General features: G+C 54.4%; 48 protein-coding genes, 1 other RNA gene and 3 pseudogenes (2 of these 52 cut by a window edge). 24 read left to right on the plus strand and 28 right to left on the minus strand.

The annotated features are described in order from the left end of the window. The 13 genes from murC to rsmI all read right to left on the minus strand — a co-directional run. Positions 1 to 326, minus strand: partial view of a UDP-N-acetylmuramate--L-alanine ligase gene (gene murC, locus ACA079_RS26875; RefSeq protein WP_497701539.1) — the 5' end (the start) only. Its footprint begins 1,135 nt before the window's first position; 326 of the gene's 1,461 nt are visible here — the first part of the coding sequence; the start codon lies at positions 324 to 326; the stop codon falls past the left edge of the window. Further along, positions 319 to 1,389 (minus strand): undecaprenyldiphospho-muramoylpentapeptide beta-N-acetylglucosaminyltransferase, encoded by a 1,071-nt coding sequence (murG, locus tag ACA079_RS26880; protein WP_497701540.1) that lies wholly within the window; start codon positions 1,387 to 1,389, stop codon positions 319 to 321. The genes murC and murG overlap by 8 nt, the downstream gene beginning before the upstream one ends. Continuing rightward, complete coding sequence (ftsW, locus tag ACA079_RS26885) at positions 1,379 to 2,596, minus strand: putative lipid II flippase FtsW (RefSeq protein ID WP_095130486.1); 1,218 nt, start codon at positions 2,594 to 2,596, stop codon at positions 1,379 to 1,381. The genes murG and ftsW overlap by 11 nt, the downstream gene beginning before the upstream one ends. Further along, positions 2,593 to 3,939, minus strand: a complete 1,347-nt coding sequence (gene murD, locus ACA079_RS26890; protein WP_497701541.1) for a UDP-N-acetylmuramoyl-L-alanine--D-glutamate ligase — start codon at positions 3,937 to 3,939, stop codon at positions 2,593 to 2,595. Before murD ends, ftsW begins: the two co-directional genes overlap by 4 nt. Positions 3,940 to 3,944: 5 nt before the next feature. Then, a complete protein-coding gene (gene mraY, locus ACA079_RS26895) occupies positions 3,945 to 5,027 on the minus strand; it encodes a phospho-N-acetylmuramoyl-pentapeptide-transferase (RefSeq protein ID WP_033061333.1) in 1,083 nt (360 codons plus the stop codon). Next, positions 5,027 to 6,394 (minus strand): UDP-N-acetylmuramoyl-tripeptide--D-alanyl-D-alanine ligase, encoded by a 1,368-nt coding sequence (locus tag ACA079_RS26900; RefSeq protein ID WP_497701542.1) that lies wholly within the window; start codon positions 6,392 to 6,394, stop codon positions 5,027 to 5,029. Before ACA079_RS26900 ends, mraY begins: the two co-directional genes overlap by 1 nt. Then, entirely contained in the window at positions 6,387 to 7,850 is a 1,464-nt protein-coding gene (locus ACA079_RS26905) for a UDP-N-acetylmuramoyl-L-alanyl-D-glutamate--2,6-diaminopimelate ligase (protein ID WP_497701543.1), read from the minus strand. The genes ACA079_RS26900 and ACA079_RS26905 overlap by 8 nt, the downstream gene beginning before the upstream one ends. Further along, positions 7,850 to 9,589: a peptidoglycan D,D-transpeptidase FtsI family protein gene (locus ACA079_RS26910; protein WP_497704384.1), complete on the minus strand. Its 1,740-nt coding sequence runs from the start codon at positions 9,587 to 9,589 to the stop codon at positions 7,850 to 7,852. The genes ACA079_RS26905 and ACA079_RS26910 overlap by 1 nt, the downstream gene beginning before the upstream one ends. Then, entirely contained in the window at positions 9,589 to 9,882 is a 294-nt protein-coding gene (gene ftsL / locus ACA079_RS26915; protein ID WP_033053422.1) for a cell division protein FtsL, read from the minus strand. Before ftsL ends, ACA079_RS26910 begins: the two co-directional genes overlap by 1 nt. Continuing rightward, complete coding sequence (gene rsmH / locus ACA079_RS26920) at positions 9,879 to 10,826, minus strand: 16S rRNA (cytosine(1402)-N(4))-methyltransferase RsmH (RefSeq protein ID WP_046048256.1); 948 nt, start codon at positions 10,824 to 10,826, stop codon at positions 9,879 to 9,881. Before rsmH ends, ftsL begins: the two co-directional genes overlap by 4 nt. Continuing rightward, on the minus strand, positions 10,823 to 11,278 hold the full coding sequence (mraZ, locus tag ACA079_RS26925; protein WP_095130472.1) for a division/cell wall cluster transcriptional repressor MraZ: 456 nt from the start codon (positions 11,276 to 11,278) through the stop codon (positions 10,823 to 10,825). Before mraZ ends, rsmH begins: the two co-directional genes overlap by 4 nt. 356 nt (positions 11,279 to 11,634) lie before the next feature. Beyond that, an RNA gene (gene rnpB / locus ACA079_RS26930) (RNase P RNA component class A) lies at positions 11,635 to 11,989 on the minus strand. Positions 11,990 to 12,064: 75 nt separating this feature from the next. Further along, positions 12,065 to 12,970, minus strand: coding sequence for a 16S rRNA (cytidine(1402)-2'-O)-methyltransferase (gene rsmI, locus ACA079_RS26935; RefSeq protein ID WP_165353260.1), 906 nt, complete (start codon positions 12,968 to 12,970; stop codon positions 12,065 to 12,067). A gap of 176 nt (positions 12,971 to 13,146) precedes the next feature. On the opposite strand from rsmI, the gene ACA079_RS26940 reads away from it, so the two are divergent. The 4 genes from ACA079_RS26940 (at position 13,147) to ACA079_RS26955 (ending at position 16,593) form a co-directional block, all read left to right on the plus strand. Further along, positions 13,147 to 14,958: a penicillin-binding protein activator gene (locus ACA079_RS26940; RefSeq protein ID WP_497701544.1), complete on the plus strand. Its 1,812-nt coding sequence runs from the start codon at positions 13,147 to 13,149 to the stop codon at positions 14,956 to 14,958. After that, the gene (locus ACA079_RS26945) at positions 14,958 to 15,320 is read left to right on the plus strand and encodes a YraN family protein (protein ID WP_497701545.1); all 363 of its coding nucleotides are present in this window, start codon (positions 14,958 to 14,960) and stop codon (positions 15,318 to 15,320) included. Before ACA079_RS26940 ends, ACA079_RS26945 begins: the two co-directional genes overlap by 1 nt. Before the next feature lie 104 nt (positions 15,321 to 15,424). Beyond that, complete coding sequence (locus ACA079_RS26950; protein WP_008025961.1) at positions 15,425 to 16,018, plus strand: phosphoheptose isomerase; 594 nt, start codon at positions 15,425 to 15,427, stop codon at positions 16,016 to 16,018. Continuing rightward, positions 16,015 to 16,593 (plus strand): BON domain-containing protein, encoded by a 579-nt coding sequence (locus ACA079_RS26955; RefSeq protein WP_008147477.1) that lies wholly within the window; start codon positions 16,015 to 16,017, stop codon positions 16,591 to 16,593. Before ACA079_RS26950 ends, ACA079_RS26955 begins: the two co-directional genes overlap by 4 nt. 190 nt (positions 16,594 to 16,783) lie before the next feature. Here ACA079_RS26955 and ACA079_RS26960 read toward each other — a convergent pair whose 3' ends face one another. The 7 genes from ACA079_RS26960 to rplM all read right to left on the minus strand — a co-directional run bounded on the left by ACA079_RS26960 (position 16,784) and on the right by rplM (position 21,669). Next, positions 16,784 to 17,197, minus strand: coding sequence for a ClpXP protease specificity-enhancing factor (locus ACA079_RS26960; RefSeq protein WP_008155980.1), 414 nt, complete (start codon positions 17,195 to 17,197; stop codon positions 16,784 to 16,786). Positions 17,198 to 17,213: 16 nt separating this feature from the next. Beyond that, complete coding sequence (locus ACA079_RS26965; protein ID WP_008155978.1) at positions 17,214 to 17,831, minus strand: glutathione S-transferase N-terminal domain-containing protein; 618 nt, start codon at positions 17,829 to 17,831, stop codon at positions 17,214 to 17,216. A gap of 148 nt (positions 17,832 to 17,979) precedes the next feature. Beyond that, positions 17,980 to 18,762: a cytochrome c1 gene (locus ACA079_RS26970; RefSeq protein ID WP_129441363.1), complete on the minus strand. Its 783-nt coding sequence runs from the start codon at positions 18,760 to 18,762 to the stop codon at positions 17,980 to 17,982. Continuing rightward, entirely contained in the window at positions 18,762 to 19,973 is a 1,212-nt protein-coding gene (locus ACA079_RS26975; RefSeq protein WP_223429666.1) for a cytochrome b, read from the minus strand. The genes ACA079_RS26970 and ACA079_RS26975 overlap by 1 nt, the downstream gene beginning before the upstream one ends. Then, entirely contained in the window at positions 19,973 to 20,566 is a 594-nt protein-coding gene (petA, locus tag ACA079_RS26980; RefSeq protein ID WP_033061319.1) for a ubiquinol-cytochrome c reductase iron-sulfur subunit, read from the minus strand. Before petA ends, ACA079_RS26975 begins: the two co-directional genes overlap by 1 nt. Before the next feature lie 267 nt (positions 20,567 to 20,833). Then, positions 20,834 to 21,226: a 30S ribosomal protein S9 gene (gene rpsI, locus ACA079_RS26985; protein WP_003216038.1), complete on the minus strand. Its 393-nt coding sequence runs from the start codon at positions 21,224 to 21,226 to the stop codon at positions 20,834 to 20,836. Positions 21,227 to 21,240: 14 nt separating this feature from the next. Next, entirely contained in the window at positions 21,241 to 21,669 is a 429-nt protein-coding gene (gene rplM / locus ACA079_RS26990) for a 50S ribosomal protein L13 (protein WP_007905295.1), read from the minus strand. A 245-nt stretch (positions 21,670 to 21,914) separates the two neighbouring features. On the opposite strand from rplM, the gene ACA079_RS26995 reads away from it, so the two are divergent. Further along, positions 21,915 to 22,955 (plus strand): NADP(H)-dependent aldo-keto reductase, encoded by a 1,041-nt coding sequence (locus ACA079_RS26995; protein ID WP_497701546.1) that lies wholly within the window; start codon positions 21,915 to 21,917, stop codon positions 22,953 to 22,955. Positions 22,956 to 23,064: 109 nt separating this feature from the next. Here ACA079_RS26995 and ACA079_RS27000 read toward each other — a convergent pair whose 3' ends face one another. Further along, complete coding sequence (locus ACA079_RS27000; protein ID WP_497701547.1) at positions 23,065 to 24,201, minus strand: acyl-CoA dehydrogenase family protein; 1,137 nt, start codon at positions 24,199 to 24,201, stop codon at positions 23,065 to 23,067. Between the two features lie 244 nt (positions 24,202 to 24,445). Between ACA079_RS27000 and ACA079_RS27005 the strand changes: the two genes are divergently transcribed. The 5 genes from ACA079_RS27005 to ACA079_RS27025 all read left to right on the plus strand — a co-directional run bounded on the left by ACA079_RS27005 (position 24,446) and on the right by ACA079_RS27025 (position 30,844). Next, complete coding sequence (locus ACA079_RS27005; RefSeq protein ID WP_497704385.1) at positions 24,446 to 25,342, plus strand: GlxA family transcriptional regulator; 897 nt, start codon at positions 24,446 to 24,448, stop codon at positions 25,340 to 25,342. Between the two features lie 220 nt (positions 25,343 to 25,562). Further along, entirely contained in the window at positions 25,563 to 27,509 is a 1,947-nt protein-coding gene (locus ACA079_RS27010) for a flavin monoamine oxidase family protein (protein WP_497701548.1), read from the plus strand. Positions 27,510 to 27,672: 163 nt separating this feature from the next. Further along, positions 27,673 to 28,560 carry a nitrilase family protein gene (locus ACA079_RS27015; protein ID WP_497701549.1) on the plus strand — a complete coding sequence of 296 codons (888 nt, stop codon included), beginning with the start codon at positions 27,673 to 27,675 and terminating at the stop codon, positions 28,558 to 28,560. 16 nt (positions 28,561 to 28,576) lie between these two features. After that, positions 28,577 to 29,785 (plus strand): hypothetical protein, encoded by a 1,209-nt coding sequence (locus ACA079_RS27020; protein ID WP_497701550.1) that lies wholly within the window; start codon positions 28,577 to 28,579, stop codon positions 29,783 to 29,785. 78 nt (positions 29,786 to 29,863) lie between these two features. After that, positions 29,864 to 30,844, plus strand: a complete 981-nt coding sequence (locus tag ACA079_RS27025; RefSeq protein ID WP_497701551.1) for an asparaginase — start codon at positions 29,864 to 29,866, stop codon at positions 30,842 to 30,844. A 56-nt stretch (positions 30,845 to 30,900) separates the two neighbouring features. On the opposite strand, the gene zapE is transcribed toward ACA079_RS27025, so the two are convergent. From zapE to ACA079_RS27040, 3 genes are all read right to left on the minus strand, one after another. Continuing rightward, entirely contained in the window at positions 30,901 to 31,995 is a 1,095-nt protein-coding gene (zapE, locus tag ACA079_RS27030; protein WP_046053405.1) for a cell division protein ZapE, read from the minus strand. A gap of 90 nt (positions 31,996 to 32,085) precedes the next feature. Continuing rightward, positions 32,086 to 33,441, minus strand: coding sequence for a tryptophan--tRNA ligase (locus ACA079_RS27035; RefSeq protein ID WP_497701552.1), 1,356 nt, complete (start codon positions 33,439 to 33,441; stop codon positions 32,086 to 32,088). A gap of 24 nt (positions 33,442 to 33,465) precedes the next feature. Beyond that, the gene (locus ACA079_RS27040; protein ID WP_497701553.1) at positions 33,466 to 34,095 is read right to left on the minus strand and encodes an alpha/beta hydrolase; all 630 of its coding nucleotides are present in this window, start codon (positions 34,093 to 34,095) and stop codon (positions 33,466 to 33,468) included. A 144-nt stretch (positions 34,096 to 34,239) separates the two neighbouring features. On the opposite strand from ACA079_RS27040, the gene ACA079_RS27045 reads away from it, so the two are divergent. Continuing rightward, on the plus strand, positions 34,240 to 34,674 hold the full coding sequence (locus ACA079_RS27045; RefSeq protein ID WP_497621053.1) for a Z-ring associated ZapG family protein: 435 nt from the start codon (positions 34,240 to 34,242) through the stop codon (positions 34,672 to 34,674). A gap of 265 nt (positions 34,675 to 34,939) precedes the next feature. Here the strand turns inward: ACA079_RS27045 and ACA079_RS27050 are convergent, their stop codons facing one another. Both ACA079_RS27050 and ACA079_RS27055 read right to left on the minus strand, forming a co-directional pair. Continuing rightward, positions 34,940 to 35,668, minus strand: a complete 729-nt coding sequence (locus ACA079_RS27050; RefSeq protein ID WP_497701554.1) for a YiaD family glycine zipper/OmpA-like lipoprotein — start codon at positions 35,666 to 35,668, stop codon at positions 34,940 to 34,942. A 117-nt stretch (positions 35,669 to 35,785) separates the two neighbouring features. Next, positions 35,786 to 35,989, minus strand: a pseudogene (locus ACA079_RS27055) (MBL fold metallo-hydrolase); the annotation flags it as partial. A gap of 81 nt (positions 35,990 to 36,070) precedes the next feature. On the opposite strand from ACA079_RS27055, the gene ACA079_RS27060 reads away from it, so the two are divergent. From ACA079_RS27060 to ACA079_RS27075, 4 genes are read left to right on the plus strand one after another with little or no spacing between them, the layout of a single operon-like run. Continuing rightward, positions 36,071 to 37,969: a hypothetical protein gene (locus ACA079_RS27060; RefSeq protein WP_497701555.1), complete on the plus strand. Its 1,899-nt coding sequence runs from the start codon at positions 36,071 to 36,073 to the stop codon at positions 37,967 to 37,969. Then, the gene (locus ACA079_RS27065; protein ID WP_497701556.1) at positions 37,962 to 40,214 is read left to right on the plus strand and encodes a hypothetical protein; all 2,253 of its coding nucleotides are present in this window, start codon (positions 37,962 to 37,964) and stop codon (positions 40,212 to 40,214) included. Before ACA079_RS27060 ends, ACA079_RS27065 begins: the two co-directional genes overlap by 8 nt. Further along, entirely contained in the window at positions 40,211 to 40,687 is a 477-nt protein-coding gene (locus tag ACA079_RS27070; RefSeq protein ID WP_497701557.1) for a hypothetical protein, read from the plus strand. Before ACA079_RS27065 ends, ACA079_RS27070 begins: the two co-directional genes overlap by 4 nt. Before the next feature lie 17 nt (positions 40,688 to 40,704). Further along, entirely contained in the window at positions 40,705 to 41,976 is a 1,272-nt protein-coding gene (locus ACA079_RS27075; RefSeq protein ID WP_497701558.1) for a hypothetical protein, read from the plus strand. A 108-nt stretch (positions 41,977 to 42,084) separates the two neighbouring features. Here ACA079_RS27075 and ACA079_RS27080 read toward each other — a convergent pair. After that, a pseudogene (locus ACA079_RS27080) lies at positions 42,085 to 42,345 on the minus strand (IS3 family transposase); the annotation flags it as partial. Positions 42,346 to 42,580: 235 nt separating this feature from the next. Beyond that, the gene (locus ACA079_RS27085; RefSeq protein WP_497704386.1) at positions 42,581 to 43,405 is read right to left on the minus strand and encodes an inositol monophosphatase family protein; all 825 of its coding nucleotides are present in this window, start codon (positions 43,403 to 43,405) and stop codon (positions 42,581 to 42,583) included. A gap of 1,015 nt (positions 43,406 to 44,420) precedes the next feature. Here ACA079_RS27085 and ACA079_RS27090 point away from each other — a divergent pair. The 9 genes and pseudogenes from ACA079_RS27090 to ACA079_RS27130 all read left to right on the plus strand — a co-directional run. After that, positions 44,421 to 44,690 carry a helix-turn-helix domain-containing protein gene (locus ACA079_RS27090; protein WP_497701559.1) on the plus strand — a complete coding sequence of 90 codons (270 nt, stop codon included), beginning with the start codon at positions 44,421 to 44,423 and terminating at the stop codon, positions 44,688 to 44,690. Positions 44,691 to 45,057: 367 nt separating this feature from the next. Then, positions 45,058 to 45,270 (plus strand): annotated as a pseudogene (locus tag ACA079_RS27095) (helix-turn-helix domain-containing protein); the annotation flags it as partial. A gap of 214 nt (positions 45,271 to 45,484) precedes the next feature. Next, the gene (locus ACA079_RS27100; RefSeq protein WP_497701560.1) at positions 45,485 to 46,093 is read left to right on the plus strand and encodes a DUF1819 family protein; all 609 of its coding nucleotides are present in this window, start codon (positions 45,485 to 45,487) and stop codon (positions 46,091 to 46,093) included. Between the two features lie 28 nt (positions 46,094 to 46,121). Beyond that, positions 46,122 to 46,697 carry a DUF1788 domain-containing protein gene (locus tag ACA079_RS27105; RefSeq protein WP_497701561.1) on the plus strand — a complete coding sequence of 192 codons (576 nt, stop codon included), beginning with the start codon at positions 46,122 to 46,124 and terminating at the stop codon, positions 46,695 to 46,697. Between the two features lie 18 nt (positions 46,698 to 46,715). Beyond that, positions 46,716 to 50,387: a BREX system P-loop protein BrxC gene (brxC, locus tag ACA079_RS27110; protein WP_497701562.1), complete on the plus strand. Its 3,672-nt coding sequence runs from the start codon at positions 46,716 to 46,718 to the stop codon at positions 50,385 to 50,387. A 134-nt stretch (positions 50,388 to 50,521) separates the two neighbouring features. Next, entirely contained in the window at positions 50,522 to 51,709 is a 1,188-nt protein-coding gene (locus ACA079_RS27115; RefSeq protein WP_497701563.1) for an AAA family ATPase, read from the plus strand. After that, a complete protein-coding gene (locus tag ACA079_RS27120; protein ID WP_497701564.1) occupies positions 51,687 to 52,439 on the plus strand; it encodes a hypothetical protein in 753 nt (250 codons plus the stop codon). Before ACA079_RS27115 ends, ACA079_RS27120 begins: the two co-directional genes overlap by 23 nt. A gap of 52 nt (positions 52,440 to 52,491) precedes the next feature. Continuing rightward, the gene (pglX, locus tag ACA079_RS27125) at positions 52,492 to 56,175 is read left to right on the plus strand and encodes a BREX-1 system adenine-specific DNA-methyltransferase PglX (protein WP_497701565.1); all 3,684 of its coding nucleotides are present in this window, start codon (positions 52,492 to 52,494) and stop codon (positions 56,173 to 56,175) included. Positions 56,176 to 56,186: 11 nt separating this feature from the next. Next, positions 56,187 to 57,671, plus strand: partial view of a DUF262 domain-containing protein gene (locus ACA079_RS27130; RefSeq protein WP_497701566.1) — the 5' portion only. 438 nt of this gene lie beyond the right edge of the window; 1,485 of the gene's 1,923 nt are visible here — the first part of the coding sequence; it begins with the start codon at positions 56,187 to 56,189; its stop codon lies off the right edge, out of view.

Raw genomic sequence — 57,671 nt, forward strand, 5'->3', positions numbered from 1 at the left:
AGCATTTCAGCGCGAGGCACCACCGGAATGCGGCGTTCCAGGGCAGTGGCGACTTCCGGGTTGGACGTATTCACGGCACTGGAGGTGACCAGTACGTCGGCGTTCGCGGCGTTCTCGGCGCGGTGGCCGATAAAGATCTGGGCACCGAAGGACTCGAGGCGCTCGGTCACCGGCGAAGCTTTCAGGTCGGAACCGGACACTTCATAGCCCAGGTTCAACAACACTTCGGCAATACCGCACATGCCCACGCCGCCGATGCCGACGAAGTGGATGCGACGGATGCGGCGCATTTCCGGTTGCGGCATGGCTTTCTGATTCTCAACCATGGGCCACCTCCAGGCAGGTATCGACCACGTTACGGGTTGCATCGGGTTTGGCCAGGCGGCGTGCCGCGGTGGCCATGTCGGTCAGTCGTTGTGGTTGCATCAGGACCTCTGTCAGGCGTGCGGCAAGATCCGCTGCGCCAGTCGTTCTTTGCGGCATCAGGAAGGCAGCGCCTTCACGGGCCAAATAATCGGCGTTGCGGGTCTGGTGATCGTCGATCGCGTGGGGCAAAGGCACCAGCATCGAGGGCAGACCGGCGGCGGCCAGTTCACTGATGGTCAGCGCGCCTGCGCGGCACACCACCAGGTCGGCCCAGCCATAGGCTTGGGCCATGTCTTTGATGAAAGGCTGCACTTGCGCCTCGACGCCAGCCGCGCGATAGCGCTCTGCAGTCACTTCATCGTGGTTTTTGCCGGCCTGATGAAACACTTCCGGGCGCAGGTCGGGGGCGACTTGCGACAGGGCTTCAGGCAGCAACTTGTTCAACGGTTCTGCGCCCAGGCTTCCGCCCAGGATCAGCAAACGCGCCTTGCGACCGGCCAGAGCCTGTCGCGGTGTTTCGAGGAACAGCTCGGTGCGCACCGGGTTACCGGTGGTCCGACGGCTGCCCGACAGGGTAAAGGTGTCGGGGAACGCTTCACAGACTCGGGCGGCCAACGGCACCAGCAACCGATTGGCGGTACCGGCCACGGCGTTCTGCTCGTGAACGATCACCGGCACGCCAGCCAGTTTGGCTGCAACGCCACCAGGACCGGTCACATAACCGCCAAAGCCGACGACACACACCGGCCGCAGCTGACGAATGATCGCCCGCGCCTGCCAGATCGACTTGAGCAACATGAACGGTGCCTTGAGCAGGGACAACTTGCCCTTGCCACGCAGACCGCTGGCATTGATTCGATGCAATTCGATGCCGGCCACCGGAATCAGATCGTTCTCGATGCCGCGAGGAGTCCCGAGCCAATGCACGGTGTAACCACGGGCCTGGAATTCGCGAGCACACGCCAGCGCCGGGAACACATGGCCACCGGTGCCGCCCGCCATGATCAATACGTTAGCGCCCATGGGTCGGCTCCTCGGCGAAGTCGCTCTCATGGAACTCCATCTCTTCGCTGCCCAAGTGGGTTCGACTTTCCCATTCGATGCGCAGCAACAAGCCGAGACAGGCACAGCAGATCACCAACGAGCTACCGCCATAACTGAGGAACGGCAGGGTAAGACCTTTGGTTGGCAACAAACCGACGTTCACCCCGATGTTGATCAGGAACTGACCAATCCACAGGAACGACAGGCCGTACGCGATGTAGGCGGCGAAAAACTGCTTGGCCTTCTCGGCCCAATAACCGATGTACATGCCACGAATACAGACAAAGACGAACAGCGCCACCGTGCACAAAGAACCCACGGCACCAAGCTCTTCGGCCAGGACCGAGAACACGAAGTCGGTGTGGGCTTCCGGCAGGTAGAACTGTTTCTGCACGCTGTTGCCCAGGCCAACGCCAAGCCATTCGCCGCGACCAAAAGCAATCAACGCTTGAGACAACTGATAACCGGCACCGAACTGGTCGGCCCACGGATCCGCGAAGTTGGTCAGACGCGCCATTCGATACGGCTGTACTTGAATCAGCAACACCACCGCCGCGACTGCCAGGACAACCATCAGGGAAAAACGGAACAGCCCGACCCCGCCGAGGAACAGCATCGCAGCAGCAGCCCCCATCATCACGACGGTGGCCCCGAAGTCCGGCTCCATCAGCAACAGACCCGCCATTGGCAGCAGAACGATGAACGGCTTGAAGAAGCCCATCCAGCTTTCACGCACTTCTTTCTGGCGACGCACCAGGTAACCGGCAAGGTAAATAACAACAAATACCTTGGCGATTTCCGACGGCTGAACGTTGAAGAAACTGAAGCCGATCCAGCGCATCGAACCGTTCACTTCACGGCCGATCCCCGGGATGATCACCATCACCAGCAAACCGAACGCACCAATCAGCATCAGCCAGCCCAGGCGTTGCCAGGTGGCGATCGGAATCATCATGGTGACGATGCAGGCACCCAGGCCGAGCACGATGTAGATAAGGTGGCGAATCATGTAATACAGGGCACTGCCCGACTGCACAGCCGCCACTTCGGTCGAGGCCGATGCAATCATGACCAGCCCGAGGCCGATCAATGCGAGGCAGCCGGCAAGCATCGGGAAGTCGAGATCGATGCCGCGCCCGGTGATGATCGGCGACGGATAGGGCTTGATGATGTTCATCAGACTCATGCCAGATCCTCCACAGCGCGGACGAACTGGTGACCACGGTCTTCGTAATTCTTGAACATGTCGAAACTGGCGCAAGCCGGCGACAACAACACGGCGTCGCCCTTTTCTGCGATGGCGCGGCATTGCTCGACCGCTTCGATCAGCGAGTTGACGCGAACCAGTGGCACGGCATCGCCGATGGCCTGAGCGATCAGCTCGGAGTCGCGGCCCATCAGCACCACGGCGCGGCAGTTGGCCGCCACCGGATCACGCAGATCCTTGAACTCGGCACCCTTGCCGTCGCCACCGGCGATCAGCACGAGCTTGCCGTCGATGTCCGCACCCAGGCCTTCGATGGCAGCCAGTGCGGCGCCGACGTTGGTGGCTTTGGAATCGTTGTAATAGCTCACGCCATTCAGGTCACGGACCCATTGGCAGCGATGCTCAAGCCCGGCAAAAGTACGCAGGCTTGACAGCATGGCGTCGAACGGCAGGCCGACGGCGTGGCCCAAGGCCAATGCCGCCAAAGCATTGGACTGGTTGTGGGCGCCGCGAACTTTCAACTCGCGCACCGGCATCAGGTTCTGGAATTCGAAGGCCAGGTATTTCTCGCCGTCTTCTTCGCGGATACCGAATGCCTTGAAATCAGGTTTGCTCAAACCGAAGGTCCAGCATGGCTGACCTTCGCCAATCAGCGGACGGCTCAGGGCATCCTGACGGTTGACCACAAACTGCTTGGCACCCCGGAAGATCCGGTGCTTGGCCAGGTGATAGGCCGGCAGACCGCTGTAGCGGTCCATGTGGTCTTCGCTGACGTTGAGCACGGTCGCCACTTCGGCGTTGAGTTGATCGGTAGTTTCGAGCTGAAAGCTCGACAGTTCCATCACGTACAGCTCGACGTCGTCGCTGAGCAGATCCAGTGCCGGCGTACCAAGGTTGCCACCGACGGCGACACGCTTGCCGGCCGCAGCAGCCATCTCGCCGACCAGTGTGGTGACGGTGCTTTTCGCGTTGGAACCGCTGATAGCGACGATCGGCGCCTTCGCGTTACGCGCGAACAGCTCGATGTCACCGGACAATTTCACGCCACGGGCGGCGGCAGCCTGCAGGGCCGGGGTCGCCAGCGCCAGGCCGGGGCTCACGTAGAGCTCGTCGGCGCGGCACAGGAATTCGACGTCCAGCTCGCCACAACGCACTTCCACGTGCGGATAGTCACGCTTGAGCGTGGCCAGTTCCGGTGGATTTTCCCGCGTATCGGCGACAGCAAACGACGTGCCCCGGTTCGCCAGGAAGCGAACCAGGGACATGCCGCTCTTGCCGAGGCCGACAACGATGCGGAAGTGGTCAGAAGCGATCAGAGACACTCGTTCTACCTCAGCTTCAGGGTGGCAAGGCCAACCAGCACGAGAATCACGGTGATGATCCAGAAACGGACGATCACGCGTGGCTCGGGCCAGCCCTTGAGTTCAAAGTGGTGGTGAATCGGTGCCATGCGGAACACACGGCGACCGGTGAGCTTAAAGGAAGCAACCTGAATGACGACTGACAGGGTCTCCATCACGAACACGCCGCCCATGATGAACAGGACGATTTCCTGACGGACGATCACCGCGATGGTGCCCAGTGCCGCGCCCAGCGCCAGTGCGCCGACATCGCCCATGAACACCTGAGCCGGATACGTGTTGAACCAGAGGAACCCGAGGCCCGCGCCGATCAAGGCGCCGCAGAACACGATCAACTCGCCTGCGCCCGGTACATACGGGATCAGCAGGTATTCAGCGAATTTCACGTTACCCGACAGGTAGCAGAAAATGCCCAACCCGCCGCCGACCATTACGGTGGGCATGATCGCCAGACCGTCGAGTCCGTCGGTCAGGTTGACCGCGTTGCTCGAGCCGACGATCACGAAGTAGGTCAGGACGACGAAGCCTATGCCCAGCGGAATGCTGTGATCCTTGAGCATCGGCAGGATCAGGGTGGTTTCCACCGGCGTCGCTGCAGTCATATAAAGGAAGATCGCCGCGCCCAGGCCGAACACCGATTGCCAGAAGTACTTCCAGCGGCTCGGCAAGCCACGGGAGTTCTTCTCGATCACTTTGCGGTAATCGTCGACCCAGCCGATCGCGCCGAACAACAAGGTCACCAGCAACACAGTCCAGACATAACGATTGGTCAGGTCAGCCCACAGCAAAGTGCTGACGCCGATGGACGACAGAATCAACGCGCCGCCCATGGTCGGGGTGCCCGACTTGGACAGGTGCGATTGTGGACCGTCGTTGCGAACGGATTGACCGATCTGACGGTTCTGTAAAGTGCGGATCATCCACGGGCCATAGCACAGCGACAAAACCAGCGCGGTCAGCACACCGAGGATCCCGCGCAGGGTCAGGTACTGAAAGACCGCGAAGCCTTTGTAGAACTGTTGCAGGTACTCCGCTAACAGCAGCAGCATTAATGTTTCTCCAGGCTGGACCCGCACAAAGCGGCGACGATGTTTTCCATCGCAGCGCTGCGCGAGCCCTTGATCAAAATGGTGGTGTTTGTGTCTTGCTCGGCGCCGAGGGCCTTGATCAGTTCAGCCTGAGTGGTGAAGTGACAGGCCTGCTCGCCGAAAGCGTTCACGGCGTGAGCCATCATTGGCCCGACAGCGTAAAGCGCGGAAACTTTGCCGCGGGCGTACTCGCCCACATCGCGGTGCCCCTGCTCCGCCCAATCGCCCAACTCGCCGATATCCCCGAGCACCAGAACGGTGCGGCCGGAAAAGCCGGCGAGTATATCAACGGCGGCGCACATGGAGGTGGGGTTCGCGTTGTACGTGTCATCAATCACGCGCATGCCATTGGTGGCCAGTTGCGCGACGGTGCGACCTTTGACCGGTTGCACCGCACCGAGGCCGGTGGCGATGCCGAACAGCGACACGCCCAACGCATGGGCGGCGGCGGCGGCGGCCATGGCATTGGCGACGTTATGGGTGCCGAGCAGGTTCAGTTGAACGCGCTCCATACCTTCAGGAGTGTGCAGGTTGAACGCCGGGCAACCGCGAGCGTCACGGTCCAGATCGCTGGCGTAAAAATCGGCGCTGACATTGCTCAGGGCGAAGGTCAGCACGTTGCGACCGGCAGCGCGGGTCTTCCAGATGTCGAACGCCTTGTCGTCAAGATTGAGAACGGCGACGCCATCGGCATCCAGCCCTTCAATAATCTCGCCCTTGGCTTCGACGATTTTTTCCGGCCCGCCGAACTCGCCAACATGGGCGGTCCCGGCGTTGTTGAGCACGGCCACATGAGGCTTGGTCATGCCGACGGTGTAGGCAATTTCGCCGAGACGCGAAGCACCCAGTTCGATCACCGCAGCGGTATGTTCCGGTGCGAGTTCGAGCAGGGTCAGCGGAACGCCGAGGTCATTGTTCAGGTTGCCACGGGTCGCCAACACCGGACCGCGCGTGCGCAGGATGCTGGCGAGCATTTCCTTGACCGTGGTCTTGCCGCTGGAACCGGTGATCGCTGCGACAGGGTTGCTATAAGCAGCACGGTTCAACGCGCCGAGTTGCCCCAGCGCCTGACGAGTATCTTTCACCAGCAATTGCGGCAGCGTGCTGTCGGCGACTTCGCGCTCGACCAGCGCCGCTACGGCGCCTTTTGCGGCGACGTCATTGAGATAGTCATGACCATCGAAGCGCGGGCCGGTCAGGGCGATAAAGAGTTGGCCTGGTTTGATCGCGCGGCTGTCAATGCTGACGCCGTCGAAGCTGGCATCGAGAGTGACCAAGCGGGCATTCAGCGCGCCGGTCAGTTCGCTCAGTTTCAAGGCTTTAAGCATGGGCCACCTCCCACGCGGTCAAGGCGTGATCGGCCTCGACCAGATCGGAGAACGCGTGACGCTGGCCGTTGATTTCCTGATAGTCCTCGTGACCTTTACCGGCCAGGACAATCACGTCATCCGCCGAAGCGCTGGCGATCAATTGGGCAATCGCCTGGCCACGGCCAGCGACGAAGGTGACTTTATCCACAGCGGTAAAACCGGCGCGGATGTCGTCGAAGATCACTGCCGGGTCTTCGGTGCGCGGGTTGTCATCGGTCACCAGCACGCCGTCAGCCAGACGCTCGACCACTTCAGCCATGAGCGGACGTTTGCCGCGATCGCGATCACCACCGCAACCGAACAGGCACAGCAAACGGCCTTTGGCGTGAGGACGCAGGGCCATCAAGACTTTTTCCAGCGCATCCGGTGTGTGAGCGTAATCGACCACCACCAGCGGCTGAGTACCGCCGCCGAGGCGTTGCATGCGTCCGGCCGGGCCTTCGAGTTTTGGCAGGACCTTGAGAATTTCGTCCAGCGCGTAGTCCAGCCCCAGCAAGGCGCCGACCGCAGCCAGCACGTTGCTCAGGTTGAAACGACCGAGCAAGGTGCTGCGCAGATGATGCTCACCCTGCGGCGTGACCAGCGTGGCGCGCACGCCTTCGTCATCGAACTGCGCTTCACGGCAATACAGGTAGGCGCTGGCATCTTCCAGGCTGTAGGTGATCAGGCGCGATTCACGTTTGTCCGCAGCCAGTTGCCGGCCGAAATCGTCGTCGAGGTTGATCACCCGGCACTTCAAATCGTTCCAGGCAAACAGCTTGGCCTTGGCTTCGCCGTAAGCTTGCATGGTGCCGTGGTAATCCAGGTGATCGCGGGACAGGTTGGTCATCACCGCCACATCGAACGCCAGAGCGGTAACGCGGCCCTGATCCAGACCATGGGAAGAAACTTCCATGGCGACGGCTTTGGCACCGGCCTTTTTCAAGTCGGCGAGTGTCGCCTGCACGGCGATCGGGTTCGGCGTGGTGTGCAAGCCGCTTTCGAGCGCGCCGTAAAAACCGGTGCCCAATGTGCCGACGATGCCGCAGTGCTGGCCGAGCAAATCCAAGGCTTGCGCAACCAACTGCGTCACGCTGGTTTTGCCGTTGGTGCCGGTCACGCCGATCAGGTTCAGGTGACGACTAGGGTCACCGTAAAAACGCCCGGCGATGTCCGACAGTTGCGCCGCCAGGCCTTTGACTGGAATCAGCGGAACATCGGTAATCGGCAATACGGTCGCACCTTCGACTTCATACGCCACAGCGGCAGCGCCGCGTTGCAGGGCGTCGGCGATGTGCGCGCGGCCGTCGAACTTGCCGCCAGGGACGGCGAGAAACAGATCGCCAGCCCGCACGTTGCGGCTGTCCAGGGTCAGTTCGCGGATCAACAGATCGCGGCCGGCGTGGGCAAAAATCTTGTTCAGACTCAGAGACATCAGCCTCGCCCTCCATTGGCTTTCAGCGGAACGACCGGTGCTGTGTTCGCTTGTTGAGTAGGTGGCAGGTTGTCCGGGGTGATGTTCATCAGGCGCAAGGTCCCGGACATCACTTTGCTGAACACCGGCGCCGATACCAGACCACCGTAGTAACCGGCCTTGGTCGGCTCATCGATCACCACCACGATTGCATAACGCGGATCGTTCATCGGGCCGAAGCCGGCGAACAGCGAGCGGTAGGAATTCTCGGCGTAGCCTTTGGTGCCGACCGACGTTTTACGCGCGGTACCCGACTTGCCGCCCACGTGATAGGCCGGCACTTGCGCACGGAATACACCGCGCGGGGCTTCGATCACTTGTTGCAGCATGGTTTGCATGGTTTTCGCGACAGCTTCCGGCAATACCTGCGTGGTTTGCGCTGGCTTGTCGGATTTGATCAGGGTCAACGGCGCGAGGCGACCGTTATTGGCCAGGGCCGAAAAGGCGTGAACCAACTGGATCGCGGTCACGGAAATACCGTAGCCATAAGACAGCGTGGCGGTTTCAGCCTTGCGCCATTCGCGGTAGTTCGGCAGGTTGCCGACACGCTCGCCCGGGAAGCCAAGGCCGGTGTCCTGGCCGAGGCCGACTTTTTGCGCCAGGCGGAAAATCGTTTCGCCGCCGATATCGAAGGCAACCTTACTCATGCCGACGTTACTGGAGTTGATCAGGATGCCAGTCAGGTCGAGCACCGGACCTTCGCTCTTGGATACGTCCTTGATGGTGTATTTACCAATTTGCAAGGTGCCCGGGTATACCTCGACGGTATCGGTCGGCTTCCAGCGCCCGGTTTCAATCGCGGCGCTCATGGAGATGGCTTTCATGGTCGAACCCGGTTCGAACACGTCGATCATCGCGCGGTTACGCATCATCGCCGGTTGCAGGTTGCGACGGTTGTTCGGGTTGTAGGTCGGCTGGTTGACCATGGCGAGGATCTCGCCGCTCTTCACGTCCATGATCACCAGGCTGCCGGCCTTGGCGCCGTTCTCGATGATCGCGTTCCGCAGTTCACGGTTGGCCAGATATTGCAGACGCAGGTCAATGGACAACGCCAAGGGCTTTCCGGCCTTGGCGTTTTTGGTGACCTGAACATCCTTGATAAGTCGGCCACGCCGATCCTTGATCACCTGTCGCTTGCCGGGGACCCCAGCCAGCCATTCGTCGTAGGCCAGCTCGACACCTTCACGACCGTGGTCATCGATGTCGGTAAAACCGACCATATGGGCAGTGACTTCACCGGCCGGGTAGAAACGACGAAATTCTTCGATGCCATAAACGCCAGGCACTTTCAGATCGAGCACGGACTGGCCCTGTTCGGGGGTCAGCCCGCGCACCAGATAAATGAATTCTTTATTGGCTTGAGCCTCGAGACGTTCGGCCAGGGCTTTCGGGTCCTGCCCCAAGGCAGCCGCCAGTGCAGGCCACTTCTCTTTGGCCGTTTGCATTTCCTTGGCATTGGCCCAAAGGGTGGTGACTGGGGTACTCACGGCCAAAGGCTCGCCGTTGCGGTCGGTGATCAGACCACGGTGAGCCGGAATCGGGATATGACGAACGCTGCGCGCATCGCCCTGACCTTTAAGAAAGGCACGGTCGACTACTTGCAGATCGATAATGCGCCAGGCAATCGCCGCGACCATGACGCCGAGCAAACCCAGCACCAGGCGGAACCGCCATGGAAAGAGTGCGCCCTCGAGTTTCATCATGGCGCCACCATCTGCACTTCAGCTGCGCCAGGAATGCGCATCTTCAGTTGCTCGGTCGCCAGGACTTCGATACGGCTGTGGGCAGTCCAAGTGCTCTGTTCGAGAATCAAACGGCCCCACTCCGCTTGCGCCTTGTCGCGCACGCTCAACTCGTTGTACAGGGAGTTCAGCAGTTGACGGTTCCAGTGGGCGCTATAGGAAACGCCGATGGCCGACACGAGCACGCCAATAAACAGCAGAAACATGAAAAAGCTTCCGCCGGGAAGTGGCTTGGCGAAAAGCTTGCTCACCGCAGCTTCTCCGCGACGCGCATGACGGCGCTCCGGGAACGTGGGTTGGCTTTGAGTTCGGCCTCGGAGGCGGACTGCGCTTTGCCATGGATTTTGATTATTGGTTCGAAGGCGACGTGACGTACCGGCAGGTTGCGCGGCAGGTTGTCGGCTTCGCCTTTCACCAGTTTGCGCATGAACAGTTTGACGATGCGGTCTTCCAGCGAGTGGAAGCTGATGACGACCAGGCGGCCGCCGACTTCCAGGCATTCCAGCGCGGCTTCGAGGCCGGCTTCCAGGTCACCCAGTTCGTTGTTGACGTGAATGCGCAAGCCCTGGAACGCACGGGTCGCCGGGTTTTTGCCCTTTTCCCATGCAGGGTTGGCGACTTTCAGGACTTCAGCCAGATCGGCAGTGCGCTCGAACGGCTTGATGTCGCGACGCTCGGCCACGGCACGGGCCATGCGGCCGGAGAAACGTTCTTCGCCGTATTGCTTGAACACCCGGGCGATTTCTTCCACCGGGGCGGTGTTGACGAATTCGGCAGCGCTGATTCCGCGAGACGGATCCATGCGCATGTCCAGCGGGCCATCATTGAGAAAACTGAAGCCGCGCTCAGGGTCGTCAAGCTGCGGCGAGGACACGCCGAGGTCGAGCAAAACGCCGCTGACCTTGCCGTCCAGACCACGTTCGGCGACTTCCGAACCGAGCTCGGCAAAGCTGCGCTGTACAACGACAAAGCGGCCGTCTTCGGCCGCTAGCGTTTGCCCGGTGGCAATCGCTTGAGGATCTTTGTCGAATCCGAGGACCCGACCATCGGGACCGAGCTGGCTGAGGATCAACCTGCTGTGTCCGCCGCGCCCGAACGTACCGTCCAGATAGCAGCCATCAGGACGTACGGCGAGAGCCTCCACGGCTTCGTCAAGCAGTACGGTGATGTGGTTAAAGCCGCTATCAATAGTCACAGGATCAAATCACGCAGTTCATCAGGCATGGCGCCCGGTTGTTGAATGGCAGCCAGGTCTGCGGCAGAAACCGCATCCCAGGCATCCTCGTCCCACAATTGGAACTTGTTCAGTTGGCCTACCAACATCGCGCGCTTATCCAACTTGGCATATTCACGAAGACGCGGCGGAACCAGAAAACGACCACTGCCATCGAGCTCGAGGTCGACGGCATTACCAATCAGTAAACGTTGCAGGCGGCGGCTCTCTTCGCTAAACGAAGGGAGTGTGCGCAGTTTGGTTTCAATAATTTCCCACTCATCGAGGGGGTAAACACACAAACACGGATCAACGGCATCAATTGTGACGATTAACTGACCGGAACTACGCGAAACGAGCTCGTCACGGTACCGGCTCGGCATAGCGAGACGGCCCTTTGCGTCGAGACTGATAGCGTTAGCTCCGCGAAACACGACAGCGTTTCTCCAAATATTAGCGTTTTGAGCTCAAAAAACCCACTTCATGCCACTTTCCGCCACTTGTGCACACTATAGGAATGCGGCCACCGCACCGTCAAGGCGCGGATTAAAGGAAAAGCCTTACAGAACTGAGATTTAGGAGTGTATTAGGAGGGGTAAGGAGAATCAGACGTGTAATCCTGCTCAATAACTTGAACCAGCACTGATGGCTGCGCTCGGAAGTTAAAGTAATTTATTAAGAGTAAGATTTTTTCGGTATTACGAAAGTGCTTCTGCCGACGATTGTGTAAGGAGGGAAATTGCCATCACCAGCGCCCTGCTCAATGATTTAAGCAGAGGAGAGAAAAAAGGTGGAGAGTCGATCTGTAAGCCGGGTTCTGTCTTGAACAGTCATTCGTCTACGATGGCCATCACTGGACATCTTTAGCAACCTACCCGGTCCCAGCGCGGGCCACGCCTTGGGACCCTATTTGGTCTTGCTCCAAGTGGGGTTTACCTAAGCCACGAACTGTTGCCAGTCGTGCGGTGCGCTCTTACCGCACCTTTTCACCCTTACCGGCGCCGAAGCGCTTAGGCGGTTATTTTCTGTGGCACTTTCCGTAGGCTCACGCCTCCCAGGCATTACCTGGCACTTCGCCCTATGGAGCCCGGACTTTCCTCCCCCCCCTAATTTTCATAGAGGGCAGCGACTGTCCGATCGACTCTCCGCCGCGAAGATTAACGGCAGAGCGGCCGAAGGACAAGCGCTAAACGCCTTGGGCCGCGCCTGCACGTCGGTTTTTACTCGCCCTTCTGTTTATCCAGCGCGACCTGATAGAGCACATTCTTGCGCTCGCCAGTAATTTGCGCCGCCAAGGCTGCGGCACGCTTGAGCGGCATTTCTTCAAGCAACAGATTCAGAATACGCATCGCTTCACTGCTGACGGCATCCTCGGTCTCGGGGGCAGACCAACCCGCCACCAACACTACGCACTCGCCGCGTTGCTGATTGCTGTCTGACTCGACGAACTCGCGCAACTCGGCCAGCGGCAAGCCCTTAAGGGTTTCAAAGGTTTTAGTGATTTCACGGGCCAGCAAAGCCGGGCGCTCCCCACCGAACACCAGTTCCATGTCTTGCAGACATTCAAGGATGCGGTGTGGCGCCTCATAAAAAATCAGCGTGCGCGGTTCTTCCTTTACCAACTCAAGACGGGCGCGCCGACCGACAGCCTTGGCCGGCAGGAAGCCTTCGAAGATGAAACGGTCCGACGGCAACCCCGCCGCCGACAACGCTGCGATCAACGCGCAGGCGCCCGGAACCGGCACAACATTAATTCCCGCAGCACGAGCCTGACGCACGAGGTGATAACCCGGATCGGAAATCAACGGCGTGCCGGCATCTGAAATCAGCGCCACATCGTCGCCGGCGAGCAAGCGGGTGATAAAGCGACTACCTTCATCCCGCTCATTGTGTTCATGACAGGCTGCCAGCGGTGTAGGAATGCCGAAATGCTGCATCAATCGCTGAGAGTGACGGGTATCTTCGGCCGCGATCAGGGCGACCTCGCGCAGGATCTTCAGCGCACGCGCACTGATGTCGTCCAGGTTGCCGATGGGCGTCGCCACCACATAAAGCGAGCCCGCAGCGGAATTCAAAGCACCTGGAGCAGTCAAAGCGCACACCTCATGATCGGTAAAAGCCGCCATTGTAGCGCGTCGCGACGTTCGCGATACGCGCAAGCAACCCTCGGTTTTGCAGCCTTTTGTGCAGTGCCGCAACATTTGCACGAGCTAAATTGATCGATTCACACCAGTAACATCGCGCCCCGGCCAGTGCTTGGGTACAATTCCACGCTAATTTGATCGAGTATCAGGAACACTACATGATCGCTTGCCTGCGGCTGTTCACTGCCCTCTGCCTCGCTGCCTTGTTGGCGGCTTGCGCCAGCTCGCCCTCCTCCAGCCTTGGCGAACTTCCACGGACCCCGGATGCCAGTATCGAGCAATTGCTCGCACAGGCCGCTCAAAGCAAAGACCCGGAAAAAGCCTCCCTGTTGCGCCTGAGCGCTGCAGACCTGGCTTATCGCCAGGGGAATGCCGGCCAGTCCGCGCAAATCCTGCAACAAGTCCCCGTCGAAACACTCAAGCCTGGCCAACAGGTTTTCGCCAGTACCCTGGCGGCTGAACTGGCCATGGTGCGCAATCAGCCCAAAGCAGCGCTGACTGCCTTGAGTCATCCGAGCCTGCAACGCCTGAGTGAACTGCCGGTTGAGCAACAGGTTCGCACCGGCACTGTTCATGCCCGCGCCCTTGAAGCCGATGGCCAGACCTTGGCTGCCGCACGGGAGCGCATCTTCATCGCGCCAATGCTTGAAGGTGAAGCAGCAAGCAAAAACCACGAAGCGATCTGGACCCTGATCGCCTCGCTGCCGACCGATCAATTGCAGCCGAGCGCCACCGACGACCTCGGCGGCTGGATGGGCCTGGCGCTGGCAGTGAAAACTGCCGGCACCCTGGAACAGCAGCAAGCCGCGATCGACAACTGGCGCGCACAGAATCCAAAGCACCCGGCCGCCATTCAATTGCCGCTGCCACTGACCAAACTCAAGGAACTGGCCAGCCAGCCCCTGAGCAAAATCGCCCTGCTGCTGCCACAAGACGGCCCGCTGGCGTCGGTCGGCAAAGCACTGCGCGAAGGTTTCATGGCTGCTCACTACCAGGCCCAACAAGCCGGGCAGAAGCCGCCAGCCATCGAGTTCTATGACAGCTCGCGCCTGACATCCCTCGACGAGTTCTATCGCAAGGCCCAGGCCGACGGCGTGCAACTGGTCGTAGGTCCGCTGGAGAAACCGCTGGTCAAACAGCTCAGTGCTCGCCCGCAACTGCCGATCACCACCCTGGCGCTGAATTACAGCGAAGGCGCACAAGGTCCGGCCCAACTGTTCCAGTTCGGTCTTGCAGCTGAAGACGAAGCCCGCGAAGTGTCCCGCCGCGCTCGCGCCGATGGCCTGCATCGCGCAGCCATCATGGTGCCGAAAGGCGAATGGGGCGATCGCGTCTTGAAAGCGTTCAGCCAGGATTGGCAGGCTAACGGTGGCAGCATTGTCGCTACCGAACGTGTCGACCAACCAGTTCAACTGGCGCAGCAGATTGCCGACATGTTCCAGCTGCGTCAGAGCGAAGGTCGTGCCAAGAGCCTGCAAAGCACCGTTGGTGGGCAGGTAGCCGCCCAGCCTTCGCGTCGCCAGGACATCGAGTTCATCTTCCTGGCTGCAACGCCTCAGCAAGCCCAGCAAATCAAGCCGACTCTGAACTTCCAGTACGCTGGCGACGTGCCGGTTTATGCCACCTCCCACGTGTTCAGCGCCAGCGGCGATGTGAACCAGTACAACGACATGAACGGCATTCGCTTCTGCGAAACCCCATGGTTGCTGGAGGCTAACGATCCATTGCGCAAACAGGTTACCGCTCAATGGCCACAGGCTGGTGGCAGCCTGGGCCGTCTGTACGCGATGGGTGTTGATGCCTACCGCCTGGCACCACGCCTGGGGCAACTCAAAGCTCTGCCGGACAGCCGCATCGAAGGTCAATCGGGCAGCCTGGGCATGACTCAGAACCAACGTGTGGTCCGCCAGTTGCCGTGGGCACAGTTCGTGAGCGGTCAGGTTCAACGCCTGCCGGACACCCCGCGCTGATGCCCGACAGGTCACGCCAGCAAAGCGGTAAAGATGCCGAGCGCCATGCGCTCGAGCATCTTCAACAACAGGGTCTGCGCCTGCTGGCGCAGAACTGGTTGTGTAAACGCGGTGAGCTTAATCTGGTCATGCTTGATGGCGATACAGTAGTATTCGTTGAAGTCCGATACAGAAAAAACACTCAATGGGGTGGCGCGCTCGGTAGCATTGATGAGCGCAAACAGCAGAAGCTGATATTTGCCGCGCAGTATTTTCTTCAGCGCGAGTCGCGCTGGGCCAATTCCCCTTGCCGTTTCGACGTGGTTGCCATCGACAGCAACCTCGATCAGTTGAACTGGTTGCAGAATGCCTTCGACAGCTGATCGCGTACGTTCCGAACCGGACACTTTCACCCAACACTTTTGCTCTTTGCTTTGCGGGCTGCACATTCATGTGCCGAGTAGCCGCGCTAATTAAGGTCACACAGATGGACATGCAATCCCGAATTCGCCAGCTTTTTCAGGCCAGTATCGATACCAAGCAAATGGCGATGGACGTACTTGCACCGCACATCGAGCAAGCCAGCCAGGTGATGGTCAACGCCCTGCTCAACGAAGGCAAAATGCTGTCCTGCGGCAACGGCGGCTCTGCCGGTGATGCCCAGCACTTCTCGTCCGAGTTGCTCAACCGCTTCGAACGCGAACGTCCGAGCCTGCCAGCGATTGCGCTGACCACCGACAGCTCGACGATCACCTCGATCGCCAACGACTACAGCTACAACGAAATCTTCTCCAAACAGATCCGCGCCCTCGGCCAGCCGGGTGACGTATTGCTGGCGATTTCCACCAGCGGCAACTCGGCAAACATTATTCAAGCGATCCAGGCCGCACATGATCGCGAAATGATTGTCGTAGCATTGACCGGTCGCGATGGCGGCGGCATGGCGTCGCTGCTATTGCCCGAGGACGTCGAGATTCGCGTACCGGCCAACGTCACCGCACGTATTCAGGAAGTCCACCTGCTGGCGATCCATTGCCTTTGCGATTTGATCGACAGCCAACTGTTCGGGAGTGAAGAATGACCCCTAATCGCCTAGGCCTTCTGGCCTTGACCCTGTGCCTCGGCATCAGCGGCTGCACCTCGGTGGTTAACGCCAGCCGTGAAGCACCGATTGAAGATGACCGCGGCACCCGCACCTTCGGCAGCAAGATCGACGACTCTCTGATCGACACCAAGGTCGGCGTGAACATCGCCAAGGCCGATCCAGCCCTGGACAACGACTCGCACATCGTCGTCACCAGCTTCAATGGCGTCGTGCTACTCGCCGGGCAAACCCCGCGCGCCGACCTCAAGGCCAAGGCCGAACAGGCCGCTGCGGCTGTTCAGCGTGTGAAGACGGTCCACAACGAACTGCAAGTCCTGCCACCTTCCGGCTTCCTTGCCCGCCAGAACGACACCTGGCTGACCTCCAAGATCAAGACCCAGATGCTCACCGACCCGAACATCCCGGGCTCGCGCATCAAGGTTGTCACCGAGAACGGCATCGTCTACCTGCTGGGTCTGCTGACCAAACAGGAAGCTGCCCAAGCCACCAATCTGGTGCAAGGCGTTTCCGGCGTACAGAAGATCGTGAAGTTGTTTGAGTACATTGACTGATATTGGCTTGCAGGTGATGGCATCCTTGGATCGCCATCGACCTGTAGGAGCTGTCGAGTGAAACGAGGCTGCGATCTTTTGATCTTGCTTTTAATAGATCAAAAGATCGCAGCCTCGTTTCACTCGACAGCTCCTACGTTTGAAAGTGGTGAAATAAAAAAAAGGGCGATCCTTGCGGATCACCCTTTTTTTATTTCACCACTTTCAAACTGGGTCGACCGCTGGGACGCGGCGGCTCGCTGTCGGGTGGCGGAATATCGTCATCCGGCTCGATCTCTTCCTCGTCTTCCATAGGCGATTCCAGATCGAACACCATGCCCTGACCGTTCTCCCGGGCGTAAATGCCCAGGATCGATGCGATAGGCACGTACAGGGTGTGCGGCACGCCACCGAAACGCCCTTCGAAGCTGACCGCTTCGTTGTCCATGTGCAGATGACGCACGGCTGCCGGCGATACGTTCAGGACAATCTGTCCGTCACTGGCAAAACCCTGAGGCACCTGCACCGACGGATACTCGGAATTGACCAGCATGTGCGGGGTGCAATCGTTGTCCACAATCCACTCGTAGAGCGCGCGGACCAGATAAGGTCGACTGGAGTTCATAGCGGCTCCTTAAGCCTTAGCGCATATCGCGTTCGACACCAGACAGACTCGCCTGGAAAGCCTCACGCGCAAACGAGCGCTCCATGTAATCAAGCAGCGGCTTGGCAGGCCGCGGCAGTTCTATACCCAGAATCGGCAATCGCCAGAGTATTGGTAGTAGGCAGCAATCCACCAGACTTTGTTCCTCACTGAGGAAAAACGGCTTGTCGGCGAACAACGGCGACACGCCAGTCAGGCTTTCGCGCAGCTCTTTACGAGCCACGACACGGGCTGCTTCCTTGGACCGGGAATCCAGGATCAGATCCACCAGGCCACACCAGTCACGCTGAATACGATGAATCAGCAGACGGCTGTTGGCACGCGCCACTGGATAAACCGGCAGCAAAGGCGGGTGCGGGTAACGCTCATCCAGATATTCCATCACCACGGTCGACTCCCACAACGCCAGGTCACGATCGACCAGGGTGGGCAAGCTGCCGTAAGGGTTCACTTCAATCAGTTTAGGCGGCTGGCGACCAGCTTCCACGTAAATGATCTCGGCGCTGACACCCTTCTCTGCAAGTACGATACGCACTCGGTGGGAATAGTGGTCGGCGGGGTCGGAGTAACAGGCCAACCGATTGGTCACGCCCATGGCGGTCCTCCTCGCTTGTTGAAATTATCGGAAACGGAAAAACGCACGCGCCCAGAGGGCGCCTCCCGTAACGCCTGGATCACCAGGCTCGTTACACCTTCAGAGACGCCCTTGGGCGCGCGCGATTGACAGCAATTTTACAGCAATATCAATGGACGTCTTTCCAGTATTCACGCTTGAGCAAGTATGCGAATACGAAGAAGAACGCCAGGTACAGCAACACATAGGTACCGATGCGCTGATGCTGCAGCTTCACCGGGTTGGCCGAGTAGGCCAGGAAGGTCACCAGATTCTTGACCTTCTCGTCGAATTGCTCTTCGTTCAGCGTGCCGGTTTTCGGCAGTATGGTCAGCTGGTCGCAGGCTTCATGCGTCAAAGCCGTGCCGGTCAGCGGATCGTATTGCTTCTTGCCGTCTTCGACGATTTGAACTTGTTTACAGCCTACCACCTGACGACCCTGCAGGCCGACCAGAACGTTAGGCATCCCGACGTTCGGGAACACCTTGTTGTTCACGCCCCAAGGACGCGATGGGTCTTCGTAGAAAGATTTCAGGTAACCGTAGAGCCAGTCAGTGCCACGAACGCGGGCGACCAGGGTCAGGTCGGGCGGCGCCGCACCGAACCAGGTCTTGGCGTCAGCCGGCTGCATGCCGATGCTCATGTGGTCGCCGATCTTGGCGCCGGTGAACACCACCTTCGAGAGCATCAGGTCGTGCGGAATGCCCAGGTCATCGGCGACACGCTCGTAACGCTGGAACTTGGCGCTGTGACAGCCCATGCAGTAGTTGGCGAATGTACGCGCGCCATCTTGCATTGCAGCTTTGTCGGAAACGTCGATATCGACCTTTTCCAGCTCAGGACCACCGTGTTCAGCCGCGAAGGACAGCACAGGCAAAGCAGCAAGAATCAGTACAGCAAATAGCTTTTTCATCAGCCAGTCACCCTTTCCGGAACCGGTTTGGTCTTCTCGAGCCTGGTGTAGAACGGCATCAGAATGAAGTAGGCGAAGTACAGGAAGGTACATACCTGCGACAGCAACGTCCGCTCAGGGGTTGGGGCCAGTACGCCCAGCACACCCAGGATCACGAACGAGATGCAGAACACCCAGAGCCAGATCTTGCTCATCCAGCCTTTGTAGCGCATCGACTTGACCGGGCTACGATCGAGCCATGGCAGGACGAACAGCACAGCGATGGCCGCGCCCATGGCGATAACGCCCAGGAGCTTGTCCGGAATCGCCCGCAGAATCGCGTAGAACGGGGTGAAGTACCAGACCGGAGCAATGTGTTCTGGCGTCTTGAAGGCGTTCGCTACTTCAAAGTTCGGCTTCTCGAGGAAATAACCACCCATTTCCGGGAAGAAGAACACGATCGAGCAGAAGATGAACAGGAACACCACCACGCCGACGATATCTTTCACGGTGTAGTACGGGTGGAAGGCAATGCCGTCCAGCGGTACACCGTTTTCGTCTTTGAATTTCTTGATGTCCACGCCGTCCGGGTTGTTCGACCCGACTTCGTGCAGCGCCAGAACGTGCAGCACCACCAGACCGAGGATCACGATCGGCAAGGCAACAACGTGCAGGGCGAAGAAGCGGTTCAGGGTGATACCGGAAATCAGGTAGTCACCACGGATCCACTGAGTCAGATCGTTGCCGATGACCGGGATCGCACCGAACAGCGAGATGATCACCTGGGCACCCCAGTAGGACATCTGACCCCACGGCAGCAGATAACCCATGAAGGCTTCAGCCATCAGCGCCAGATAGATCAGCATACCGAAGACCCACACCAGCTCACGCGGCTTCTGGTACGAACCGTAGAGCAAGCCACGGAACATGTGCAGATAGACCACGATGAAGAACGCCGAAGCGCCGGTGGAGTGCAGCAGACGCAGGATCGAGCCGTACTCGACGTCGCGCATGATGTATTCGACGGAAGCAAACGCCTCTTCCGCCGACGGGGTGTAGCTCATGGTCAGCCAGACACCGGTAACGATCTGGTTGACCAGAACGAGCAGCGCGAGGGAACCAAAGAAATAGAAGAAGTTGAAGTTCTTCGGGGCGTAGTACTTGCTGAGATGGTCTTCCCACATTTTGGTCGCGGGAAAGCGCGCATCAACCCAATCCATGAACTTGCTCATCACGCTTTCTCCGTATCGACGCCAATGACAATGATGTCATCGGTCTCATAGGAATGCGGGGGAACTGGCAGGTTCAAAGGCGCAGGTTGCGACTTGTAGACGCGGCCAGCCAGATCGTAGTGGGAACCGTGGCAAGGGCAGAAATAACCACCTACCCAGTCCTTGCCCAGATCCGCAGGTGCCACTTCTGGACGGAAGGTCGGCGAGCAACCCAGGTGCGTGCAGATACCGATCAGCAGCAGGACCTCTGGCTTGATCGAACGCGTTTCCGGGTCGACATAGGTCGGTTGTGTCGAGTTCTTGGAGGTCGGGTCAGACAGCTGGCCCTCGATCTTTTTCAGATTCCCCAGGATTTCCGCGGTTCGGCGGACAATGAACACCGGCTGACCGCGCCACTCAGCAATCATCTGCTGGCCTGGCTCGATTTTGCTGACATTCACCTTCACCGGTGCACCTGCGGCTTTCGCCTTGGCACTGGGAAACCATGACCCCACGAACGGGACCGCAGCCCCCACCGCTCCTGCAGCACCCACCACGGATGTGGCTGCTACCAAGAAGCGACGCCGGCCTGCATTCACGCCGTCATTGCTCATTCAGTCCTCTCCCATCAGCTTTGTGGCCTGTTAAATCAGGCGTCTACTAAGTAAAAATCTGAACTTATAAAAATTTTGCCGAATGGTAATGAAAAGCCCCAATTCTGACAAGGTAATTACCGAGGGGCTCCACTGCCAAGCCTTGCAGTATAGGGCTTCTACGGCTGTGGCAAGTTGTCACAGAGCAATTCTTTGATAAATCGCGCCCATAAAAAAACGCCCAGCTTCGCGAGGAAACTGGGCGTTCTTTTTGAACGTAAAAGCGAATTAACGCTTCGAGTACTGCGGACGCTTACGCGCTTTACGCAGACCAACTTTCTTACGTTCAACTTCACGAGCATCGCGAGTAACGAAGCCAGCTTTGCGCAGAGCGCCACGCAGGGTTTCGTCGTACTGCATCAGTGCGCGAGTGATACCGTGGCGGATTGCGCCAGCTTGACCACTTACACCACCACCGATCACGGTGACGTAGATGTCGAATTTCTCGACAGTCTCAGTCAGTTCCAGCGGCTGACGAACTACCATGCGGGCAGTTTCGCGGCCGAAGAAATTTTCCAGGGTGCGGTTGTTGATGGAGATGTTACCAGTACCCGGACGCAGGAAAACGCGTGCGGTTGCGGTCTTGCGACGGCCAGTGCCGTAATTTTGAGTCGCCGACATAATGAACTATTCCGTTAAAACTTCAGTTCTTGGGGCTGCTGAGCAGTATGAGGGTGTACAGCGCCCGCATAGACTTTCAGCTTACGATACATGTCGCGACCCAGCGGGTTCTTAGGCAGCATGCCTTTGACCGCGGTCTCGATCACGCGCTCAGGGGCTTTAGCGATCAGCTTTTCGAAGTTGATCGACTTGATGCCGCCCGGGAAACCGGAGTGGGAGTAGTAGATCTTGTCGGTGGTTTTAGCACCAGTTACACGAATCTGCTCGGCATTGATAACGACGATGTAATCGCCGGTGTCAACGTGAGGAGTGTACTCAGCTTTATGCTTGCCACGCAGACGGCTCGCGATTTCGGTGGCCAGACGACCCAGGGTCTGACCTGCAGCGTCGACGACAAACCAGTCGCGCTGTACTGTTTCCGGTTTAGCAGTAAAAGTTTTCATTCTTTATAGCCTCAGGGGCCGCCCTGTAAATTAGACGGCGGATCTTACTGAATAGTGCGTACTTTGACAAGTCAAAGGCAGCCGGATACAGACGCTTTCGGGGGCTCGGGTCGGCGCGTCCGTTCAACGGCAAGATTCTTCGGCGGCGGCGCATCACTTCCACTGCAGAAAGAGGTGCGCAATTATGCAGATTGCGAAAAATAATTCAACCTGCTTTTATGATTGTTTTGCCCAAGGAGTACCTGATGGACTATCGCCAGCTAGGCAGAACCAATCTGAACGTGAGCGCCATCTGCCTCGGAACCATGACCTGGGGCGAGCAAAACAGTGAGGCTGAAGCCTTCGCCCAGATTGAACGAGCCAAAAGCGCCGGGATCAATTTCATCGACACTGCCGAAATGTACCCGGTGCCACCCAAGGCCGAAACCTACGCCACCACCGAGCGCTACATCGGCAATTACTTCAAAAGCCGTGGTGATCGCGCCGACTGGATCCTGGCGAGCAAGATCGCCGGCCCCGGCAACACCATCGACTACATCCGCGACAAAAACCTGCGGCACAACCGCCAGCACATCACCGAAGCCGTGGACGCCAGCCTCAAGCGCTTGCAGACCGACTACATCGACCTCTACCAGCTGCATTGGCCGGAGCGCAGCACCAACTTCTTCGGTCAGCTCGGTTACAAACACCAGACCGAAGCCAACCTCACGCCGCTGGAGGACACCCTCGAAGCGCTGGACGAACAGGTCAAGGCCGGCAAGATCCGCCACATCGGCCTGTCCAATGAAACGCCATGGGGCACCATGCGCTTCCTCGCCCTGGCCGAAGCCCGTGGCTGGCCGCGCGCCGTGTCGATCCAGAACCCGTACAACCTGCTCAACCGCAGCTTCGAAGTCGGTCTGGCGGAAATCGCCATCCGCGAACAGTGCGGTTTGCTCGCCTATTCGCCGCTGGCGTTCGGTTTCCTGTCGGGCAAGTACGAAGGTGGCGCGCGTCCACCTAAAGGCCGCCTGAGCCTCTACAGCCGCTTCAGCCGCTATTTCAACCCGCAGTCGGAAGCAGCGTGCAGTCGTTATGTGGCACTGGCGCATGAACACGGCCTGGACCCGGCGCAAATGGCGTTGGCGTTTGTCACTCAGCAACCATTTGTGACCAGCAACATCATTGGCGCGACGACGATGGAGCAGCTTGAAAGCAATTTAGCGAGCTTCGAGTTGAAACTGTCGGATGAAGTACTGGAGGGGATTGAGGCGATTCACAAGGATCACCCGAACCCTGCACCGTAATTTGCGGTGATCCCGAAAAGATCGCAGCCTTCGGCAGCTCCTACAGGGTGTACGCCAAACCCATGTAGGAGCTGCCGCAGGCTGCGATCTTTTCAGCCATCACAGAGATTCAAAGCGACCGCGCAATAATCTCCTTCATGATTTCATTGGTCCCCGCATAAATCCGCTGCACCCGCGCATCCGCCCACGCCCGGGCGATCGGGTATTCCCACATGAAACCGTAGCCGCCATGCAACTGCACGCATTCGTCGAGCACCTTGCATTGCAGGTCTGTGCCCCAATACTTGGCCATCGCCGCTGTCGGCACGTCGAGCTTGCCTTGCAGGTGCAGTTCCAGACAGCGATCGACGAAGACCCGGCCGATCTGAATCTCGGTCGCCATCTCCGCCAGTTTGAAGCGGGTGTTCTGGAAGTCGGCGATCGCCTTGCCGAATGCCTTGCGCTCGCGGGTGTAATCCAGCGTCCATTGCAACGCAGCCTCAGCCGAAGCCAGCCCGCCGATGGCAACGGTAAGACGCTCTTGCGGCAATTCCTGCATCAGGTACGCGAAGCCCATCCCGGCCTGCCCCAACAGGTTTTCCTTGGGCACCCGAACGTCCTGGAAGAACAATTCCGAGGTGTCCTGAGCCTTCATGCCGACTTTTTCCAGGCGCTTGCCCTTGGCGAAGCCTGGGGTGTCGGCTTCCACCAGAAACAGGCTGGTGCCCTTCGCGCCGGCCTTCGGATCGGTCTTGGCCACGACAATCACCAGGTCCGCCAGATAGCCGTTGGTGATAAACGTCTTCGAACCGTTGATCACATACTCGTCGCCATCGAGCACAGCGGTGGTTTTCACCCCTTGCAGGTCGGAACCGGCACCCGGCTCGGTCATGGCAATCGCCGTGACCATCTCGCCAGACACCAGTTTCGGCAGGTATTTGTGTTTCAGCGCTTCACTGCCGTAATGCAGGATGTACGGCGCGACGATGTCCGAATGCAGGGAAAAACCGATACCGGTCAGGCCGAGACGACCGACCTCTTCGATCACCACCGCGCTGTAGAGAAAGTCCGCCCCCAGGCCGCCGTACTCTTCTGGCAGATGCGAGCACAACATCCCCGCCTCCCCTGCCTTGTTCCAGAGTTTGCGGTCGATATAGCCTTGTTTTTCCCATTGTCCATGGAACGGCACGGCCTCTTTTTCGAGGAACGTTCGCACGCTGTCGCGAAAAAGTTCGTGCTCGGAACTGAACAAGGTTCTGGGGATCATGCGGCACCTGTCGTTATTGTTAGCCGGAATTGACCTTCAGAGACTATGCCTCGCATCCGATACAGGACACTGGACACATCAGACAAAAAATAAGACGATCCAGCCGTCTGGTGACCACTTTCCCCTATAAGAATAAAGTTGAATTATGTCTAACCAAGTCTCCACGCCCTTGCGGCGCGTCAGCATCCTGGCTATCGACCGGGTTTTCGCTTCCACCCTCATGCAAGCCAAGGATTTCTTCCACCTGGCCAGCCTGCGTTACGGCAAACAACTGGGCCAAGGCCTGACTCCGGCGTTCGAAACCCGCCTGGTCAGCCCCGACGGCAAACCGGTGAACAGCTTCAGCGATGTAATCATCCCGGTGGACGGCGGCCTGGAAAACGCCGACATCATTGTCCTTCCAGCGTTCTGGGACGATTTCGACACCCTTTGCCAACGTTATCCACAGGTCCTGCCCTGGCTGCGTCAGCAACATGCTCGCGGCGCAGTGCTCTGCGGCGAAGCCACCGGGGTGTTCTGGCTGGCCGAGTCCGGGCTGCTCGATGGCAAGGAAGCGACCACTTACTGGCGTTTCTTTAATGCGTTTGCCGAACGCTTCCCACGGGTTCAGCTCAATCAGGACAAGCACCTGACCGATGCCGACAACCTGTATTGCGCTGGCGGCACCACGTCGGCCTGCGACCTTTACATTTACCTGATCGAACGCTTCTGCGGCGCCAACGTGTCCCAGGCCGTGGCACGGGACATTCTTTATGAAGTGCAGCGCAGCTACTCGCCAGGACGGATCGGTTTCGGCGGTCAGAAGCTGCACCAGGATGTGATCATCCTGCAGATCCAGCACTGGCTCGAAGAACACTTCGCCGACAAATTCCGCTTCGAAGACGTCGCTCGCGAACACGGCATGAGCATCCGCAATTTCATGCGGCGCTTCCAGACCGCCACCGGCGACAAGCCACTGCATTACCTGCAACGACTGCGCATCGAAACCGCCAAGGGCCTGCTGTCCGGCAGCCGCAAGAGCATCAAGACCATCAGTTACGAAGTCGGTTACGACGATGCGAGTTTCTTCGCGCGGTTGTTCCGTCAGCACACGGAGTTGTCGCCGAACCAGTACCGGCAGCAGTTTCAGCAAGCTGCATAAACCTCAGTACCAACACAAACCCAATGTGGGAGCGAACCTGCTCGCTCCCACATTGAATCTTGCGCGTACAAAAAGGCCGGCCACGCAGTTTCTTTCGCTATGCACTTTCCTACGCATAAAGCGGAACACAGAGTGCCAGAGCACTCGATTCTGCTCACATACACCGCCCCTTAAAAACTTCAACATCGTTCCCTGAAAATAACATCAGGGAAGATCAACAGTGACCATCGGATCAAGCTACAACTACCCGTCATTCGTAGCCAGGGAAGCCGTTCGAACCAAGCGCTCGGCTAAAAGCAAATGGGCGACTCGCTTTCCAAATCCACCAGACTTGTGCTTCGACTATCGGGCACTGGTTGAACAGGAAAACGGCATCGCCAAGGCAACTGACCCGCAACATAAAATCTGCATTATTGGCGCCGGTGTCACCGGACTGACTGCCGCCAGAGAACTTTATCGTTGCGGGTTCACCCATATCACCCTCATAGAACAATCCAGACGCATAGGCGGCAGACACCTGACTGTCCCTGGAAGCCCGAACTCGGCGATGAGTCATACACCGTTTGAAATGGGGGCCATGCGCATGCCCTTCTTCAACCAGGCGGACGAGTCACCGACAGAGGGCCGGTCTCTGATGGCTTACTACGCGAAGGCGTTCGAACTGGCGTTTTCAGATTTTGCCAATCCCGGAAGCCAATGGGTCACTTCGACCGGAATCTATTTGCGAGAGGGCAGCATGGGCGGCGGACCGACTCCGCAGATGCTGATCTGGAAAAATGAAGATGGCCAGACACCACCTCCCGGTGAAGAACTGCAAAAGGTTTATGCAAAGTGGAAGGCCTTTGCCGATCGGATGACCCGGCACGTCGCAGAGGTTTACGCCAGTCAGGAATGGGAAGCCATGTGGACCGCTATCGTCGAAAAATACGAGAGCGTTTCGTTTCGCGATCTGGTCAGCATGTCCGCCCTGCAGGCTTGGGATGAACGCTCACCGGGGGACTTTGGCGGAATGGGAATGTCCGCGGAGGAGTCCGCGATCTTCTATGCCATTGGCATCGGTGACGGTAGCTGGGGTGCCTTTTACGATGTGTGCTCTCTTTATCCGCTGCGTACGGCCATTTTTGGGTTCAACAGCCAGCTGCAACTGATCCAGGGGCGGGTAGACTCAACGGGCGATCCGCTAGATTCACCCTATCTGCACAGCGAAGCCGTTTTTGACTCGACGGGGCGGAGTTTCGACAGGCCCCGCTACATCGGTCTTGCAGCGTTGGACGAATGCCTGCTGTTCATGAAAACCGACGAAACCGGAAAGTCCTTCTACGAACACTGCCAGGAAAGAAACAACGGTTTGCTCACGGACTCATCCGTTACAAAACTTAAAAAACTGACCAACCAGAAAACACGCGTCTACTACCACTCGAAACATAGCCAACCCGAGCAAATCCAGGAGCACTACGATGACTTTGACTCGGTCATCATGACCCTTCCCTCCTGGCTGATCGAAACTCGAATCAAGCTTGAAAACTTCACGCCACAGATGCTGCCGTTCGAGACGATCAATGCCTATAAAACCGCGCACTGGGAATCCAGTTGCAAAGTCTTCGCACCGTTAAAAAAATCCTTTCTTTCGAAAAACAGAAAAATTCCGCAAGCCATCGTCACCGACAGTTTTATCCATGACGTTTATACCTACCGCTACAACGATACCTACAGCTATGACTGCATCCTTTTGAGTTACACATGGGAGGATGACGCCACCAAGCTGGCCACATTTACCGACAAGGAACTGGTGAGCAAATGCGCCAAAGAACTGGACCGGATCCTTATGAACGCCGCCAACATCCAGGAAAAAATCTCTCCCTACATCGGGCTTGATCAAGCCGTGGTCCAACGCTGGATGACCGATAAAAATGCTTTGGGCTGTGCAAAGCTGTACCGGCCCGGCGCCTACTATGACGCCGTAGGACTGATGAAATACAACAGAGACTTCGCGCATGCTTCAGGCATGTATTTGTCTGGCGAATCATTTTCAGTTGATGCCGGCTGGACGGAGCCTTGCTTTCGCGGTGCTGTCGATGCGGTCATTCATATCTGCAACAAAACCGCTGCGACCTTCAATGGCGGTTTTTCGATGAAAGACTATCCGCACTACTACGTCAAAACCTGATCATCTCCACACACCCAGGGACCTCGCACGACCTGCGTTGGCTCTATTTGGGATTCGGACTACAACCTAAACGGAAGTGGCTGACTTACGCCGATCTGCTGATTCACCTCTTATAAACGCGCAATTCGACAGCGTGAAAAACAATAAAAAGAGGTCATCAACAATGAATGAGCCAACAAGCCCTGTTCGTGTAGCAGTCGTGCAATTCGACCCACAGGTCGGCGTGGAAAATCGTGAAGGGAATCTGCATCGCAGCCTGCAATTGGCGCTGGAAGCTGTAAACGGCGGAGCGAATCTCATCGTCCTGCCTGAGCTCTCGAACACCGGATATTTCTTCAGCAATCGGCAGGATGCGTTTGATCACTCGGAAATCATCCCTGACGGCACAAGCGTGCAAAGCTGGATGGAATTCGCCCGTCAGCACAAGATCTACTTGGTGGCTGGTTTGACCGAACGCGACGGCATGCGACTGTTCAACACCGGTGTTCTGGTCGGACCTGAAGGTTTTATCGGCAAGTATCGAAAAGCTCATTTGTGGAATCTTGAAAAGCTGTGGTTCACGCCAGGCGATCTGGGTTTTCCGGTTTTCGATACACCGATCGGTCGAATCGGTTTGCTGATCTGCTGGGACATCTGGTTCCCCGAAGTGCCGCGAATTCTGAGCCAGCAAGGCGCGGACATCATTTGCAGCCTGAATAACTGGGTCTGGACCCCGCCGCCTTTGTTCGATGACGCCGGCAAGTGCATGGCGTCGTACCTGACGATGACGGCGGCTCACGTCAACAATGTGTTTATTGCGGCGGCGAGCCGGATCGGCGAAGAGCGAGGTGCACGTTACCTGGGTTGTTCGCTGATTGCGGGCACCAACGGTTGGCCGATTGGCCAGGTGGCTTCAGCGGACAAGCAGGAGATCCTGTTTGCCGACATCGACCTGACCAGCTCGCGCAGCGCGCCGATCTGGAACAACTTGAACGATTTGCATCGCGATCGTCGAGCCGATCTCTACGATCAGATGCTCGGTTACACCCAGCACCCTTGTCTGCCGCGCTGATAAGGGGGCATGACTGATGGAAACCACAAACGAAAAACCGCAAAAACGGCTTGCCGCCAGGTCGCCGCTGGATACGGCGATCATCTGGCTGATGCTCGGCACGGTATTGTTGATCATCTGGCTTTCATTCACCTACCGGACATCCTGGTCAGCCCATTGGCCAGACTACAGTCACATGGTATCGAGCCTCCCGGAACCGAGTGCCTGGCTGCGTTGGGTCCTGGGAGACATCAGCGAGGTGGCGTTCTACAAACATGAGTTCGCTTCGATCGGGCTGCTTGCAGGCGCCTATCTGGCCTACTGGGCGAATCGAACGGGAAAAGCCTGGCAAGGTTTTACCATTTGCTACGGCAGCGGATTATGGCCGTGGCTCGTCACCAGCTCGTTGCTTGGGCTGTTGCTGAGTAACCTGCTGTGGGGCTGGACGGTCACGGCCACCAGTTGGCAACCTACGTTTGCCGCCTTTGTTTCATTGCCGGCGGCGATGGTGCTGATGTTTGGCGGCGGCTGGAAGGTCACGATCAATGGCGCAATCATGGGCGCCCTGTTCGTCACCCCGATGTGCTTGCTGATCGTCAATTACGTCTGCAATCCCCTCGGATTACCAGCCGTGATTGGCAATGTCTCGGGTATGGCGGTCGCCAGCGTCGGCGCTTTTCTGCTCTGCCGTTACCTGCCGAGCCTGGTGAAGTCCGACCCACTCAAGAAGCCGTCCGCCCCTGTGACCGCACCCGTCATCACCAAAACGCCGGACTATGGCGTCGTGTGGAGCCTGCGCCGGGTGTTGGCCGACTTTTCGGAAGCGCCGTTCTTTGGCAATGAATGGGCCAGTCTCGGCTTGATCGCAGGCGCCTTGCTGGCTTACACCTTGAACCCGACGAGTCCGGTGTATGGCACAGGCTTGCTCCCCCAACTGATCGCGGCGCAGGCGCTGACCTCGGCGTTAGGGGTAGTGATCTGGCGTCGACAATGGATATTGCGCGGCTGGTACCCCACCTATGTTCCATTGGTGTCAGTCGTGCCCGCGGCTGTTCTGACGTACGGTGGCAGCTGGCAGGTTATCGCCTCAAGCGCACTGCTCGGGGCACTGATTGCGCCACCGCTGGCGTGCGCGATTGCCAAGCGGTTGCCGGCCGACATGCACGGTTTCATCGGTAATGTACTGGCCATGGCCATCAGTACGTTGCTGATCATTCCGTTTGTCGGACTGCTGATAGCCAGCTGACGAACGTCGCGACTGGGCTGTATCACGGACTCAAATCCGGATACAGCCACCTCTCATCACCAGCTAATGAGGTATCACATGGACCTGCCCAAACTGGCCATTGCGGCGCTCGGCGGCACCGTGAGCATGCAAGCCAGGAGCACCGGAGAAGGGGTAATCCCGACCATCAGCGGCGAAACCCTGCTGGCCTCGGTGCCAGAGTTGGCGACCTTGGCACGGGTCACCGTAGAAACGCTCGGACTGTTGCCCAGTGCCTCACTGGATTTCGACTTTTTGTTGAGCGTCCTTTCCTGGGCAAATGTTCAAATCAGGCAAGGTGCGGTGGGTGTTGTCATCACTCAAGGCACGGACACCCTAGAGGAAACCGCCACATTTTTTGACTACTTGTGGGACAACGACGAGCCGTTGGTCCTGACCGGCGCCATGCGTTCGGCAGCCCAGGCAGGGGCCGATGGTCCGGCCAATCTGCTGGATGCTTGCCGGGTCGCACTGGCTGAAAGCAGCCGTCAACGAGGCGTTCACGTGGTGATGAACGGACAGATCCATTCAGCGAACGCCGTCCGCAAAACCGACTCATTGGCATTGCAGGCGTTTTCCTCCCCCATCGTTGGTCCTGCCGGCATGCTGATGGAAAACACCGTCAACTATCTGCGCCAGCCAGTCCGGCGCAGGGTCTTACCGTTGCCACAACTGACCACACAGAAGATTGCCCTGCTGGAAGCGTCGCTTTGCGCCGATACCCTGTTAATCGAGAACATCCTCGAACTGGGTTACGACGGGCTGGTGATTGCGGGTTTCGGTGCAGGACACGTCGGCGCGAGCTGGGCGGATGTAATCGAAACCATCGCCAGAAAGATCCCTGTCATCGTTGCCACCCGGACAGGTTCCGGCTCCACGGCTCAATCGACCTACGGATTTATTGGCAGCGAGATGGACCTGATCAGTAAAGGTGCATCGATGGCTGGATTTCTCTGTCCACGCAAAGCCCGAATCCTGCTGTGGCTGCTCGTCGGCTGTCAGCGGCAAGATGAACTGGCGCGCTTTCTCGTTCAAAACTGACACACAGCGCACAAAAAAGGCCTGCAATGCAGGCCTTTTTTATTATCCGAAATTTCCTACGGCTTATGCGCCCGGGACAGGAATTCGTGAGACTGCATTTCCAGCAGGCGACTCAGGGTGCGCTGGAATTCGAAGTTCAGGCGACCACCGGTATAGAGGTCTTTGAGCTCGACTTCAGCGGATATGATCAGCTTCACGTTGCGGTCGTAGAACTCGTCGACCATGTTGATAAAGCGTCGGGCGATGTCGTCGGTGGTGACGCTCATCTGCTCGACACCGCTGAGCAACACGGCGTGGAAGATCTTGCCCAGTTCGATGTAATCGTTCTGGCTGCGCGGGCCGTCGCAGAGTTCGCGGAAGTCGAACCAGGCCACGTCATCGCAGGTGCGCAAGGCACGGATTTCGCGGTTCTCGATCATCAGCACGTCGTTTTCGATGGCCGCCGTGCATTCCGGAGTCAGGGCGCGGAAGCTCTTGCGCAGGCTTTCGTGGGACGCTTCATCCAGCGGGAAGTGGAACAGCTCCGCTTGCTCAAGGTGACGCAGACGATAATCGACGCCGCTGTCGACGTTGACGATCTCGGTGTTCTGCTTGATCAGCGCAATCGCCGGCAGGAAGCGCGCACGCTGCAGGCCGTCCTTGTACAGACCGTCCGGCACGATGTTCGAGGTCGCGACCAGGGTCACGCCGTTCTTGAACAGCTCTTCCATCAGCGTGCCGAGGATCATCGCGTCGGTGATGTCGGACACGAAGAATTCATCGAAACAAATCACCCGGGCTTCGTCGGAGAAGCGCTTGGCAATGATGGTCAGCGGGTTTTTCTCGCCGCCGAGGGTCTTCATCTCTTCGTGCACGCGCTTCATGAAGCGGTGGAAGTGAGTGCGGACCTTTTCCTTGAACGGCAGCGCTTCGAAGAAGGTGTCGACCAGATAGGTCTTGCCACGGCCGACGCCGCCCCAGAAATACAGACCCTTGACCGGTGCCGCGTCTTTCTTGCCAAACAGTTTGCCGAACAGACCCGGTTTGCTGTGCGAGGCCGCGACCAGATCGTCGTACAGGCGCTGCAAATGGCGCACCGCAGTTTCTTGCGCGGCGTCATGGAAGAATTCCGGGCGTTTCAGATCAGCTTGATATCGTTCTAGGGGCGTCATAATTCGTTAGCAAGGCAACAAAAACGGGCCGTCACTGTAGCGACGGCCCGGGGGAATGGCAATCAGCCCTTGGTCGGACCGAGCCGTTGATTATTCCTGAACCGGCGTCAGGGCAACCCGCAGGGCGTCGATGGCGACGTCGCGAGCGGCGTTGTCAGCAAATGTCGGGCTGTCGCCCACGCACTCGCCTTCCAGCCAGACGCTGAAACTGCGGTCTTCACTGCGCACATCCAACGGCTGACCCGATTGCAACTGCTTGGTCACTTGACCTGCGGTTTTGCCGTCGGCGAAGTTGCGCGACAACAGCAGCTGCTCGCCATCGGCCGCCAGCAGACGGAAACGGAAGCTGCTGTCTTCTTCGCGGAAACTGACAAAACGCGCGGCTTTCGCGGCTTTCTTCTTGGTGGTGGTCGCGACCTGGGCCTGAGCGACGAAAGAACGCAGACCAACCGCTTCACGCAGTTCGTGAAGGAACGGTGTCGCCACCGAACGAGCCTTTTTGGCGCCGATCTGCAGGATGTCTTCCAGGTCTGCCGGGCGTTCGATCAACAGGTTATAACGCTCGCGGGACTCGCCCAATTCGTTGTCCAGCAACTGGAACAGACGATTCTTCGCCTCCCCCCAACCCAGGCCCTGCAACAGTTCGCTGCGGAACTCGTCGGACTGCGCCGGGGTAGCGAAAGCCTGGAACAAGGTGAACAGGTGCGAGTTATCCGGATCTTTCGCCTCGCCCGGAGCACGGGAGTCGGTAACGATCCGCGAAATCGCGTCCTTCATTTCCTTGGCGCTGCTGAACAATGGAATGGTGTTGTCGTAGCTCTTCGACATCTTGCGACCGTCGAGACCCGGCAGCGTGGCGACGCTTTCTTCGATCAGCGCCTCAGGCATGGTGAAAAATTCTTTGCCCTGACCGAACAGATGGTTGAAGCGCTGGCCGATGTCACGGGCCATTTCCACATGCTGAATCTGGTCACGGCCGACCGGCACCTTGTGGGCGTTGAACATCAGAATGTCCGCGGCCATCAGCACCGGGTAGCTGTACAAGCCCATGGTGATGCCGGCGTCCGGGTCTTCGCCGGTTTCGACATTCTTGTCCACCGAAGCCTTGTAGGCATGGGCGCGGTTGAGCAGGCCCTTGGCGGCAACGCAGGTCAGCAGCCAGGTCAGCTCGGGGATTTCCGGGATGTCGGACTGGCGATAGAAGGTTACGCGGTCTACATCCAAGCCACCGGCCAGCCAGGTCGCGGCGATTTCCAGACGCGAGCGCTGGATGCGCAGCGGGTCATCGCATTTGATCAAGGCGTGGTAGTCGGCCAGGAAGTAGAACGAATCGGCATTGCTGTCACGGCTGGCAAGGATCGCCGGGCGGATGGCGCCGGCGTAGTTGCCCAGGTGCGGCGTGCCAGTGGTGGTGATGCCGGTGAGGATACGGGTACGAGTCGTCATGGGTAATCGCTTGTCAGACTGCAATCAATTCGAAAGACGCGGCAGGATCAGATCCTTGAGATCGGTCAGCTTGCCATGAAAAAAGTGTCCGCATTCTGCCACTTTCAGCAGCTCATGGGGGCGTTCGAGCTTGTCGGACCATTCGTAAACGAGCTGCGGATCAATGACTTCGTCGGTTTCTGGCTGAATCAGGGTCAGCTCGCCGTGTTGCGGCAGTTGATCCTGATCGCCGAGACGCATCACCGCAGGCGCGACCATGAACAAATGTTTCAGCTGTTCCCCCTTCGCGTCCAGGCGTCCGCCGAGACTTGCTGCAACAAAACCGCCGAAGGAGAATCCGAACAGCGTCAGCGGCAACTCGGGGTGTTTGGCTCGTAGCCATTCGGCGACCGCTTGAGCATCGTCGACTTCGCCCGTGCCCATGTCGTGCGCGCCTTCACTGGCACCGACGCCACGGTAGTTGAAACGCAAAGTAATCAAACCGGCGTCACGCGCAGTGCGCTGCAAGGTCGAGACGACTTTGTTGAGCATGGTGCCGCCCTGCACCGGGTTTGGGTGGCAGATCAGCGCCAGGCCGCGGGGCTGCTCGCTATCAAGGTAAAGGGCTTCCAGTTGGCCGACCGGGCCATCAATCACTACAGGGGTTTCGCGCATAAGCAAGGAAGGAACTCCGTGACCTCGAATCGGGTCGACTCGTCTAGCAAATTGTCTGTGCCAATCTATTGCGAGTGAATCGCGGTATACAGCGCAGGTTCGAGCCGTTAACGTAAAGCAAAGCCGTTTATAGAGGAAGGACTCGTGGAACACTCGCTCTTAGTTTGGTTGTTGCCGACTCTTGCCCTGGTTGTGGGTGTCGCCATTGGTTTCCTGATCGCTCGCCTGGTGCCAAATGCTGCGCCTAGCAGCACGCAACGTCAGCTGGATGACGTTCAGGAACGTTTCGACAGTTATCAGAACGAGGTGGTCACCCACTTCAACAGCACTGCCACCCTGGTCAAGAAACTGACTGCGAGCTATCAGGAAGTGCAGGATCATCTCGCCGAGGGTGCCAACCGCCTGGCCCTGGACGAGCAGACCCGTCAACGCTTGCTGGCCGCCCTGCACGCCGATGCGGCGCAGGCTCCACGGGAACGCCTGACGCCACCGCGCAATCAGGAGCCGCCTCGCGACTACGCCCCCAAAGCCCCGAACGCGCCGGGCATGCTCGATGAGCATTACGGCCTGAAGAAGTAATCAGGTTTCGCGCGATACAAAAAGCCTCCGGATGAGTGATTGTCCGGGGGCTTTTTTGTTGCTGATTGTTTGGTTGTCTGCTCTGGCCCCATCGCGAGCAAGCTCGCTCCCACAGGGATTTGTGTATTGCCACTTTCTTGTGATCGACACAGAACACTGTGGGAGCGAGCTTGCTCGCGATGGGGCCAGAACTGGCGACACAAAAAAACCGCCCGATCTGCAGAGGATCGAGCGGTTTTTTTATGCCTGGGGTTCAATCAGGCGATCAAGGATACTGCTGAACCGTACCCTGCTGCTGACCACCATACTGCTGACCCGGAATCGCTTTCAGGTTGACCTCGACCCGGCGGTTCTGCGCCCGGCCATTGACGTCACCATTGCTGGCAATCGGGTTATCCGGCCCGGCACCACGAGCCGACAGGTTGGCACCGCTCACGCCCTGAGACGTCAGGTAAGTCGCCACGCTCTGGGCGCGACGCTGGGACAGGTCCATGTTGTGCTGGCGGCTGCCGGTGCTGTCGGTGTAGCCGACGATCTCGATCTGGTTCTGGCTGAACTCCTTGAGCGAGCCCGCCAGATTGTTCAACGGCTGATAGAAACCCGACGCGATGTTCGCCGAATCGGTGGCGAAGGTGATGTTACCCGGCATGATCAGTTTGATCTGATCACCCTGGCGCTGCACTTCCACCCCGGTGTTGGCCATGCTGGCGCGCAGCTTTTTCTCTTGCTGGTCGGCGTAATAACCGTAACCGGCAGCGGAAGCACCCACCACCGCAGCGCCAATCAGCGCGCCCTTGCCACGGTTATCGTGACCGATGGCGGCACCGGCCAAAGCACCGGCCAGAGCGCCGAGGCCGCCGTATTTAGCGGTTTTGCTCATGCCCGTGGAACCACCGTCGGCCTGGCCCTGGTTGTCGTAAGGGTTAGGCGTGGCGCAGCCAGACAGCAAGGCCACAGCCGTAGCGACAATAATCAAACGCTGCTTGGTGAACATGAAGAGCTCCTACTTTTTGCATTCTGTGGTGCAACGGACTAAGGCATTAAACCTTTGCGGGCGTTGGATCATGCGGGATGAAAAAAATTCCGCGGTACGTCTTCCCAACTGCAGAAATCAGGCCCGCACAAAAGGGTTCTCGCGCATTTCATCGCCCAGACGCGTGTCCGGACCATGCCCGGTTACCACCGTCGCTTCTTCATCGAGGGTGTACAGCCGCTGCTTGATCGACCGCACGATGGTCGCCTGATCGCCACCCCACAAATCCGTGCGCCCTACCCCGCGACGAAACAAAGTGTCACCGGCAATCAGCAGCTTGGCCTCACATGGCAATATAGGATGACAGATTGAGCAGGGTAGGAAGCCACCCGCCTACTTTGCGTTTGCCACGAGGGGTACACATTGCTCAAGCAAAGCGACAACCTGACCATTAATTTTCGAACGGTGGCCCGATATCTTGGTCGCGAAAAAGTTCGTATTTTTTCATTGAAAGCTGGAGATAGTAAGGTCTCCCCTAACTCGTGGGTTGCTGAAGCATTAATTAACCTCGCAGAGTATTCGTACAAAACAGATATAAGAAATGACACTTTATATAGAATCGACAAAGCACTAAAGCTGCTCTCAGAAAGCAAAGATGCAATTCACCACTGCAGCTTAAATCGCCTACAAATTGGGGAACACAATATACGCTTCATTTTTGAATGCTTAGACAGCTTACTAAGCACTCCTTCTCAACACGGAATAGCTTCACGCAATAAAACCGGGAGTGTATTTAGGTCTTTTGTTTTCGAATATCTAGCAACGAATGAAAACAATCGAATTACAAAACAGTCTGTCCGTCATAAATCATCACTCCCAAGAAAAAATGTTACGAGGAGAGTGCTGAATGGAGAAAGTAACGAAGGCCTTCAGTCAAATGACACGCACCCTCTTGGAGCAACACCATTTGGGAACTACGACGAACTAATATCATCTTCCCTCTCAAAACTACAAAACGACCTTAAAAAAATTACAGACGCATGCGCAACTGATTTAAATATCTATAAAAATATTCGTGAGACGCTAAACACAATAAAAGCAACCCCATACGATAGTCGCCACCAATTACTTATAGCAAAACATTCGAAGCAGCGATTCACAACAAAATCAGACATCAAGAATTTTGATAAAATCCCAGCCATAGAACTACTATCATGCTATTTAAACTTTATTGAAAATCATAAATTGCACCATGCAGGGGCATTACCCCACATAAAATATAGAGCAAAGGAGTTACTAATATCAGCTGGAATAACTATACCAGACCACCTTGTTAAAAAGCACATATATGGCTTGCCGGAGCGACTATCACTTATTGAACTCCAAGCGATTATGCTCACTTTACTTTGTCATACAGGCTGGAATGTAAACTCCTTACTTAATTTAACAACTGAAGGCATAACTGCCCAAAGCGATGGTTTTGAGCTACAGGGATTCAAAGATAAAACTGACGAAGAAACTCCATTTAGTTTCGTTGACAAAAAAGAAACCAAATTAATAGAATCAATAAACTTGTTATTATGGAATAGAAAACAGCTAATTAAACTTGGATTTATCAAGGAGAGTGATAAGCGCTTATGGTTTTCTTGGACAAACAATAGCCAACCTTACGTGCATCAAACAACTGCATTACACCACATATCAATAAAATTTATAGCCCGACACAATCTATTTCACTTCTCGGCGGAGCAAATCAGAACTCAAGTAATGAATATTCGGCAATATCAAACAAGAGACATAGAAGATACTAGACGAGCTGCAGGTCACAAAAGTATAAATACAACGGCAGGTTACTTAGACCAGGTTTTCTCATACAACATTAATTCTTCAATAAATTTAGACTTCCAACAAAAACTAGAAAACAAAATTATTTTCAACATGGGGAAAGAAAAAAAACTAGACGAAAACTCTCACTTTAAACTAACACCAATAGGAGATGGTGCGTCCTGCATCAATCCTCAACAGCCCCCAGACATTCAAAATCCTGAGGATAATTTCATATGTTCAGCCCAGAAATGCCATCAAGGTGACGGCTGTAAAAACAGGCTAATCATTATCACCCAAGATCGCCTTATTGAGATAGCCAGGCAACATCACTACTACTCAAGCAACTGGAAACGATTACACGCTCAAAACCCTGACAACTTCAAACTCATAATAGCCCCTGCAATGTTATTCAACACGTTACTGCATGACTTCATTATCACAACTGCATATGGACACATTCTAAAAAAAATAGTGCGAGCGCTCAAAGATGAGTAACCAAAAAGATACATCGCTACCAATCGAAGTTATCAATCACTTCATTGAGCGACCGCCTCACCCCGATATTCGACTTGCGAATTCAGGAATTCTCGGAGTGAGAGATCATGCTGCAAGATCTGATGAGTCTCAATTTAAAGAAATCACTCTACACCAGTTTTGGTTACCTGAAAACACTGTCTATCCCGAGGGAATGAAACTCATTGATGTGCCACATTTGATAATTACTGCAATTGAAGCAATTAATTTTGCAGTACGTGCATCAACAGACTCAAAATCAAAAGTAAATAGAATATTCATGTTATTTAGATCGATCGTGAAATACATAGAATATGCTTGGTTAAACGACATGTACGACCTCGGCCAGATACCAAAGAGATTCAGCGATGAGTTGCCACACCTATTGGCCGACGGAGGCTGGCACCTGGCACTCCAAATTGAAGATCGACTAATAAACCACTTAGACTCTGCAAACGACCAAAGCCATCCCATATTTCGTTCAACCAACGATGTGACAAGTGTAAACAGTCGTGCCTTTCAAGAAGCGATACACACAAATATAAATGGCAGAGAGGTAACAATCTATTTCAACATGCTGAAAAACTTTCAATTAGAAAAAGGTTGGATCAACTCAAACCAATATATAAAAAAAGACAACCCAACAAATTTAGGCATGAAATACAGCATGCTTAAATCAACTCTTGAAGCCATAAACTATCTTACTTATGCCAACGAACTTTCTGGCTCTGGCATACCTCCCTTTCCAGATTATGTACGCCTTAGCAAAAAAATAACTGCGGCACCGGGTCATACTAGAAACATAGATGGTGCTAGCGCTGGAATGATTCTGGAGTCATCTCTATTTTTCTTATATGAGAACGCATCCATAGCAATCGATATTTTGAGGTACGCAGCTGGAGAATTAGAAAACTATAAAAATCCTACAAACGCTGATAGGCGCCAATTTTATAAAAAAATCTCCTCAATAGCGAATGCATGTGGTTTTGACGAAAAAACTGGAAACATCTATAAGCTTCATAAAATCAGTCAACTATCTACCTTAAACGATATTTCAAGAGATGTTTACACCTGCTGCTTTATTTTAATTGCAGTTTTTAATGCAAGAAGAAAAGATGAAATAATACACAAGAAATTCGGACTTCATTTTGGATCCTGCACTACTTACAATGAACGCCTGAAAGTTTTCGAACTTATGATTTACATTGAAAAAACAATCAAAGGTTATGCACCGTTCTATGTAGGAGATGTGACAAAACACGCCGTGTCGACACTGGAGAGTCTTCAAGAACTTTTTTTCAATTTATCTATAATTGAAAAAGACAAGAACAAAGCAAACAGAGAGTTGACGCTGTTTAGATATAAAAACTTCACATGGGAAGGGCTTTCCGAAAACCCATCTTATTACAACTTCGAAGCGACACCTAAGGGCCAGTCATATCGATTCTTATCAGAATTCGTTGGGCTAGATATGCCGATTAGGGTTTCCCCTCACATGTTCAGAAAGCTTTACTGCACCATTTTCATAAATCAACATGAATACCCGAACCTCCCCGCGCTATCGCAGCAACTTCGACACGGAGAACTGAGTACAACACAGATCTACATTACAAATCCAATAATGCAAAAACAGGCTGGCTCATTAAGCAAAGTATACGACTGGAATATAAATGAATACGACACACTACATACCGCGCATAATGAAGCAATTCTAAAAGATCTCCAAACCGCCCGCCATGAAAAACTTTCCGAAATAATATATAGCATCCTTACCGGCCAAAAGACCTCCGGAGGCTACAAAAAACTCGTCAACCACATATTTAAAAAATTCAATAAAAGCATAGAATTTGCGAATCTAGACGACAACCACAAAATCAAATTTATAACTGAAAAACTCAAGTCCCGCGGACACTCTCCATCACCATTCAGTCACTCACAATGTTTAGCGGGCAGTACCAAAATTCGCTCACGGTCAAAGTGCTGGGATAAATCTGATGACCTTCTCCATAAAGAAAATGCTTCACCCTCACTATGTGCAAAATGCCCATTTTCTAGCACATCAGAGGCACACTTATCCAACATGAAAGCGGACGCATTATATCTTGATGCAGATCTTAGAGAGCTTGAACCTAACAGTCTTAACTGGATTAACAAAAACAACGAACTGATGAATTTAAGATCTATCATTGAGTTCCATAACATCAATCTAACGGAGAGACATCTATGACACGGGGTCAGATCAACAAAAAAGAAGCACTGCTCAACATCCAGAAAAAAACTGACATACTAAGAGACTGGTCTAAAGATATTTATCCGCATCCCCTCGTGTCATATGACTACTTTCCAACTACGATACGACAATTCAACCATTGGGACATGAGCCAAAATACTCAAGATCTTAAACTCTTGTACCCAACAATTAAAACCAACGCCAACGATACCCTACGGAGCTACCCCCAGCTTCGTAATGAGATTGAACAAATCATAAGCTTATTGATCCTAAAATCTAAGCAACCAAGTAACAAAATAGAAAAAGCTTCTAGACTCAAAGAAAAAATCGACCAACAGAATAAATACATACTAACACTCGAAAGGCATACCGCCCTACAGCAGTTAGAATTAACACGCCTAACAAGCGAACAAGAACTACAAGAGATAAAATACAAAAACATCATTAATGAGCTGAAAAAAAAACGTTGACCAACAGGAAAAATGCAATGACTCTAAAACTAAGATGGTTTGACGATTCTAGTGGCATCTACCCAATACCTTATGATGAAACTCAAGGCGTTATCGTTAGCGAGTTTTTGTGCTACGCGATTTACTTGCAACGAGAAAAAAGCTTGAGCGGTACATATGTAAAAAATGAAATTCATCACCTCGCGTTATTTTATAATTGCTGCGTCAAGCCTGGCACTTCGATTTCAGAAGCGACGAACGAATGTCTGCGCGGCTTCAAAAAAATAGATCTAGAAAGACTACAATTAAAAAGCGCATCCTCTATCAGGAGCCTTAAAAAAGTTGTAAATCAGAGACTAGTAAGAATATATCATTTTTACGCTTGGCTGCAGCACCACTACAAACTTACAGGAATTATAGGAAAAATAAACTGCCAAATACATTCAACATTAACACTGTATCGCCGCCATAAAAACAACAAAGATGAATACAATGATTACCCTTTGTTATATTCATTAACCGGCTCCTCTAGCAAACATGCAACACAGTATCAAGCTACAGATAAGGACATAACTCTTCTTACGGAATATTTTTTGAGCAAATATGAAAAATATGTGGCTCAGCGCAACATACTGATTATGGAAATTGGTCAACAACTCAGTCTAAGGCGCAGTTCTATCAATTCGTTAAAGTGCGTGCAATTTTCAGACGAAATTATCGAGTCCATAGAAGATGATTTCCTCCCCGTATGTCCGCATATACAAAAATTCGACTATTCAATAATATTTGAATGCCCCTTGCCACTTGCATTAAGAATCAATGCGTTTATTCGCGGCTTTCGTAAAGACTTTCTAAATGCGCATGGCTTCTCGGAATTAGCGACTGGAGGACACTTATTTTTGTCTCAACGGACTGGAAAACCATTAAACTCCCAGACAATATCTGAGATATTTGGTGAAGCTTTCAGAGCTATTGGTGTCAAAGCGGCTCGGGTCGCAATTCATGCCACACGTAGAAAATATGCAAACGATCAAATAAAAAAAGAAATTATTGGACGAAAACGAAATGGACTCGATACTTCTGATTTATCAGTCGCAAGTTCTGTTTCGTTGTCTATGGGACAAACAGATCCAGAATCGTTACGGCCTTACGTTTCCAGAGTCCAACTGGGAATCATCCACAAAGAAGAGATTGAACGCAACGTGCAAGTCCAGAAGCTTATTTCGGAAAATGAGCGTTTGCAAAGCGAACTGAAGCGGCTTCGACAGAAGATCTCTGAAAATCTCGATAGAACTTCATTCGAAGAATAATAAAAGTGTCGAGCAAAATTGCTTTGTAGCCGCATTGTATGGCTGACGGCGACGTTGTTGTAGGACATAGATTGGGAACTGAAAGTCAACCAACTGAACTGGCGCCTAGCCCAAAGCCTTGATGGTGGAGGCGATGCAGCGCCCGTGGTCAAGAAAGTACCCAACAGCCTTTCCCCTTTGGGCCAGTGAGTACTTCGGCTTCGAGAGCACTTAGCTACGCGGCAGGTCGAGGCATCGCTCGTACTCTTCATGCCAGCTCTTCAGAGAGTTCTTCGTCGGGTAGCCCAACTGACGAATAGTTGCCCCGGTGTGCTTCCCCAGTTTGATGTAGAGCTTGACCGCTCGGATGCGGTCTTCGTATGAATACATGAACTACCTCCAGGTAGTCCAAGATTTCTACCGCCCCCCCACCGGTCAGTTTTGAGTCAGCAGCAACACGAATGTAACAAGTGGTCAAGTCACTGCAATTACCCATAATCTCTGGCTCGGAGATCAGTACCACCATCCGGCACTGACTTAACAGCATTTCGAGATGCAGTAAGAAGCTGTCTACTGCGAAGCGAATTGCAGAGCGACAGTTTCGAGCCACAAGGCATAGAAGGGGTTAGCTGGACGCGTCCGTGAAAATGCGATTCCACTTTCGGGCCACCAAGGTCCGGCAAGCTAACGCAGAACCACCGAAACAGCGTCGTGATACGATTTGCATATTAGCTTCAGTAACATAGGTGATGGTTTGCCCCCGCTCATCAAGTAAAACGCCCCCCGCCCCCCTCAGCAATGCATGGCCCGCTACGACGTCATGTGCAGAAACCGGATAGAGAGATACCCCACAGACGCCATCCCCTGCGGCGACTTTAGCAAGCCTGTAGGCAATGGAAGGCATTGCGACGAAGCCAGCTGGTTTACACAGATCGGCATTAATGTCTGGTTTATTGATCGCGGCGGCGCTGACCATCACCAACTCATTGCTCGACAAGGTTTTGGCGGATAGTTTTGAAGGCACCGGTTGTCCATTGCGTATCACCTTTTCTAGTCCTTCAGCCCACGCTATGCAATCCGGCAAACCTTCGACAGTGATCGGCGCGAACACTACACCCAACACTGGCACCTGCTCGTGCAGAAGGCCGACGGAAAGAGCTGAGCCTTTAAGCCCATTTAGGAAGTCACTGGTGCCATCGTTCGGGTCCACGACCCAACACCACGAGTGTCCAGTCAAACTATGACCTGTTTCCTCGCCCCAGAAATCGCAATTAAACAGTTCTAGCAGTTTCTGGCGCAGAAACTCCTCGATTTCCAAATCTACGCTGGCTTTGTCACCCTCTCCTCGCGGTCCGTCTATCCTCGCCCACTCGGCAATCAGCAACTGGCCTGCGCCGATTACGATCTCAATGGTCTGAGTGAGAAGCGCTGAAAGGTTTGGATTTCGCACGGAATGTTCTACGACATCGAGTTTGGTCAGAGTATTACGATGTTCCTCGGCATTAGGGTTACGCGAGCCGCCAGCCAACCGACCAGCCGGCTCAAAATCTCTGCCAAAGACTAAAGCCGCATCAAGGAATTTATGGGCATCTTTATTTGACCTCTTCGCCAGGATTCGACTGGCTTCGAGCTCAAACTGAGCCTGCAATGACCATCTATGGCTTATGACCTTACGTCTTCCTTTCATCATGACCTCTGACAGGAGCTCCAAGCACGCCGCTCCCGCTCTCAATACAACATCCAACAGAAAGGTGGTAGCTCATCAACAACACAGATTGTCGACAACCAGAGGGAATGCGGCCCTAAAAATATTGCTATAGCATATAGTATCTCCCCCTTTAGCCAATGGGCCCTTTCGGGGCACGACATCGGAGCGCTTAGTGATATTCCTTTTCGACCCCAAGCAAAAAGAGGTAAGAACGTGGACTCATTGCGAAATAGAAGGGCTTTGTTTCATTGCTACGATCACATCGATTAGAACCGGTCAACAGAATCGCGCTGCGATGGTTGAGTGTGCGTATGAGCTACGGCACTACCTTTTAACAGCCAAAGACGTTGTGGTCAGGCACGTTCACATGATGTGTCCCCCTTCCATAAGCGGACGCAGCGCCTGGGCTTTAGAGGAGCTTGAAAGCATTGTGGCTTTCACTGGAGTGGACAACGACCAGAGCGCAGTTCTGTATCGGACATCGATTGCCAGCTACAAGCTTGGCGATCTGGATCTTCGAAGGAAAAAGCATTCTCGAGTTCTGTTCTCCACTCGCCACCTCAAGCAGCACTCTCTGGAAGCTTCCGACACTCCGCGTGACGAAAGGTACCCCCAGATGTTTGCTCCCTTATAGGTACGTTGAACATCGATGCTCACGAAAAAAAACTATTTGATTGAAGAAAAATTCAAATATCGCTATAGCGTATAGCTCTTTATCCCGCAGCAAGGCTTTATCGTGCCTTTTGCGGGTCAGCAAATGGATCTCAAAGAATCCTTCGGGGTTACCGTCAAATCTATTCGTCGCGCCAAAGGGCTGCCACAGATTGCTATTGGCATGAACCAGGGATATATCAGCGAACTCGAAAATGGGCAGAAGACTCCGACGCTGCCCAAAATGGCTGCTATCGCAAAAAATCTAGGGATTCATCCTCTAACCCTTCTTGCTGCGGTATATAGCAATATGGGACCGGAGGACTCGAAGCAGCTTTTAGCCAAGGTAAATAGCGAGCTCGAGAGCCTGAAGTAGGGGGCCCAATATAGAAACCGCCATGTGTATATCCACGAAGGTGAGTCAGCGTCAACTCTTACACTGATCGACCTCAAAGCTTCCCCAATGGGAAGCTCTGGTCGTAGCGTGTGTTGCCGATATCAAAGATATTTAAGGATTTTCGTGAGCGCATCCAGCGTCCCCGGTTTGAAAACGATCTTCCCTTGCTCATCGACAACAGCCCCCTTGCCACCAGGCTCGAGATGCCATGCTATAAAGTAATCTTCAGACTGTTGCCGCTGACCCAAAACTGACCCAGTGGAGGCTGTTCTGCCGACTGAAAACTGACCCAGGTGTTCAACTGCTTCTGCTCACTTTCCGAGCAGGAGAACACAGGGTGATCAACATGGAAATGTTGGGAAAAACCCGGCGGATGTACTTCCGCGACAAGCTCTCGCTGCACCAGATAGCCAAGCGTACCGGGCTGTCGAGAAACACCATCCGAAAATGGATCAGAGCGCCCGAAGCCACTCAGCCGGCGTACCAGCGGTGCGCGACTTTCAACAATCTCAGCCCATTCCAAGACACGCTGGAACAGGCGCTGAAAGCCGATTCGTTCTGGGCAACTGTAACGGCAAGTCACTCACAGACGCCTGTTCTGACAAAGCGAGCGTTGAACTGGGTTTCACCGCAATCGACTGCAAGGTCGATGATAAATTCGCTGCTGATGAACATAGGTGATTTTCTGAAGGATAACGACACCCTGATCGCCTAAACCTACCTATTGGATCTCAACAAGCTAGAATCGTCTCTTTTTGCTTTGATGAGAGCTGATGATGCGAAGTTTCAGCTATGGCTCGGACCTCATCGGTGGTTCTTTACAGGTGCGTGAATCCCGCATCGTGGCAGATTTACTGCTGCAGAACGCGACCCCCGAGCAATGGCATGAGGTCATACAGCAACAAAATCGCCTGCAGAAACGAGCATCCGCTACTGCCAAGCGCGTGGCTCAGGCCATCCGCCAGCGCCTGGAACGTTTGGATGCCCCTTTCTGGCGGGCGATTCGTGATGGAGATGATGAACTCGCCACCCAGGTGGTTTTTTGCTCAGCCTTGGAGCGTAACCTGCTGCTTGTCGAATTCATGGAAACTGTCCTAAAAGATGCTTACGTGACCCGCGCTGGCGTGCTTGAACCATACCACTGGAATGAGTTTCTTGATGAACGCAGCCTGCGCGATTCGGCAATCAGTACCTGGACGGAATCCAGTCGTAAGAAGATGGCTCAGGTCGTCTATCGCATGCTGGCGGAGGTCGGCCTGCTAAAAAGCACTCGCGACATGAAGCTGCAAAACTTGATTATTCGGTCTGAAGTCCGTCTATTGCTGGATGACAGTTACCGTTGTCGCCTGAAAGCTTGTTTGGAAGTATCCAACGCCGCTTGATAGTAGGCGTGGATTAAGGAATTTTTACATGAACCAGCAACTGCAGGATCGGTTAAACCAGATCCCAGGAAAAATCCTTACCGAGGAGTTCTTGAAGAGCCAAGGTTTGGGCAATGAGCTCGGTTTCTGGATCTTCGACTATGCCCCTGAGCATGAGTTGCAGGTGCGCGAATACCTCAATTTTCTGCAGGGCTTCCTTGCCAAGAAGCACAGCGAGCTCAAAGTGGCTCATATCAATCTTCTGCAGTCTATGCGCGAGTATCTGGACCAACGCAGCTTCACCGAGAAAGCCATTCAGATGCAGCAAACCAAAGGTGATCTCGCGTTGATCAAGGCGCTGTCCGGACCGCTGCATATGGACAAATTCGCACCCTTCCTAATGGAGCACAGCGACGCCAATCAACAAGACGTGGTGCTAATCAGTGGTGTGGGCTCAGTTTGGCCAGTTCTTCGCGCCCACAGCCTTCTCAACAAGCTACACGCGCTGCTCGGCCACAAACCGCTGGTTCTTTTCTACCCCGGTCATTACTCAGGGCAGTCACTCACCTTATTCGACCGCATTCCCAGCAACAACTACTACCGCGCCTTCAAGCTGGTTCCCTGATCAATAAGGACGATTGCCGTGAGCATTAAAGATATTTTCTTCAAGGAACTCGATCGCCCGATCAACGGCGTGGTTAAAGCGGATCAGTCCGACGACGCAACCGTGTACCAAGAGCTGGATGAGTACGTTGTCACCAACGAGCTGGAAAAACACTTCCGCAGCTTCTTCGAGTCCTACAGCACCGACTTGAGCGATCCCTCCATCGCCAACCGTGTGGGTGTATGGATCAGCGGCTTCTTCGGCTCGGGGAAGTCGCACTTCCTCAAGACCTTGTCCTACCTGCTGGCCAACACTGAAGCGCGCGACGACAAGGGCAACGCTCGCAAAGCTATTTCCTTCTTTGATGCCAGCAAACTGCGTGATGCCACCATCCGAGCCGATATCGACAAGGCCGCTGCCAACAGTGCCGATGTCATTCTGTTCAACATCGACAGCAAAGCCAGCTCCAACGACGCTGGCAACCCGATCCTCAATGTCTTCCTACGCGTGTTTAATGAGCATCAAGGCTTTAGTGGCGACCACCCCCACATCGCCCACATGGAGCGTCACCTAGCCCAGCGCGGCGTCTATGAGCGATTTAAGCAAGCCTTCAGAGACTCTACCGGGATGAAGTGGGCTGAAGAGCGTGATGGCTATCAGTTCTATCAGGATGACATTGAACGGGCAGTAGCAGCGGCTCTCGACTTATCGGCAGAAGCAGCGCACAAATGGTTCGAAGACTCTGAACAGACATTTAGCGTCTCGGTCGAAAACTTCTGCAACTGGGTGCGCGAATACCTCGACACCCAGCCAGCCAAACATCGCGTGCTGTTCTTGGTGGATGAAGTCGGCCAGTTCATCGGCAGTGACACCAAATTGATGCTGACTCTGCAGACCATCACCGAAAACCTTGGCACCATCTGTAAAGGCCGCGCTTGGATAATCGTCACGTCTCAGGCCGATATGGATGCCGTACTGGGTGAACTGTCCGCCTCCAAGGCCAACGATTTCTCGAAAATTGCCGGGCGCTTCAAAACCCGCCTTTCTCTGTCCAGCTCCAACACTGACGAGGTCATCCAAAAGCGCCTGCTGCGTAAAACACCGGAAGCTGAAGTCGAGCTGCGAGCCCTCTGGGAACAGAAAGGCGACATCCTGCGCAACCAGATCACCTTCGACCGCTCCGGCCCGACCCTGAAGAACTTCGATGGCCCGGAAAGCTTCATCAGCAACTATCCCTTTGCGCCGTACCACTTCCAGCTGGTGCAAAAGGTCTTCGAGGAAATCCGCAAAGTCGGTGCCACCGGGGCACATCTGGCCTACGGCGAGCGTTCCATGCTCGATGCCTTCCAGATGGCGGCCATGGCCATTGCGGACAAACCGCTCGGCGCTCTGATTCCCATGTACAGCTTCTACCGCGCCGTCGAAGGTTTCCTCGATACAGCTGTCAAGCGCACTATCGACCAGGCGGGCGAGAGCAGCGTCCTCGACGCCTTCGACGTACAGATCCTGCGCACCTTATTCATGATCCGATATGTCGATCTGATCAAGGGTACCCTCGACAACCTCGTCACCCTCTCCATCGAACAGGTCGACGAAGACAAACTGGCTCTACGTCGCAACATCGAAGAAACCCTCCTACGCCTTGAAAAGGAAAGCCTGATCACCCGCAACGGTGACGAGTTTGTCTTCCTCACCAACGAGGAACGCGACATCACCCGCAAAATCAAGGCCACAGAGATCGCCAGTTCAGAAGAGAACAAGGCACTCTCGGACCTGATCTACAAAGACCTGCTCAAGGACAAGAACAAGTTCCGCTACAGCGTCAGCAAGACCGACTACAGCATCGGTCGCTACCTAGATGGCCACAGCCTGGAGGGCCGTTACGAGCACGACCTCCGTGTCGAAGTGATCTCGCCACTGGATCTCGACTACGCCCTCTATGGCGAAGCCGGCTGCATCAATAAAAGCAACGAAGCTCCTGCCGGCATGGCACTGTTCAAATTACCTGACAGCAAGGATTTCTTCACCGAGCTGCGCACGTGGCTGAAGACCAACAAATTCATCCGCCTCAACGACGACGGCAGCCAGCCTGAGCTGAGCAAGATCCTCGGCGAACGAGGCCGCGAGAATCAGGAGCGTAGAAAGCGCCTACGCTTGCTGCTGGAAGAGCTGGCCGAGCGTGCAGAGGTTTATGCGCAGGGGCAGCACCTGAAGGTCAACAGCAATAATATCGTCAACAAGTTCGACGAGGCGTGCCAGTACCTCCTTGAAAACACCTTCACCAAACTGGGCTACTTGCGAGTATTACAACAGGAGCCCGAGCGTGAACTCCACGCCATGCTGCACACCAACGACATTGGCCAACTCGGCCTGACTCTCGACGGTGACGAAGGCAATCCGCAGGCGATCAAGGAAGTTGAACAGTTCATTTCGCTGCGCGCGTCCGGCAACGAACGCTTGCTGGTCTCAGACATCATCGAGCGCTTCAGTAAGCGCCCCTATGGCTGGCCGGATGGAGAGATCCTGCTGGTCCTCGGTCGACTGGCCGCATCCAACCGTGTTTCGTTCCACGCCGCAGGCCCCAGCATGCCGTTGCCGGACGCCTTCGAGTACCTCACCAACAGCCGTAAGCGCCGTGAAGTCTCGGTGCAGAAAAAGCGCCAGACCGACGAAGGACTACTCAAGCAAGCACGTAATCTGACCCAGGAGCTGTTCAACGCCCTTGGCCCAGCAGGCGAGAAGGAGTTGTTCGAGTACTACTGCGTGCACTTCGGCAACTGGCGTACCAACCTGGAAAAATACAAAGCAACGGTTAGCGCCGGGCGCTTCCCTGGCAAAGAGGCCATAGAACAGGCCTTGCTTAGCCTGCAGCGCCTGCTAAGCAACACCGACAGCGTCGACTTTTTCAAGGCCGTGGTTGACAACAAGGATGACTTCCTGGATCTGGAAGAGGACTACCGTGATCTACACGAGTTCTTCACCAATCAGTTGCATACCTGGCAGCAACTACAGCAGGCCTTGCGTCGTTTCGACAAGAACAAACAAGCGCTGGCTAAAGACGAGAAAGCCCGCAAAGCAATGACCGAGCTGAGGGCTATCGAGCAAAACACCTCGCCCTACGGTCAGCTGTACCAGGTCGCTACTCTGGTTGAAACGGTAGAAGCCATTAACGCCGCAATACTGTCTGAAAAGCGCCAGCATGCTTTGGCTCGTGTCGACGAGAAAATAGCCCAATTGCAGGCCGAGATTGCAAAGAGTGGTATCGAAACCGCCGAGCTGAGCAACCGTCTCCTGCGCCCGCTGCAACTGGTCAAGGCGGATCTGGAGACAGAAACCAGCATTGCCAACATCTACATGCTGCAAACCCAGACCGCTGACGAGCGCCTGCATGACGGTGTATTCAATCTGGAACGTGCCATCCAGGCCGAGGCCGAGCGCCTGCAGAAGCTTCAGCAGGAGAAGGCCAAGGCCGCACAAGCAGCCAATCTGGCCAGCGGCGTTAAGGAAGACCGAGCGCCTGCGTTGGTGCCCATACCCAAACCTGTAACGCCGCCCAAGCCGGTAGTCGAAGTAGCCGCCACGAGCGTGTTCAACAAGCTCGGCAGCGGCCTGTATCTGGAAAGCCAAAATGACATTGATCGTTTTATCGAGGCACTCAGGGTTGAGTTGGAAGTTGCGATCAAACAAGACATGCGCATTAGGATCCGCTGAAGCCATGGTCAGCTATCAGCGGTGAGGGGGAGTCGAGGGAGCAAAAGGACCTGCTCTAAAAGCTGATAATGTCACCAGTTCTGAGCGGATAATCGGCCACTGAGCCAGCACCACCACATTCGGGTTAGCACAACATGATCAAATCTATCTGGATAGATAATTTCAAATCACTGGTAAAGTTTGACCTGCAACTGGCTAACTTTACCTGCTTAGTCGGATTAAACGGAGCCGGTAAATCCACTGTTTTACAGGCCATAGACTTTATCGCACGGTTAATGCTCGGCGACTTGGACAGCTGGTTGAAACAGCGTCAGTGGGACAAAGCCGATATCAACTCAAAACTGACCAAGCGCAGCAATATTGAATTCAGGATCACCCTTGAAGATGCCGACTTTGGCACTATGGTCTGGAGTGGTAGCATCAATAGAAGCACCCTAAATTGTACGCAAGAGCACGTAACAGCCGATGAAGCGACCTTGCTGAAAGTGGAAGAAGGTAGCTACAGCATCGTTACTCACTCTGCCTCACAGAAAAGTCTGGAGCGCAGCAAAATTGTTTTCGAGTATCAAGGGTCTATTCTTTCAGCACTAAAAGACTCCCAGCTAAGCCCTGCATTACTCGCACTTAAATCAGCCGTCAGCCAAATCCATTCGCTGGATTTGCTCTCACCGGAGCTGCTCAGATCTAAAACGCGAGACGCTGAAGGCCATTTAGGACTTGGAGGCGAAAGGCTCTCTGCTTATATCCACGAGGCCCGCCCTGAACAGAAGGAGCGCCTGCGCCAGCAGTTGAGCACGGTTTATCAACAGCTAGAAAAAATTGAAACACGCGCTCTGCGGTCTGGCTGGAAGCAGCTGGATATTGTCGAGCGCTTCGGCGATCAGGAACTAAAAACCTCGGCCCGCCACATGAATGATGGCATGTTGCGTCTGATGGCGATCCTCTCTCAACTGGCATCCGAGCATCACTTTCTGCTGTTTGATGAAATCGAAAATGGCATAAACCCAGAGCTCGTTGAGTATCTGGTCGATAGGTTGGTCCGTAGTAATCATCAGGTCATGGTTACCACCCATAGCCCGATGATCATCAACTACATGGACGACCGCGTCGCGGCTGAAAGCGTGGTCTATCTGTACAAAACCCGTGAAGGCTTCACCCGTAGCATCAAGCTCTTTGACATCCCTTCCCTGAAAGAAAAACTGCAATTCATGGGGCCGGGCGAGGCATTTATTGATACTGACCTTACCCACCTCTATCAGGAAATTGAGTCCGTGCAACAAGTGAACAAAGGGGGCATGGATGCATCTTCTATTGAGCGGTGAAGGCCCTGGTGATATTGGCACGTGTAACCCCGCAGCAGACCATTGCACGGCGCAGCAATTCCGGCCTGGCCCAATGGCCTGGTTCGTTGACCAGTTGGTAGAGATCTTTCAAGGTTATGAGTTCTCACACCTCGGCAATGCATGCATCACTTACTTGTCAGAAAGCTATCTGGCAGCCAACAAACCCGTTCGCTCACGCAAAAGCATGTCGATTCCGGGCAAGAAAAGCCCGAAAGAAACTCATTACTACTATGCCAATGCCCGTGCTCTAGCCGTAGCAGCGACAGGCAAAGCAACCGAACTTACCGATACAGTCATTGCTGTACTATTTCGTGATGGCGATGGCACTGCATCGGCCGGGCGCGGTCAGTGGCGCGAAAAAAGGCAGTCGATGATTGCCGGCTTCCAAGCAGAAGCCTATGAGTTTGGTGTACCCATGATTCCTAAGCCCAAATCTGAAGCTTGGTTACTCTGCGCAGTCAAAGCGAACCCATATCAACATTGCAATCTCCTTGAGTCCGAGTCAGGTAATGATCGCGGCGTGAATCCGCTGAAAGACCAATTGGGGGTCGCGCTTGCAGCGGACAACAACACTCAGCAAATAAATCAACGTGTCATTAGTGGCGAGATAGATGCCCAGCGTATTGACATGGACTCCTTCAACGAATTCAAGAATGCCTTAAGAGATGCCGTGCATAAGGCAATTAGGCAAGAGAGAGATCGCGTGTGACCATCGGCTCAAGCCACTACGCATCGCTCAGACCAATACATAGGGAAAGTCCATGAACACTGGCAACATCAAGCGCTACGCCCCCAAGGCGCGTCGCGCCTTTATCGCCGCTATGACCAAGCGCGCGGCGCTGTTCGGCATCCGCGAATCCAGCATTCCCAGTATGGGCATCGAGTCGCTGGAACAGAAAGGCGATCTGGCCTTAATCGGCGATCGGCCTTTTCCAGCCAGCATTATTCGGCCTCGCGCTGCGTTAGTGCAAAAGGTAGAACAAATGGGCTTTGCCCAGGCCATGGAGCAATCGGCTTACAGCTGGTTCAACCGCCTATGCGCAATCCGCTACATGGAGCTCAAGGGATACCTCGAACACGGTCGCCGTGTGCTTAGCCATCCAGATCAACCGGGTAGCTTCCAGATCCTCGATGACTGCATGGATATCGAGCTTGAAGACATGGATCGTCAGCGCATCGCTGAGCTGAAGCTCGATGGCACAAAGGATGAAGAGCTGTACCGCGAGCTACTGCTTGCCCAGTGCCATGCCCTATACAAAGCCATGCCGTTCCTCTTCGAGGCGGTCGACGATGCCACCGAGTTGCTGCTGCCGGACAACCTCACCAAGACCGACTCGCTAATTCGCGAGCTGGTCAGCGCCATTCCCGAAGATGATTGGCAAAACGTGGAAATCATAGGCTGGCTCTACCAGTTCTACATCTCCGAGAAGAAAGATCAGGTCATCGGTAAGGTGGTTAAAAGTGAAGACATACCCGCCGCGACCCAACTGTTCACTCCAAACTGGATCGTCCAGTACCTAGTGCAGAACTCCGTGGGCCGCAAATGGCTGCAGACATATCCGAATTCACAGCTCAAAGCAAAGATGCCCTACTACATCGAGCCCGCCGAGCAGGCTCTCGAGGTGCGCGCTGAGCTGGCCAGGATCACCCCGGAGAGCATCGACCCACTGTCCATCAAGGTACTCGACCCTGCGTGCGGCTCCGGCCATATTTTGGTAGAAGCCTACAAAGTATTAAAATCCATTTACGAAGAACGTGGCCACCGTGTCCGTGACATCCCACAGCTGATTCTCGAGCACAATCTGTTCGGATTGGATATTGACGACCGCGCCGGCCAGCTCGCCGGTTTTACCCTGATGATGTTGGCGCGCGAGGACGATCGGCGTATCTTCGGACGTCAGATCAAGTTAAACGTTCTGGCTCTTCAGGAAAGTCTTCATATTGATTTGGCCACCCTGTGGAAGGGGCTAAATCTGAGCAACGACTGGCAGCATGGTCAGTCGCAAAGCTTGTTCAGCAGTGAGCAGATGGAACTCGGCACCGCTGAGGTAGACAGCCGTTATCAATTGTTGAAAAACACTCTAGTTAGATTTACCCAAGCGAAGACCTTCGGCTCGTTAATCGAAGTTCCGAATGGCGACGCTGAGCCGCTGGGTGAGCTACTGGGAGTACTGTACCACCTGACTCAAAGTGGCGACGTGATGCAAAAAACGGCGGCGCTGCAGTTAATCCCCTATATTCAGCAAGCATTGATCCTGGCGCAGCGTTTCGATGTCGTGGTGGCAAATCCGCCGTATATGGGCGGAAAGGGGATGAACTCCCACTTGAAAGAGTTTGCAGGCAAAGCCTATTCGAACAGCAAGTCTGATCTATTTTCTATTTTTATCGAACGGGGATTTGGCTGGCTTAAGCCCAGCGGCCTGAACTCAATGGTCACTATGCAGAGCTGGATGTTTCTTTCCAGTTATGAAAAGATGCGCGATGTAATTCTGACGAAAAAAAACATACAAAACTTAATGCAGATTGGTTATAACAGCTTTCCAGAGTTAAATTCAAAGGTCGTGCAGTGCGTAGCTTTTACTATTGAAAATAGACAAGTTGATGGCTTCAAAGGAAGTTACATAAATTTAAATTCTGACAAGCAGTCCGAAAAAAAGGATGAGCTTTTTAGAAGAAGCAAAGGATCTTTGACATTTGAACTAGAGCAAAGTTCTTTCAGTAAAATTCCTGGCGCCCCGATCGCATATTGGATTTCCGATACTATTAGGGATTCTTTTATGAAGTTTGACAGCGTTTCCGATATTGGAGATACACGCCAAGGGCTTGCCACTAGTGATAACGATAGATTTCTTAGATATTGGTATGAAGTCGATAATCTGAAAACGTGCAGTGACGCTACTGACAGGGAGGATGCAAAGAGCAAACTCAAAAAATGGTTCCCGCTTATAAAAGGTGGCATATTTAGAAAGTGGTATGGGAATTTAGAGTATGTTATCAACTGGGAAGATGACGGACGGGAATTGCTGAGTTATGCGGCCAGCCTTTATGGAAGCCCGACAAGAACAATAAAAAGCATTCCAATGTACTTTAAGGAGAATATTGGATGGTCTAGAATATCATCAGGAAAACTCAGTCTAAGATATTACCCGGCAGGTTGTATTTTCTCTGACGCCGGCTCATGTATTTTTTTTGATGAAAAGAATGATTTGCTTGACACTATCGCAGTCCTTAACTCAAAGCAAGTCCATAGTTTTACAGAAATACTATCACCAACGCTTACTTTTGAAGCGGGCCAGGTGTCCAGGATACCAATCCCAAGAGCTGAATTAAGTCGCGAAGTTCCCGAGATTGCAGGCGAATTAGTGAGGATTGGAAAAAAAGACTGGGATAGCTTTGAAGTATCCATGGAATACAGTCGGTCTCCGCTAATCTTCCAGGTGAATGGATCGACTAGTCTAAAAGAGTCATATGAAGAAACGATAAAAGCTCAAGCCGAAATGATTCGCTTGATGCACGACAAAGAACTCATACTTAACTTAAAAATTGCAAGTTCTTACGGAATGGAGTTACCGACCGACTTCAGTATTCCGATCGATGAAATTACAATCGATATAAACCCTGCATATAGATTTCGGGGCGCGGGCAACGATCCAGCTTTAGTCTATCGCTCATCAACTATCTCAGAGTTAATTAGCTATGTGATAGGCTGCGTTATGGGACGTTATTCCCTCGATCGTGAAGGGTTGGTCTACGCCCATACTGGAAACAAAGGTTTTGCTGAACTGGTAGCTAAGAGCGCTTACAAGACATTCCCTGCCGACAGCGACGGCATCCTCCCGCAGACCGATCAGGAATGGTTCGGCGACGATGCCACCAACCGCTTCCGGGAGTTTGTCCGCACAGTGTGGGGCGACAAGCATCTGCAGGAAAACCTCGACTTCGTTGCCGAGAGCCTGTGCCTGCACGCCATCAAGCCCAAGCGCGGCGAGTCGGCGGTAGACACTATACGCCGTTACCTGAGCACCCAGTTCTTCAAGGATCACCTCAAGACTTACAAGAAGCGGCCCATCTATTGGCTATTCAGCTCGGGTAAACACAAGGCTTTCGAGTGCCTGGTCTACCTGCACCGCTACAACGAAGGCACTTTGGCGCGTATGCGTACAGAGTACGTCATCCCCCTCACCGCCAAGCTCAACACCTACGCTAACAAGCTAACTACGGACATTGAAAACGAAGCCGTCACATCCGAGAAAAAACGCCTGGAAAAAGAACTCGCCACCCTGCACAACCAACAGGCAGAACTCGCCACCTTCGACGAGAATCTTCGCCATTACGCCGACCAGCGAATAAGCTTGGATCTGGATGAGGGAGTGAAGGTTAACTATGGAAAATTTGGTGGCTTGCTGGCTGAGGTTAAAGCGATCACCGGTAGCGCTACGGAATAAGGATATCCAAAATGGGCAATCTCAAAAGCTTGAGTGAAATCTTTGAGCACCGGCTGATACGTATTCCTGACTACCAAAGAGGCTATGCCTGGAGTCATCACGAACTAGATGACTTTTGGGAAGACCTGCTACAGTTGGCGGAAAATCGCATCCACTACACGGGAGTCATCACGTTCGAGCCCGTCAAAGCGGAGGCTTTCAAGGCGTGGCCGGATGACGCATGGCTAATCGAAGGAAAGGGCTACAAGCCCTATTACGTTGTGGATGGTCAGCAGCGTTTAACTACGTCGATTCTTCTGATTCAAGCGATTACTGAAAATGTCGGCGACCATACCGAGCTTAACTACCAGACAAAAAATGAGATCCATCAAAAGTATGTCCAGCAGGTTGCATCGGATGGCTTGCGACGATCCTTCCTATTTGGGTATGAAAAAGATGATCCTAGCGAGCAATACCTAAGAACTCGGATCTTCGGCCAAGGCTCATCTAACAGCCAGTATCAGGACACCCTGTACACGCAAAACCTTGCGTACGCAAAAAAGTTCTTCCTCGTAAAACTCAAGGAAATGAATCCCGAGGAAGTAGCTTGTATATTTCGCAAGCTAACTCAGAAACTAAAATTCAATGTTTACGAAATCGACGACGAAATTGACGTATTTGTAACATTTGAAACGATGAATAATCGCGGCAGACCTCTATCAAATCTTGAGCTGCTCAAGAACCGTCTGATTTATCTATCGACACTATTCCATGATAATTCCGGTCACTCCGTCCTTCGTAAAAGTATCAATGAAACCTGGAAAACAATCTACGAATATCTTGGGAAAAATCCAGACCGCCAATTATCGGACAATAGTTTCTTACGTCATCACTGGATCATGTACTTCCAGTACACACGAAACAAAGGTGATGATTACATACGTTTTCTTCTAGATGAAAAATTCACAGCTCGCGGTGTAACACATCCCGCCACTGAAGATAAGCGCGTCACCATCGTAGAAATAGTGAACTACGTCAGAAGCTTGCAAGAGGCTATTAAGCCCTGGTTCCATATTCACAACCCACATTTTCCTCTTCCAGGCTTTGATAACTCAAAAACCAAAGATTTGCTTGATGCATTAAATCGGCTGAGTTTCCGAGCTTTCCGCCCGCTGATCCTGGCAGCTTTTTGCACAAACCAACTACCAAGTGACATCAACCGACTGCTGTCATCAGCCGAGCGCTACAACTTTACGGTTTTCACGATAAGTCAAAGGCGCGCTAACACCGGGGATTCCGAGTTCTACGGTTTAGCGAGACGTTTGCTACGCAAAGAGTTAACTGTTGATTTTGTCGTAAGCATGATCAGCAGCTGGACAGAAAAATACTATTCGGCCACCAACTTCGAACGCTATATCAAGGAAAGATACGAACTTAGCCGACAAGGTTTTTACCACTGGGACGGGATTCACTATTTACTGTATGAGTACGAGACACATCTTCTGCAACGAGGCAAG

The sequence above is a fragment of the Pseudomonas sp. LBUM1645 genome (assembly GCF_059716185.1).

What these genes read in the sequence shown, in the direction of transcription:
- ACA079_RS27105 (WP_497701561.1), top strand. Translation starts at nt 46,122, where the DNA reads ATGAACCAGCAACTGCAGGATCGGTTAAACCAGATCCCAGGAAAAATC.
- ACA079_RS26900 (WP_497701542.1), bottom strand. Translation starts at nt 6,394, where the DNA reads ATGCTTAAAGCCTTGAAACTGAGCGAACTGACCGGCGCGCTGAATGCC.
- ACA079_RS27075 (WP_497701558.1), top strand. Translation starts at nt 40,705, where the DNA reads ATGACTCTAAAACTAAGATGGTTTGACGATTCTAGTGGCATCTACCCA.
- ACA079_RS27040 (WP_497701553.1), bottom strand. Translation starts at nt 34,095, where the DNA reads ATGCGCGAAACCCCTGTAGTGATTGATGGCCCGGTCGGCCAACTGGAA.
- ACA079_RS27120 (WP_497701564.1), top strand. Translation starts at nt 51,687, where the DNA reads ATGCATCTTCTATTGAGCGGTGAAGGCCCTGGTGATATTGGCACGTGT.
- zapE (WP_046053405.1), bottom strand. Translation starts at nt 31,995, where the DNA reads ATGACGCCCCTAGAACGATATCAAGCTGATCTGAAACGCCCGGAATTC.
- petA (WP_033061319.1), bottom strand. Translation starts at nt 20,566, where the DNA reads ATGAGCAATGACGGCGTGAATGCAGGCCGGCGTCGCTTCTTGGTAGCA.
- ACA079_RS26975 (WP_223429666.1), bottom strand. Translation starts at nt 19,973, where the DNA reads ATGAGCAAGTTCATGGATTGGGTTGATGCGCGCTTTCCCGCGACCAAA.
- rsmI (WP_165353260.1), bottom strand. Translation starts at nt 12,970, where the DNA reads ATGGCGGCTTTTACCGATCATGAGGTGTGCGCTTTGACTGCTCCAGGT.
- ACA079_RS26940 (WP_497701544.1), top strand. Translation starts at nt 13,147, where the DNA reads ATGATCGCTTGCCTGCGGCTGTTCACTGCCCTCTGCCTCGCTGCCTTG.
- ACA079_RS26905 (WP_497701543.1), bottom strand. Translation starts at nt 7,850, where the DNA reads ATGTCTCTGAGTCTGAACAAGATTTTTGCCCACGCCGGCCGCGATCTG.
- ACA079_RS26945 (WP_497701545.1), top strand. Translation starts at nt 14,958, where the DNA reads ATGCCCGACAGGTCACGCCAGCAAAGCGGTAAAGATGCCGAGCGCCAT.
- ACA079_RS26950 (WP_008025961.1), top strand. Translation starts at nt 15,425, where the DNA reads ATGGACATGCAATCCCGAATTCGCCAGCTTTTTCAGGCCAGTATCGAT.
- ACA079_RS27050 (WP_497701554.1), bottom strand. Translation starts at nt 35,668, where the DNA reads ATGTTCACCAAGCAGCGTTTGATTATTGTCGCTACGGCTGTGGCCTTG.
- ACA079_RS27065 (WP_497701556.1), top strand. Translation starts at nt 37,962, where the DNA reads ATGAGTAACCAAAAAGATACATCGCTACCAATCGAAGTTATCAATCAC.
- ACA079_RS26995 (WP_497701546.1), top strand. Translation starts at nt 21,915, where the DNA reads ATGGACTATCGCCAGCTAGGCAGAACCAATCTGAACGTGAGCGCCATC.
- ACA079_RS26965 (WP_008155978.1), bottom strand. Translation starts at nt 17,831, where the DNA reads ATGGGCGTGACCAATCGGTTGGCCTGTTACTCCGACCCCGCCGACCAC.
- rplM (WP_007905295.1), bottom strand. Translation starts at nt 21,669, where the DNA reads ATGAAAACTTTTACTGCTAAACCGGAAACAGTACAGCGCGACTGGTTT.
- ACA079_RS27070 (WP_497701557.1), top strand. Translation starts at nt 40,211, where the DNA reads ATGACACGGGGTCAGATCAACAAAAAAGAAGCACTGCTCAACATCCAG.
- ACA079_RS26970 (WP_129441363.1), bottom strand. Translation starts at nt 18,762, where the DNA reads ATGAAAAAGCTATTTGCTGTACTGATTCTTGCTGCTTTGCCTGTGCTG.
- ACA079_RS27035 (WP_497701552.1), bottom strand. Translation starts at nt 33,441, where the DNA reads ATGACGACTCGTACCCGTATCCTCACCGGCATCACCACCACTGGCACG.
- rpsI (WP_003216038.1), bottom strand. Translation starts at nt 21,226, where the DNA reads ATGTCGGCGACTCAAAATTACGGCACTGGCCGTCGCAAGACCGCAACC.
- ACA079_RS27115 (WP_497701563.1), top strand. Translation starts at nt 50,522, where the DNA reads ATGATCAAATCTATCTGGATAGATAATTTCAAATCACTGGTAAAGTTT.
- ACA079_RS26955 (WP_008147477.1), top strand. Translation starts at nt 16,015, where the DNA reads ATGACCCCTAATCGCCTAGGCCTTCTGGCCTTGACCCTGTGCCTCGGC.
- ACA079_RS27000 (WP_497701547.1), bottom strand. Translation starts at nt 24,201, where the DNA reads ATGATCCCCAGAACCTTGTTCAGTTCCGAGCACGAACTTTTTCGCGAC.
- ftsW (WP_095130486.1), bottom strand. Translation starts at nt 2,596, where the DNA reads ATGAGTCTGATGAACATCATCAAGCCCTATCCGTCGCCGATCATCACC.
- ACA079_RS27090 (WP_497701559.1), top strand. Translation starts at nt 44,421, where the DNA reads ATGGATCTCAAAGAATCCTTCGGGGTTACCGTCAAATCTATTCGTCGC.
- ACA079_RS26960 (WP_008155980.1), bottom strand. Translation starts at nt 17,197, where the DNA reads ATGAACTCCAGTCGACCTTATCTGGTCCGCGCGCTCTACGAGTGGATT.
- ACA079_RS27025 (WP_497701551.1), top strand. Translation starts at nt 29,864, where the DNA reads ATGGACCTGCCCAAACTGGCCATTGCGGCGCTCGGCGGCACCGTGAGC.
- murG (WP_497701540.1), bottom strand. Translation starts at nt 1,389, where the DNA reads ATGGGCGCTAACGTATTGATCATGGCGGGCGGCACCGGTGGCCATGTG.
- ACA079_RS27100 (WP_497701560.1), top strand. Translation starts at nt 45,485, where the DNA reads ATGATGCGAAGTTTCAGCTATGGCTCGGACCTCATCGGTGGTTCTTTA.
- ACA079_RS27020 (WP_497701550.1), top strand. Translation starts at nt 28,577, where the DNA reads ATGGAAACCACAAACGAAAAACCGCAAAAACGGCTTGCCGCCAGGTCG.
- mraY (WP_033061333.1), bottom strand. Translation starts at nt 5,027, where the DNA reads ATGCTGCTGCTGTTAGCGGAGTACCTGCAACAGTTCTACAAAGGCTTC.
- ACA079_RS27015 (WP_497701549.1), top strand. Translation starts at nt 27,673, where the DNA reads ATGAATGAGCCAACAAGCCCTGTTCGTGTAGCAGTCGTGCAATTCGAC.
- ACA079_RS26910 (WP_497704384.1), bottom strand. Translation starts at nt 9,589, where the DNA reads ATGAAACTCGAGGGCGCACTCTTTCCATGGCGGTTCCGCCTGGTGCTG.
- pglX (WP_497701565.1), top strand. Translation starts at nt 52,492, where the DNA reads ATGAACACTGGCAACATCAAGCGCTACGCCCCCAAGGCGCGTCGCGCC.